Below are 57,671 nucleotides of genomic sequence, written 5' to 3' on the forward strand. Positions count from 1 at the left end.
ACCGCTTTCTGGTGTTGCTCGCCTACTTCTTCGTGGTCGCAGCGGGCATCTGGGCCCTGTTGCGCACACCGCTCGATGCGATACCCGATCTTTCGGAGAACCAGGTCATCGTTTTCACCGAATGGATGGGACGTTCGCCGCAGCTCGTGGAAGACCAGGTCACGTACCCGTTGGTCACCGCCCTGCAGGGTGTGCCCGAGGTCGAGGCGATACGCGCACAGTCCATGTTCGGCATGTCGTTCGTGTACGTCATTTTCAACGAGGGAGCCGACGTGTACTGGGCGCGCAGCCGTGTCCTTGAGAAACTCGCGGCAGTGCAGTCGGCGATGCCGCCAGGCGCACGGCTGCAGATAGGTCCAGACGGGACTGGCGTGGGACATGTGTACTGGTACACCGTCGAAGGCGCGCGCGATCTCGGCACCTTGCGCGCGATTCAGGACTGGTACATCAAACTGAATCTGCAAGGAGTGCAGGGTGTGGCCGAGGTCGCATCGGTCGGCGGCTTTGTCACGCAGTATCAAATAGACGTCGATCCTGCGGCGCTGCGCGCGTACAGTCTCGACATGGGACAGATCCGCGCCGCGGTGCAGAGAGCGAACAACGACGTGGGCGGCAAGCTGATCGAGCAGTCCGACGCCGAATCCTTCATCCGCGGACAGGGCTACATCCGTTCGGTGGAGGATATCGAAACTATCGCCGTGACTACCGGATCCGGAGGCACGCCTGTGCTGCTGCGTGATGTGGCGACGGTGCAGCTCGGCGGCGATATCCGCCGCGGCTCACTCGAGAAAAACGGTGAAGGCCAGGCAGTCGGCGGCATCGTGGTGATGCGTTACGGAGAAAACGCACGCGAGGTGATCGAGAGGGTCAAACAGCGGCTCGAGGAAATCCGCGCGGGGCTTCCCGAGGGTGTGACAATCCGGATGGCGTACGACCGCACCGAACTCATCGACGCCGCGGTCGGCACGTTGAAGAGTGCACTCGTCGAGGAGGCCGTGGTGGTCTCGCTTATCGTGCTGATCTTTCTTCTGCACGTGCGAAGCGTGCTGCGCGTGATCATCGAGATTCCCGTCGCGGCGCTCATCGCTTTCATCTTCATGCATCTGTTCAACATCACCTCGAACATCATGTCGCTCGGAGGCATCGCCATCGCGATCGGGGTTATTGTGGATGCTTCCATCGTACTCGTCGAGAATGCGCACCGCAATGTTGCGAGCGCGCAGGCGTTGAAGGGCGCGCTCAGCAGAGAGGATTATTTCGAAATTTCGATCCGGTCTGCAAAACAGGTCGGCCCCGCGATTTTCTTCTCCGTCGCGATCATGGTCGTGAGTTTCCTCCCGGTATTCCTTCTTGAAGGGCAGGAGGGAAAACTGTTCCGTCCGCTCGCATACACCAAGACCTTCGTGCTGGCGGGATCGGCGGTTATAGCGATCACTCTCGTGCCCGTCCTCATGACACTGCTCACACGCGGAAACTTCCGCGGCGAGGAAAAAAATCCGGTCACACGTGTGCTTAACGCGATCTACCGTCCCATCGTGGTGTGGGTCTTGCGGTGGCGGAAAACAACCATCGCCATCAACATACTCGCGCTGTTGGTGACGATACCGCTGATGTCGAACATCGGGTCGGAGTTCATGCCGCCGCTCGATGAACAGAGTCTGTTGTTTATGCCCGTCACGCTCCCCAACGCGTCGATCACCGAGGTAAACCGCATCATGCAGGTTCAGGATGCGATCATCCGTTCCGTTCCTGAAGTGGATCTCGTGCTGGGCAAGGCGGGCAAGGCCGAGACGTCCACCGATCCCGCTCCGGTAAGCATGATCGAATCCATCATCCTTCTGAAACCGCGCTCGCAATGGCGACCGGGATTGACGAAGGACGACATCATCGCCGAACTCGACGCGAAGCTGCAGATTCCGGGTGTGCGCAACGGGTGGACGCAGCCGATCATCAACCGAATCAACATGCTTGCGACCGGCGTGCGCACCGATCTCGGCGTGAAAATATTCGGCAGTTCGCTCGACACGCTCGAGCAGATCGCGATTGCCGCCGAGCGGATACTGCGCGACATACCCGGCGCGGCGGATCTGTACGCCGAGCGCACACAGGGCGGACAGTTCCTCGACATCACCATCGACAGGGCCGCCGTGGCACGGCACGGTGTCGCCATCGCCGATGTGCAGGACGTGATAGAAACCGCCATCGGCGGCGAGAACCTCGGCCAGGTGTTTGACGGACGCAGGCGTTTCCCGATTCGCGCGCGCTTTATGCGTGAATTGCGTGACAACATCCCGGCCATCGCCGAGCTTCCCGTACCCGTGCGCGGAGATGCGTCATCAGCAGCAACTGTTACGGGGCAGGCCGGCGGATCCGTAATCACAACCCAGGGCACAGGAGGTGGCGGTATGTCGAGCATGGGCGGAATGCCGGCGGCGGCACCGGCCACGGCCTCCATCGGCCTGTCCGGATCTCCTTCCGGCTTCGATCGCGCCTCGGTATCGCGACGCGCGTATGTGCCGCTCAAGGAACTGGCGACGCTGCGGCTTGTGCCGGGACCCTCGATGATCGCGAGCGAAAACGCCCAGTTGCGCTCGATCGTATTCCTCAATGTGCGCGGCCGGGATATGGGCGGTTTTGTCGAGGAGGCCAAACAAACCCTGCGAGAGCGGCTTTCGCTGCCCGCGGGATATACGCTGCAATGGAGCGGTCAGTGGGAAAACCAGATCCGCGCGCGGCAGCGTCTCACGATATTGATGCCCATAGTGCTGCTGCTGATCTTTGTGATGTTGTACCTGATCACCAAGGACTTTGCGGAGGCCTTTGTGGTGATGCTCTCCGTGCCTTTTGCACTCATCGGCGGCGTGTACCTCATCGCCATCCTCGGATATAATTTTTCCGTGGCGGTATGGGTCGGATTTATTGCGCTGTACGGTCTGGCGGTGGAGACGGGCGTGGTGATGGTCGTGTATCTGCACGAGGCGCTCGACACACGCATCCGTTCATGGCGCCGAGGAGAGCGCGGTGATATAACACGAGACGATATCATCGAGGCGAGCATCGAAGGATCCGTTTTGCGGCTGCGGCCCAAACTCATGACCGTGGCCACCAGTCTCATCGGACTCATCCCGATCATGTGGAGCGCGGGCGTCGGCGCCGATGTGATGAAACCTCTCGCGGCCCCTCTTATCGGGGGACTGGTGACGTCCACGATTCACGTGCTTGTCGTGACGCCCATCCTCTTCTCGTGGATGAAGGAGCGGGCGCTGCGTCGCGGCACTCTCGAGGAATCGAAAATGGCCGGTTGGATGAAGGAAGGATAACCGTCGGGGAACGGGAAACGTGATGAACGTCGCAGATGCGAGTGCGCACCATTCACATCTGCCCTCATCATGTTTCCCGTTCCGTCGCCCCTCGACAAGCTCGGGGTGACACAGTATTTCCATCACGCATTCCGGTTCGCCATTCCCCGTTCAGACTTCCCAGTTCCAAGTTCCGTCGCGCTTCGACAAGCTCAGCGTGACACTACTTCGCTGTCACGCGTTTCCCGTTCCCCGTTTCACATCCCCGGGTTGTTCTTCCAAAAAAACCCTCTGGCCTTCCGATCCTCGCGAAAGATCCGTAGGGCCGGAAGGTCGACCTCGAAGGCGCGGGCGGCTGCATCGGCGGTGGCGGTAAAAAACCGATTCGGGTCGAGGCCGGTTGGATCCGCGAATCCGCCGACACCGCTCGTAAAAAGTTTCGGAAGCGCTGAGGGATGCCCCCAGTCGCTGATGCCGACATAGAGGCCGAACTCATACGCACGCGCCACCGCGAGATGCCGCCACAGGTCGCGCGAATAATCGGGCGTGCTTTTCCGTGTCACCGAAAGCGCCGGCACAAGCACGAGGTCGGGTGTCTCCCCGGTCCGGTAGAACAAATCACCAAACCAGAAGTCGGCGCAGACGAGTACAAGTACGGACGCGTCCCCGATGCGGAATTCACCGAGCAACTCCCCCGGCTCCACATGTGCGCGCTCGTCGGAATAGGGGCGAAGCTTGTCGTAGCGGCCTACAATATCGCCCGCGGGCGACACGGCAATGCCCGTATTCAGCCGCCGTCCTTCGCGTGTCTCATGGTGCGAACCACCCACAACATGGCAGCCCCACTCAGCCGCGATAGCAGAGACAGCCGCCCTGTATCCATCCGCGTCACCCTCGAAGGCGAAGTGTTCCGGGAGCACAATGATGTCGTCGGCAGCACAAGTACCACGATATGGCGCGAGCGCCTCACGCAGAGCAGCGAGGTTGCCCACAGTGTCGAAAGCGCGCAGTTGGGGTTGTGTCAGTATCAGACGCATGGGGAGCTGCTTCTACTTGGAGATGGGTGGGTGGGATGCCGGCACGAATTGCGCGAGCGCTGCCGCGAGCTGCCGCGAGCGGACTTCACGGCCCACGGCGTTGAGATGATACACTGTGTCGAGAAACATGTATTCCGGATATGTCGATTCTCGCGGATGACGCAGTACGGCTCCAGGCAGTGCCGCGGTGAGAAGCGCATGAAGACTGTCGATCCAGCGTCGACTCTGCTCGTAGTATTTCTCCGGTACAGGAGGGTATTCGATCAGGACACGCACACCCATTCCCGCACACGCATCTCGAAACTCTTGCACGTGTGTGATGGCCTGCTGATCGATGTAGGCGCCTGTGATGGGATCCCAGTCGCGGAGGGGATGGGATCGCCGCACCCGCTCGCGGCTCCATGTATCGCCATGATACCCTGGGGCGTCGGATATCGTGTCGACGCGATTTATAGTCCATCCGGTTTGTTCTTGTGCGGGTATATCACCGGGTGCGACGAAGTTGCGGAGCCGCTTATCGAGCGGGTCTTTGAATTTCAACGGCACCGCCTCGAGAATGGCTTCAAGCTGTCCCCACGACCGAATGTACTGCATCGCCTCCGGATTCTCGATCAGATGATCAAGCAGCGGATGCCATCCGTCGAAAGTTCCGCTGAACTGCGCGTATTCGGGCGCAAGAAGCACGATATCACCCGTGCGAAACTTTTCACGCGCCTGCCGCATCATGAAGCGTAATCCGATTCCCGCATGAGTCCCGAGATTGATGACGGGAATGCCGCACAGTTCCTCCATGACTTTGCTGTTCTGTCCGAAGGCGACCGATGAACCACCGATGACAATGATTCGCGGGGCGGGGATGGTATCGAGCATGTCGACTTTGTGATACATCGCGTCGTAGGAGTGTCGCGCCTGGGGCATAAGAGCGTAATATGACAGCACGAACACGTTCACGCCCAGGATGAGCGCGACGAGCAGAACTCCTCGCGTAACGACACGGCGGAGCGCCGCGAGGTCAGAAGACGACATAGGCAAAGCGAGTGAGCCCGTATACGGGTACAAATGTTTCGATGGCCAGCACAAGCAGGATGTATATTGCCCAGCGTACAACAATCGGAGCTGCGGCGAGAGCCGGTAATAACGATTTTCGTTCCTGCAAGTATTGGACTGCGCCTATCATTGCCGCGAACATCATCGACCAGTAGATATCCACCGCGCGCAAACCATCACGGAACGACGTGTCCATGTGCGTGAGGGATATCATCTCCGATAGAAAACCTCTTGCAGTCTCGAAGGATTCGGAGCGGAATATCACCCACGCAAGACTCACCAGATGGAAGGTGATAAAAACAGCGACGAAACGTCTGAAAGGATGCGACGCTGAAAATCCCGCCCGCGTCCATACACGCTGACGCAGTTTTTTTGTGGAGCGCGATGCGGTGAGATAGGCACCGTGGAGCAAACCCCAGAGCAGAAACGGTCCGCCTGCGCCGTGCCATAATCCACACAGCACCATGGTGACACTCGCTGCTGCAGCGTACGATACAAAGTCGCGCGCGAACGGAGTCCGCAACAGCGGCGCGGCACGCCGGCCGGAAGCATACGCGATGGGTAGAAACACAAAATCGCGCAGCCAGAACGACAGCGATATGTGCCAGCGCGTCCAGAAATCGGCAATACTCGTCGCCATGTACGGCTGTCTGAAATTGACGGCTGGACGAAAGCCCAGCATTAAACTGAGACCGATGGCGATATTCGTGTACCCGGAGAAATCGCAATAGAGCTGGACGGCGTACAGGTACATTCCCAGCCAGAGGCGCACGGTGCCCGCCCCCGACGGATTGCTGAACACAGCGTCGGTGTAGAGCGCCAGCCGGTCGGCAATCACGACCTTCATGAAGACCCCGACGGTAATGAGTATAATACCATCGGCGAGCTGTCTGTAGAGTTCGGATCGTGGTGCGCTCAGCGCCGCGAAAAACGGAGCGGGCCTCTCGATAGGACCGGCGAGAAATTGCGGGAAGAAAAAAAGATACAACGCGGCATCACGCAGCGACGGAGGCTCCGGAAGCCGGCCGTGATATGCATCGAGGAGTAACGCAAGTGCGCGGAACGAGTAGAAGGACAGGCCCACGATGACAAACGCTGAATGGGCATCCTCCGCTGCCGATCCAGTGCTCCAACCCAATAGACTCGCGAGCGGTGTCGCAAGACCGAGGTAATCCTTCGCAAAAACGAGCGGAGTCAGAATGGCGGCCGATGCCACAATCGCGATCAGTCGTCTGTGTCGCCGCATCGTGTCACGCACGACTCGGGCCGCGAGCCATGCGGCTGTACCCATCGCACTAAGAACGAGAAAACCCGGTATTCCGTATGACGCGGCAAACAGCAATCCCACAGCCGTGGTCAGAGGCCGCACCCAGCGAGCGGGCAGGGCGTGACTCAGCAGCGCGGCTGCGATGAGCGGGAGTATGAACAGCAACCCGGACATCGATAGCTCTGCGGCAGGTCCGGCGCTATTTGGCGAGCAACATGGAGCGTGTCAGGACCATCGTTTCAGTCTGCAGCACGTATTGATACGTGCCTGATGGGAGCCCACCCGCGTGAAATCGCGCGTGATGCGTGCCGGCGCCCTGCACCGCGTCTACAAGGCGCGACACCAGCCGCCCGAGCGCGTCGTACACATCCAGACGCACGCGGCCATTTTCGATAATGGTGTACGAAATGTCCGTTTCTGGGTTGAAGGGATTTGGCGCGTTCTGTGCCAGCGTTGCGCGGACCGATCCGTCGAACAGACGAGTGCCGCCTTCGCGGCAGATGTTCGCAAGCGTAAACACGCCTGGAATGGACGTGATCGCCAGTTGCCCGCCTATGCCCTCGGCACTGTCGAGGATCAGCGTCGTGCTCTCGACACGGCCCAGCATGGCGCGGAAGCGCAGTGTCACAAGCACGTTCCGCGCGTCGGGCACAAGCGGGAGTGTGAGCGGAATGAACCGTTCACCACCCGCGATGTTTCCCGATACAACATCGAGCGGCTCGAGGATATCGGCGTTGTAGCGCAGTGTTGTGCGTATGCCTGTGGCGCCAAAGAGCCGTGGATTGATGCCGCTGCGCAGGTAGATCGGGACTTCCACAATCTCGCCGGGAGCGGCGCTGAGAGTATCGGTTTCGAGTGTCACAGCAGCCGTTCCGCGCGCGCCTGTCACAAGAGCCGGAGTTACCCCGCAGCCGGGCGAGAAACCGAAGCGGATGGTATCGGTGAATGCACCGTCGCTGCCCGGATCCGTGAAGCGGATCCGTATCATCGCCGAGGCGCCGGGCGCGAGATCAACGGGTATTCCTGCTGCAATGATGAAGGGTCCGCCCGGACGCACGGTTGCCTGATCGATGCGGATGGGACGATCGCCGGTGTTTGTCACCGCGAGATCACGCTCCGCTGGAAACGAGGTGAGTGGTAAAAGTCCGAAATCGGTCGCCGTCGTGGCCAGCCCCGAGGAATCGCGGCGGCCGCTGAGATCGATGCGCAGAGGCAAGGAGCAGGGCTCCGCCGTTGCGATGAACAGACCTGCTTCCGTGCCCGCCGCATCCGGTGCAAAACGCAGGCGCACGTCGGCTCCACTGCCGGCGCCGATCTTCAGCGGGAATGGAGGCGCGATAATCTGGAAGCGCGGATTGCTCGTGACCGGCTGTGTGATGGTGAGTTCGATAGTGCCGGTGTTGAGAATCCGCACGGTGGTGTCGGCGTTTTCACCCGCGCACAGAAGGGTCCGGAACACGGCCGCCGCGTCGGCGAGAACCGCGGCTGAATCGGCCCGCCCCGACAACGCGATGCTGATGTCGCGCGGGCAGCCCGGCGCCTCGCCGCGAATCGCGATACTGCCGTTTTCGAGAAGACCCGCGCGCGATGGCCTGTACCGCACGCGGAATTGCATCGTCCGCATCGCAGGATCGAACGGCATCGGAAAGGCCGACGGCAGGGGCGAAATCAATTCAAATGGACCGCTCAGCACAGGAGGCCGCAACAGCAGAACAACCGTACCGGAATTTTCGATCGTGAAAACGGTATCGGCCGTTGTGGAGTTACACAGTAAAAGATCCGATATTCTGATATCCTGCGATGTTGTCGCGAGACCCGCGCTGTCTTTTGACGCGGTAATGTAGACGGGCCAGGGATTACGCGTGCGCGCGGTATCATTTGTATGTATGAGCAAAGTATCGCTCACGGTGATGATGCTGCCCGGTGCGGGCGCAAAACGTATCACGACCGGAATCGAATCGCCGGGTGCGACAGTCGCGGGGAAAGCAGGCGACAGGATCGACAGCGAGGGATGTCCAGTCACAAACGCGGCGGAGCGGAGCTCGAGGAGTCCGTCGCCTTCGTTGCGCACATGTACCGTGTGTGTTGCGGACGACTCGCACACGAGCGCGGGGACGCGGTGCTCCTGCACACCCGCGGTGCGGGCATATGCCTTGAAGATCAGTGTGTTCGCCGCCGCCTGCGACAGTATCCACTGCGGTTCGGCCGCATACGGATCGCTCGACGCGGCGACCTGCTTCTGCAACACGGTCAGATAGTACACCGACTCGTCGCCGGGCAGGGTTATCCCGAGTGACCACGTATTGTTGGCGTAGACAGGGATGTCGGCGATGCGCGTCCACGGCATGCCGGGCGATCGCAGATAGACAAGAATTTCATCACCGCTGCCCGTGCCTGTCAGCACAAAGGATCGCGGCACATAGCGCGATGTATCCGTGGACGGGCCGCGGAAGTTCGATACGCGTGGACTCGAAAACGCAATCGTGCTGCGGGGACCGTCGAGGCGGACACGTCCGCTGCCCCCTGCAAGAGGTCCGGCGCCGCCCTCAGCTCCGACGGTTGCAAAGCTGTAGCCGAGACGTGTTTCGACCGAAATGCCGCCGCCGGATCCCGAGCCGCCGGGACCATTCGCGCGATTCTGTCCTCCGCCGCCATGAGCGTACACGTCCACATTCGACATCGCGGGAGTGTACAGCCGTATGGCGCCACCGCCGCCGCCCCCTTCGCCGGAACAGACCGAGAGGCCCTGAGGATTTCCTCCGGCGCCACCGGATCCACCCGCAAGGGGAACAAGCGCGGCGTTGCCATGCGTCAGGCCGCCGTTGTTGGTGCCGGCGACGGACGCCCCGTCGCTCGCGTATCCGCCGCCACCCCCGCCGCGTGTCTGTTGATAGCCGCTGCCGCCTCCGTAGCCCCCGTTCGGTCTGCAGCCGAGCCCGTCGTTGCACCCGACACCGGAGCTACCGAACGGATGGCCGGTACCGCCGCCCGCCGCTTCGTATGCGGGTGAGGTGCCGCCGGCCACACCATTGAGCGAGACCCCGGTTGCTGCCGCGATGCCACCCGTCGAGGGTCCCGGCTGCCGCCATTCGTCACTCGAGAACGGCACATTCGAACCATTTCGCCCGCCGCGGCCTCCGCCTGTGAAACCTCCGCCGCCGTCGGAGCCGCCGCCCGTCACATCGCAGTAATTTCCGCCGCCACCACCGCCGCCTGGACCCGCGTCTTTCCCCGATGCGTTTGTGTTGATTGCGGAGCCGAGTCGTCCGGTGACCCGTCCCATCGAGATAAGGACAAAGGGCAGATATCCCTGATTCCCCTGCACCGCCGGATCCACATCATTTGTTGACACACCCACCTGGGCGTCACCCAGCACGATGCTGTCAACAATCATCGCCCCTCTTCGAGAACGGATACCGAGTCCTCCAGCACCGATCAACTGTCCGGAGACAGGTCTCAAGGCCGGCTGCGGACGCACGAGCGCGAACGGTTCGCCGTTTGAAGTACGACCCGCGACGAGAACCACGAGTTTTACCAAAAATTCCGGCTGTAACGCGCGCCAGTCGTCGCTGTTCGGTTGTACGGAAGGATGGACAAAGATCTGCGTGGACGCCATGCGCCCGTTCCACGATACGACCACCGGTCCGATCGTCACTTTTGCCGAATCCGCGGGATTGGCACACACGATGCGTACCGCGTCACCGGGATTGTTGAGATACAATCCGTCTGCACCGAAATTGCCCGGTGCATCGGCGGGGCCGATGAACTCGACATAGGTGTTCATTCCCGGAGTCCCCAGGTCAGGCACGATGTACGACAACACCTGTGCGGAGAGGCCCGTGGAACTTACGACGAGCAGCATCGCGGCAAATATCGCGCGGCCGGTGAAGCGGCGAAAAACGGTCAACGGATGATTCATGGGAGAACGCTGCATCGATGGTGGATACATGGGTTCGTGAGCAACATACGGCGCATCGGCCGGCACATGGGCAGAGCTGAAAGATACGACAGCAGTGCCGATTCCGGAACGACGGACGGCGATTTGCAGATGGGGTCCGCACAGCTTTCAAATGCGCGGTTGTGCGTTTTTTTTTATACTTGTGTATGCACGCACCACCTATCCCGCCCTGGAAGGAGGACTGGAGCGAAAGCCGCTGGGATGCGGCGCTGAATGCTCGTCTCGAGTCGCTCGACTTTGATGTGATCGTCGATACGCCGCGACCGGCGGTCGAAAACCTGGCGATCGACGAGGCGCTGTTGTATCGCGTCGCATCGGGGATCCGTCGTCCGCTCCTGCGACTGTGGGACTGGAGCGAAGCCGCCGTTGTTCTTGGCTCGTATCAATCCGTCTCCGATGAATTCGACGCGGTGTACGCCGCGTCGGCGGGTTTTCGATTTGTGCGTCGCATCAGCGGCGGCGGAGCGATGGTTGTTGAACCCGGGCGCACGATCACCTGGTCGCTTATCGTCCCTGAAACAATCGTGCAGGATCTCTCATACGTCCAGTCGTTTGCCTACCTCGACAACTGGTGTATACGCGCGTTACGAGCGATCGGCGTGCCGGCTTCGTACAAACCCATCAACGATCTCGTCTCGCCGGCGGGCAAGATGGCGGGGGCCGCGCAATGTCGCAGACGAGGCACCGTCCTGCATCATGCCGCGATGGCATGGCGGTTGGACAACACAACCATGCGTCTTCTGTTGCGGCATGGAGTGCCCCGCATCAGCACAAAAAGTATCGCAAGCGCTGAGAAACACGTCAGTCCGCTCTCCGATTTTACCACCCTCACACGCGCCGACGTCATGGCACATCTCGCCGCGTCGTTCCGCGCGGTATTCAGGACAGAGACATCCTCTATCACCGCGGGAGATCTCGCCGACGCCTCCACACGCCGTGAGCAGCTCGCATCACATGAATGGCTGTACCGCGTACCGTGACGATGATACTGCTTCATGAAGAAGTAGCAAAGTAGCAATGTAGCAAAGTAGAAAGGCGGCGGTTGCTACTTTGCCACTTTGCCACTTTGCTTCATTTTCACTTTCCAACCTTGCTGCTTTCCCACTTTTCTATGTGGAGAAGTAGCGGCGCGGGACGCGTGTGTTGATGCCGGTGAGAATCTCGTAGGGAATGGTGCCGACGCGCCTGGCGATTTCCTCGACCGTAATGGTCTCGCCGCCCTGGTTCCCGATGAGCACAACTTCATCGTCGTTGAACGCGGAGTTGTCCCCGATGTCGACCATACACTGGTCCATCGAAATGCTGCCGACGATGGGGTATCTGTGTCCGCCGATCAGTACATCCCCGTTGTTCGACAGCGCTCGAGAAAAACCGTCGCCATACCCCACGGGCAGGGTGACGATGCGCGTGTGCCGCGGGGCCGTCCACGTGTGATCGTACCCGAGCGCGTAGCCGGGAGGCACCGCCTTGAAATACACGACTCGCGTGCGAAACGAGAGGACCGGGCGTAACGTCGCCGATTTTCGGACCTCGGGGTCCGGATATACGCCGTACAGCATTATGCCCGGTCGGACCATGTCGAGAATGCTGTCGGGGTGTTGAAGCAGCGCGCCCGAATTGGCAATGTGGCGGACCGGCATGGGAACGCCGTTCGTGGGAAAAAACTCCAAGGCCTCGAGAAAACGGTCGAGCTGCATGCGCGTGAATGCGGTATCGGCGGCGTGTGAGGAGGCGAAGTGCGAGAATACCCCTCCAAGGTCGCAATGCGACGCACACACAGCAGCTTCGAACAGCGCCCGTGCATTTTCGGGACGGACGCCGATTCGGCCCATGCCCGTGTCGAGTTTCAGATGCACGCGCGCACGCACGCCCATGGCGGCGGCCGTCTCCTCGATCTGTCCGAGCTTGAACACCGACGATGCGGTGAGCTGAAGGTCGTACTCGAGAAAATGGGATATCTGATTCCCGATGATGCCTCCCAGCACGAGGACAGGTGCTGTGATGCCCGCGCGACGCAGTGCTATCCCCTCCTCGAGAAACGCCACGCCAAGTTCGTCGGCACCGTACTCGAGCAATGCGCGCGCCGTACGCACAAGGCCGTGCCCGTACGCGTTCGCCTTCACCGTCGCCATGATGCGCGCCGTTCCGGCGAGACGCCGCGCCTCGGCAACATTATGCCGCAGCGCATCCAGATCGACAAGCGCGACGGTGGGACGCAGGACGATCGATTCGTCCTCGAACACCCGGTCAATCATCGAAATACACCGCCTGTGTATGGCTTCAACGGGCTGAACACACCAGCGACAGGACCAGCACGGCGGGATTCCCGCGGTCTACCAGAACAACAACGGACGCCGCGGGTGTGACAAACTCGTGCCTGTCTGCCTTGCCCGCAACCGCGTCGGCAAGACCTTCAAGCATCGCGTCATCGTCCGCGAAGAGATCCCCCACAGGCAGCAACTGTTGGACCGCGTCACGCGGGATCCCGAGAAGCTGCGCGGCAGCCGGCTCAAGCGCCGTCAACCGGCCGAGATCCAGCAGCATGGTGGTTTTTTTCTCGCGCCTGGCTCGGGCGGGCGGAGCGGGCAATTCAATGGCCGCTGTGGCTTCTTTCTTTTTCTTTTTTGCTGGTACAGCAGGTGTGTCCCCGCCTTTTGTGCGGCGCTTTTTCGGAGCGGGAGCGACATCCGCCTCCACCTCTGTCGGGACTGCGGTCGGAGCGGCGGCCTGTGGGGCCGCACGAGTGGCAACCGCGTCGGCAGCCGCGTGATCAATAACGGCGGGCAACTCCGCACTGGGAGACGTGCGGTAGAGAAGCCCGAGTAATTCACCGTTCTCGATCAGCGGGGTGATGCTCCAGTCCCAATAACTGACCTCTCCCGACCAGTTCCGAAAGGGTGCGGCGGTTTCGGCCACGGGGGCCTGCGTCGCGGCACAGTCGAGCACGCGCTCGTAAAATCCGGTCTGAGGATGCGCGTAGATCAGCTCGCTGGCAAACGTGTCCTTTACTCCTGTAGTACGGAAGGGTTGGTCGAGCATCTGCTGGAACGCGCGGTTTGCCATGCGGATCCGGAACGGCTGGCCCGGATCCATCAGGCACACTGCCGCGCTGGCGCTGTCGAGCACGGCATCGAGCAGTGGGCGCTGAACCGCTATGTGTTTGGCCAGCTCGAGCCGGCGGAGACGGTCGCGGATACCGGACTCCGCGAACGAAACAAACGTGGCGAGCGAGCGGAGCTGCGCGGCTTCGCCCTCGCGGAAACGTCCGCGCTCCTCGCTGAACACACCGAGGAGTCCGTCGACACGGCCGTCGTATATAAGCGGCAAAGACATCATGGAGAGGAGGTTCTCCTGCTCCGCCTGTTTTTTCCACGGGTGAAACGTGTCGCCATCTTGCGTGTCGAAGACGATCTGTTCGGCACCTTCGCGGATGCATCTGCCTATCGGAGTGTTGCCATGTTCGGAGTTGTCATACCGCGCCTTGATCTTGAGCAGGAATTCGGCTCCGGACCCCGCCCACGCGCTGGGATGGATGCGTTGGTCGTTTGGTTTCAGGCGGCCGAACCATACAAGCGGGTACCCCGCGTCGACAAGCGCGTCACATACAAGCCGTTCCGTCTGCTCGAGCGACGTCGCGTGTACGATACCGCGTGCCACACGCGCCACCGCTCCCACAAGACCCGTGGGTTCGTGCATCATGTCATGACCGCCGCTGACGTCCATCGGCCGGAGTATGGCGATCGCGCCGACTATCTGTTGGAGCGTGTCGTACAACGGCCATGCGCTGATGTCTATCAGCCGCATCGATCCATCGGATTGTAACAAGGCGCAGCGACTCGACGGCACCGGTGCCTCTTCGACAAGGGCGCGCATGACAGGGTGATGCGAGACGCGCAGCACATTGCCCCGCAGATCCGTCAGGCGCAACCGCTGATCCGTGCAGGGCTGTCCCAGCACTTCGTTTCTGTACACCCCGAGGGTGTTTTCGGCGGAGCTGTTGATCTCGGTGATCAACCCGCGCGCATCCACGATCATGACGCCGTCGCTCACCGCACCCAAAATGGTCTGTTCGCGCATCGCCGCCATCGTGGCCTCCCGCTCCTCTCGCTCTTCCTGTGTTTCGCCATCGGCCTCGGTCGTTTCGACCGCCGCGCCAATCGCTAGAAAATATGTTTTGCCTTTCAGTGTCACACACGCGCTGGTGTATTCCTTGCGGATTCGGCGTCCGTCACTCGTCATATGATCGGTTTCCGCTTTCACCGCGTGCCGGACGCGTTTCATCGCGCTGAACGTCGACAGCCACGCGGCCCGCGTCATGGATGGATCGACATCCATCACCACCAACCCGGGCACATCGTCGACAGCGTGCCCGAGGTGCTCGCGCAGCGTGTCGTTCATATAGGCGATACGCCCCGTCTCGGTGATGAGAATGATCTCGTCGCCCTCGCAACCGGGAAGCAACTGCCGGAGTTCTTCGTCATTGAAAGTATGCACCGGGGGGATGCTTTGCCCGCTGCTGCCTGAAGTGGAGCCGTGCGGAGCTGGCCGCTTTCCGGCCGGACCGTTTCGGAACGAGTACATTGTCATCCGTGTGTGCGTTGTGTCCCTCGTTCGATGCAAGGACTCCATCCGCCCAGGGCATGGCCGACGGCGTGTCTACGCATGGATAGGGACTATGTTGTGCATCGTGCAGGACGGTCAACGCCTTGTGTACATCGTTTCCCTGCACGCTGGTATATCCAGCCCGCATAATACGGGATTTTCGACATTGTGCAAAATCGAATATCCGACCCCGAAATCCTCTATTTCATCACCGTCAACAGCGCGCTTGCACCAGCCCAACCCGATTCGCGGATGTGCGACAGTTGGCAGACGTACATGCCGGGCGCGAGGGATGCTCCTCGAAACGCCACGGCGTGCTCCCCCGCCTGCATCCAACCTCGAGCGAGAAGCTGCACCCGGCGTCCCATCATGTCGTACACCGCGAGATCCATCTCGCCGGCGGCGTCGAGACGGACGCGCAAAGTCGATTCGAAATTCGAGGCCATGGTCACGGGATTGGGATAGGGATCCAGCAGCAATCCTTCGCCCGGCGCGGGCACCGGCTCACGCGCAGTGATCGTGGAGTCGAGCAGGTGGGTATGGATGGACAGGAGTCCGTCATGCAGGCGCGTCCAAATCGGACGTATGCGTCCGTTATATGCGCTGATGCCGTTGTAGTCGCCCATGAACACGTTGGCGGTGGGGAAAAATGCCGCTTCGCTGATACACTCGTTACGGAATGTCGCCCCGCCGTCGAACGAGCGCGCCAGATACACGTCGGTGGAATCGCCCGCGTAGGCGCGTCTGTCGTAGAACACTATCACCAATTCTCCGGTGACCGGATCGACGGTGGCCCAGGTGAAGAATTGCTCCCTGCCATTGCCGACCGCATCATCATTGACGCGGATGGGGGGAGACCATGTTTCACCACGATCCGTCGACTTGACGATGAACACATCGTGATCGCCGTTGCGCGAATCCACCCAGTTCACATAGATGGTGCCGCGGTGCACCGATGATGAAATGTCGCAGACTGTCACGGGAAGTCCGTTGCAGCGATTGACGCCCGGAATATCGATCACCCATCCGCCGGGTGTCGCCGTGATAACTTTGTCGACGCCCCAGGTGCCGCCGCCGTCGAAGGAGCGGTCGAAGTACAAACCCTCGGATCCGGACCAGGCCACATACACCTCGCCGTCCGGCCCGACGGCGGGAACGGCGCCCTCGACTGTCGCATCGTCGTCGCGGGCGTCGCCGCCGCGATCGCTGATGCGGACAAAGGGTTCGAAACTGTCGCCACGGTCGGTGGAGCGCGCGAAGACGATCACGGAACTGTCGCGCGGATTCGTGCTGCCGTATTTCGTGAAGTCGGTCCACGTTGCATACACATTTCCCCGGTGCGCACTGTTCGACAAGTCCGCGACAAGCCATTCCTTATCCTGCAGCGAGGAACGGAAAAAGCTCCCAGGTTTTGCCGAGTCCGAACTTGGACCGCGCAGCTTCACGCCCGACGACCAGGTGCGTCCGCCGTCGTCGCTTGTACGCACGGTGATCGCATCCCAGCCGTTAGTGAGATGCGCGTAGTAGCCCCTCCCGTCAGGGCCGAATGCGACGCAGGGATCGCCATAGGTTATGGTTGGGAGCTGCGACTGTCCCCAGGTCTTCCCACCGTCAAATGACCAGTAGTAGTACCGAATATTGGCGCCCGCGATAATGTTGTCGGGATTCGCCGGATTGATGGCGATGCTGACTTCCTCGGGGCTGCCACCGGCCTGGCTGATACGCACGTTGCGTCCCTGGCCCAGGGCGGCAGACACGATGAGACACAGTGCGCCGAACACGGCGATGATACGGGATGACATGGCGCCTCCGGTCAGGCGTGGGAGAGGTTCTGAAGTATCGTGATACTGAAGTACACACCAAAGCCGATAATGACAAGCGCGGTGATGGCTCCTGCGCGCCGCACGAAGGCGGGGGAAATCTGGTGCCGGTTCCTGCGAACAAAGAGGGCCAGGCCGAGAAACCACGCAAAACTTCCGAGCCCGGTGGCGAACGAGAAAATCACCTTGTCCCAGAAGGTATTCGGAAGCAGGCCGTTGGCCGAGAGAAAACTGAGCACGGCCGTCCACGACACGAACAATGTCGGATTCGACAATGCCATGGCCGTGCCGAGCAACACGCCCCAGGTGCGGCGGCCGTTGCGTGGCGATCCGTTTTCGACGGGCTTCGCCGCCTCTTCTCCGGCTTTACCGTCGAAGATGAGCATTTTTATGCCATACAGAATCAGGAAGATCGACAGCCCGAACTGCACCCACTGGTTCTGGAGAAAAGGCGCCACCAGTGAAATGAGGCCGAGGGAGATTACCAGACAGTACAGGATATCGATGATGACGGAGCCGATCGCAACATGTATGCCTCGGCGCGTCTGACCGCCCATCGTGCGCTGCGCGACGAAAATGGAAGTCGGACCGAGAGGGATGGTCATCAGAATTCCGACGACTGTCCCGACCAAGAGGCTGATAAGAAGTTGCATGGGTTGGCAGTGTGAGGGGTTGTGACCCGCAAGAAATCAATGTACAGAAAACACCAAAACGCGTCAACGCGAGGGCGGACCATCCTGCCGTCGATGGTCCGCCCCCGCGTTGTCCGTTTTTGCAGGATCTGTGTCCCGTCTATTTTGCCGTGAGGGTCTCCACCAAGCCCTTTAATTCTGCCGACATGGGGTCCACCTTCTGGCCATAGCGCGCAAGCACCTTCCCGTCGCGGTCGACAAGGAATTTGTTGAAATTCCACGTGATGTCACCGTTATGCCCCGCCTCACGCGTCAGATATGCGTAGAGGGGATGAATGTCGTCGCCCTTGACGCTGATCTTTGAAAACATGTCGAAGCTGAGGTCGTACTTCGTGGAGCAAAACGTCTTGATCTCTTCATCGGTCCCTGGTTCCTGCTCACCGAAATTGTTCGCGGGAAAACCGAGTATCTCGAAGCCGCGATCCTTGTATGCGCGGTAGAGCGACTCCAGTGTGGCATACTGTTTCGTATACCCGCAGAATGAAGCGGTATTGACGATGAGAAGCACCTTGCCTTTGTAGGCGGCGAGTGGTGTCATGGTCCCGTCGATTTTTTTCATGGTAAACGAATACACGCCTTTCATGCCCTTGTCCTGTGTCTGAGCGGAACCGTCCGGCGAAACCGCACACAGCAGAACCAGTGTCGTGGCAAGCAGGAATCGGGAAAATGGGGTCTGCATCGGAGCCTGTCCTTGGTTGAGTACTATGGAATCACCATCCCGAACACGGACGTCGGCTGTCTTGGTTCCGTGAAAACCCGCCTGCAGGGGAAAGCACTCGTGTGCATCGGGTGCGGCTGTCTCAGCCGCGGTCGCTCGTACACAATTTTTCCACGCGCCGGTGCAATTCTTCCACGATACGCGCGTGTTCGGGTTTCATCAACACGCTTCGAAGCACGGTTGTCCACTCGCGGTCGGCGATGAGATGCGGGTAGCGAGTGCGGAGCAGATCCGTTCTGACGCGTAAAAGACTCAGGTACACCGGTCGATGTACGGCGTCCATGCCGTCCCTGAACACCCGTTCCGATGCCGCTGACACTGCCGATGCGGTGTGTTCGTCGGTCGCAGGGAAAAACGTGACTATGTCGAGATCGGGTTCCGTCACGAGATACAGCACCGCGGATGTACGGATGAGATCGGCCCAGGCCAGCGCGGCTCCACGGCAGTGCCGTAGCACGGGACCAAGGCCCTCGGCGCTCCGCAGGGGCAGGCAGCGGAGTGTGAGCCACAGCGCTGCAGCCGCCGCTCCGGGGCGCGAACATTCGAGACTGATTTCCCCGAGATGCAGCTCGGTCGAGGTGAAGTAGGTGTATGGAGAATCGTGTTTGTAGAATCGACCGACGGATGGGTCACGAAAGAGGACCGCGCCGCAGCCATACGGTTGCAGGCCGTGCTTGTGCGGATCGACGACGATGCTGTCGCATTCGTGCAGGGCGGTGTACACGGAGGCATCCACACCTGGCGCGGATCCGTCCGCCAGCAGGCGGAAGAAGCCGCCATACGCCGCGTCGGCATGTACGCGGAAGCCGCGTGCGCGTCCCAGTGACAGAATGTCGGCAAGTGGATCGAGGGCTCCCAGGCCCGTGGTGCCGATGGTTGCCACGACCGTTCCGATATTTTCGGATAAACTGATCCTTTGTAACGCGTCGGCATCCATCCTTCCACGCGCATCGGCCGGTATCGTCACGGTGCGCACACCGAGCACTTCGCACATGCGGGCGTGTGTGTAATGCGCGTTTTCCGAAAATGCGATCGCGCGGTCCGGATGGAGTGAGCGCGCCACCCATAGGGCTTCGAGATTGGCGATTGTGCCGCTACTTGTCAGGTGCCCGAGATGTTCACAGTAGCCAAAAAGGGATGCAAGATCACGGACCACCTCTTTTTCCATGGCGCCCGTTGCGGGCCCCCCGTCCAGCGCGTGGTTGTTGGGGTTGACCAACTGCGCGGCAAAATAGCCCAGCAGTGCGACCGGGTGGGGCGGCTTGAGCATCTGGCCCGCGTACATGGGATGGAAAAACGGGTAGTTGTCGTGCATGCGCGCGAAGAAGTCTTCGAGCGCATCCGCGACACGCGCGTCGTCGACACGAAGCGATTCGTCGTTCTCCGCATGCTCCCACCTCGAGCGCCACTCGACATGTGCGTCGAGTATCCTGGCCAAATGCGCCCTGAAAGAGTCGTCCATTGATCCTCCTGCTTGCAGACGTGTATCCGGCTCCGGCGCTAGCAGCCGTTGAAATTGAATCCCGGGCCACTCATTCCGGGATCCCGACACCACCGAGCATCAATCGCCCCAGCCGGTCGATGAGAATCGAGGGTGTCAGGCCGCCCTCTTCGGGAATCCCCTTCAGGTCGTCGGGAAATTCCTTTCCCCATACCGGGATGAAGCTTCGAGTACCGCGCTGCTGCGCATCACGAAGAATCTCCTTGACCTGCGATTCGACGAAGCCGCGCTTTTCTTCGATGACAATGATGCGGCCCGCGGATGCGGCGAATTCTTCCACAATGAGAGGATCGAGAGGCCAGGTGCACCCGAGTTTCAGGACCGGGTGTACATCGACACAGTCGAGTTCGTACAGCGCATGCTGCAAGTAGTTGTAGGTGTTGCCGCTTGTGATGAATCCCGTAGCCGCGTCCCGACCCTGTTCGATGCGGTTGAGTCCGGACGCGCGGAGCGCATCCATAAACCGGGGCATGCGGCGTTCAATGATATCCTTTTCGAGCCAGGCCGAATTGGGCGGAACGGATACGCGTTCGCGGAGCGCGATGCTGCGCGTGTCGATGCGCACCTTTTCATGCATGTTCACGGCAGGATAGCTGTTGGGCCGCAGTTGTACCGTGCCACCCCCATCCGCCTGATTCGTGGTGATGATGAGGCCGACGAGAAGCTGCGATTCGCGCGCGAGTGTGCAGGCCTCGCCGATCCAATCCTTGATTTCCTGATTCGATGCAGGTTCAAGAACCGGGATCTTGGCGGAGAAGAAGGTGTAGCGCGAATCGGCTCCCACTTGTGTGCTCGACAGCGCGGGGTCGTCGCCCGCTACGCAGATCGCGCCGGATCCGCTCTCAGGGATCGTGTAATTTGTGATCGCGAGTCCGTCGAGCGCCACATACGCGCCGACGCTCTTGAACACAGTCATCCCGATCACACCCGGTACGCCCATGGCTCCATGCAGGATGGCGGCCGATTGGTTCTCGTTGTTCGCGATCACACCCTTGATCCCCTTTTCCCGGAACAGCTCCTGATTCGTCTCGATCACATCGAAGACGTTCGCAACCGGTGAGCCGGGGTAGCCGGTGATAAGCGCCACACCTGCCTCGAGTGCGCCCTTCACGAGCAGTTCATTCCCGTCGAAAACGGCAATGCCGTCTGATTGTACCAAGCGTGGATCGATCATTTGGTGAAAATACGAAGATCCGGAGAGATACGTTTATCCATCTTTCGTCTTACACCTCCCGTGAGTAACTTCCCGCGATTCGAACCTTTCACTTTCCAAACAGGACACACGATGGATCTTTCCGCCATTCAGCAGGCACTCAAAGCCGCCGGACTCGACGGCTGGCTTTTCTACGACTTTCACAACCGCGACGCCATCGCCGCCCGTATCCTGAAAATGGATACCAATCGTTTCGCATCGCGGCGCTGGTACTATTTCATTCCCGCCGAAGGCGAGCCGCAGAAACTGGTGCATCGCATTGAACCGTGGCGCTGCGACCATCTCCCGGGCGCAAAACACGTGTATCTGCCGTGGCAGCAGCAGCAGGCGCTGTTGCGCGATATTCTCGGCGGAGCGTCGCGCGTGGCGATGCAGTACTCGCCCAACAATTCCATTCCGTACGTGTCGATCGTTGACGCGGGCACCGTCGAACTGATTCGCTCCTTCGGCGTCGAAGTTGTGTCGAGCGGCGACCTCGTCGGCCTCTTCGAGGCGCATCTGTCGATGGAAGACTTCGCAAGCCACGAGAAGGCCGGCGAAATCATGCACATGGTGAAGGACGAGACGTTCCGCGAAATCGGCCGCCGCATCAAGGCAGGCGAGAATCCGCGCGAAGTGGACATTCAGCACTTCATGCACGGCTTGATGCGGGCCAATGGCATGCATTGGGACGACGGTCCCATCGTCGCGGTGAATGAACATGCTGCCGATCCGCACTTCGAACCCACTGAGGCCAACAGCCACGCGATGAAAGAAGGCGACCTCGTGCTGCTCGACCTCTGGGCCAAGCTCGACGTTCCCGGAAGCATCTACTACGACATCACGTGGATGGGCTACATCGGCACCGAGGTGCCCGCCCGCATCACGGAGGTGTTTAATGTGGCGCGTGACGCGCGCGATACGGCGCTTGATCTGGTGCGCGAACGCTTCGCGGCGAATGAGCCCCTGCACGGGTGGGAAGTGGACGATGCCTGCCGCAAGGTGATCGTTGACGCCGGTTATGGCGACTGGTTCACCCACCGCACCGGACACAACATCGGCGAGGAAGTGCACGGCAACGGCGTCCATATCGACAATCTCGAGACCAAGGACGAGCGCAGCATCATCAAGGGCACGTGCTTCTCGGTGGAACCGGGCATATACATGGAACACGAGAAAATCGGGTTCCGGACCGAGATCGATGTTTTTGTCACCGACGAAGGCAACGTTGAAGTGACCGGCCCCATCCAGGCCGAGGTGATTCCGATACTCGCCCTGTAACATCGATCCGGGCGCGGCGTCGCGGCCGTACGCCGCACCGTTGATGCCCGCTGGCAGGTACCGGAGTGTTCGCGCTTCACATGCCGCCTCGCGTCCCCTGCCCGTATAACATCCATTTCCCGGCTCGCGCTGTGCGACACACCTTCCCTGTTCACTGTTCCATCCGACCCCCGGAGCCCCGATGAACATCTACATCATTTTTCTCCTCGCGTATCTGCTGATTCTCACTGCCTACAATTTCTGGCACTCTCGCAAAACGATGTCGCGCGACGAGTACATGGTGGCGGGACGCAACCTCTCCCTGACGCAGATGGTGTTTACGCTCATCTGCACATGGATCGGATCGGGGACGTTTATTGCCGGTGCGGAGTATGCCTCGTATGCGGGATGGAGCGCAATGTGGCAGCCCGCGGGCGCGTTTGTGGGAATTGCGATCATCTACTTTGTTGCCGGCCGCATCCGCACTTTCGGGCAATACACCATCGGCGACATTCTCGAGGTGCGCTATGGGAAATGGGCGCGGCTCTTCGGAGCGATCGCGCTCATCATCGCGTTTACTACCATTGTCGCGTATCAATTCCGCGCGGGCGGATACATCCTGAACGTCCTCACGGACGGTGGTGTGAGTCTGGCGATGGGCCAGACGATCACCGCGCTGTTTGTGATCACCTTCGTGGCAATCGGCGGAATGATCGCCATTGCACACACGGATCTACCAAACGGTATAATCATCGTCCTCGCCTGCCTCATCGCAGTGCCCTTTGTGATCGCGGCCGCTGGCGGATGGGGACACATACAGGAAGTACTGCCTCCCGGAAATTTTGAAGTGTTTTCGCCGGACTTCGGAAAGTATCCCGCACTGAAGGGATTCGCCTATTTCCTCTCGACGCTGCTGCTGTTGATGGGCATTCAGTCGATGTACCAGAAATTTTACGCGGCCAAATCCCCGCGCGAGGCGACGCGTGCCGTCGCCATCTGGATCGTCGGTACCATCGTGGTCGAGACCGTGGTTATCTGCATCGCTGTCTACGCCTCCTCGTACAATGTGGAACACGGGATGCAGTGGGACGGACGGTCGCTGGTTCTGAACGCCGCCCGCCACATGGTGCCTGTCTGGGCGGGTATTCTGCTTCTCGGCGCCGCCTGTGCCGTGGTGCTGTCGACCGGCATGAACTACCTTCTCTCGTCCAGTTCCAACGTGATGCGCGACATTTACCAGCGCTTTATCAGCCCGAATGCCGACGAGTCGAAGATGGTCGCACTGCAAAAGGTATTCGTGGTGCTGATGGGCATCGTGGCGTTCCTCATGATCTTCATTCCGACGGCTCTCGAACTGCCTATTTCGATCCTGCAGTACAGCTACTTTGCATACACGATTTATGGTGTCGCCATCACGCCGGCGCTGTTTGCGGCGTTGACATGGAAGCGCGCGACGAAACAGGGCGGCCTCGCCTCGATCGTCGGCGGCACGCTGGCGGTGGTGCTTTTCGAGATCGTGCTCCCGCGCATCGCGCCGGGAATCATGCTTGCCGCATCCACCGCAAAGGGTGGCGAAATTTTTGGCAGCGATCCGTGGGGCATACCCAGCATTTACCCGGCCCTCTTCATTTCCATCGCAGCTCTTGTGATTGTGAGTCTCATGACCCCGAAACCCAGGAAAGAGGATCTGGAGAAGTTGTTCCCCGGCTCCTAAGACCATTGTTTCTACCTGCGTCGGAATTCGCATCGCGGCACGGCGCGCGCGCCGCGGTTGATACAGTTGTTTTCCCGGACATCGGATGCCTGACTTGAGCAAGGCATACACATTGGATTTTCCTTCGTTCACGCTGGTGACCGCCTCGGCGGGCTCGGGCAAGACCTATCAGCTCGCCTGGCGCGTGGCGCAGTACCTGCTCTCGGGCATCCCCTTTGAGCAGGTGCTGGCGATCACTTTCACACGGAACGCAGCGAGGGAGATGAAGGAACGAGTGTTGCGCGCCCTGAAGGATGTTGCGATCGGCGATGACGAGGCAATGGCCGAGGTGGCGTTGCGGTTGGGTCCGGAAGCACAAGGAGCCCAGACACGCGCGGCGGAACTCCTCGACGCAATATTGGAACGGTACGGCGATCTCGACATCAGCACCATCGACAGTTTTATGACGCGGCTCTTCCGCGCCTCCGCCCTCGAGTACGGCTATGATCCGGCCTTCGAGATTGTCCTCCAGCACGACAATCTTCTCGACGACGCCTTCGAGCGTCTCGAACGGAAACTGTACGCTGGTTCAGATGAAGCCGCGCAGTTGAAACGAATTGCGGACATGATCGATCGCGACAGGTATGTGTGGGATCCGCTGCAACAAATTCGTGGTGAAGTGGGCGCACTGCACAGCGCGCTGTCTTCTCATGTAAAGCCGCCGGTGGTGGAGGACGGGAGTGCGGAAATTCGTGCGAGTGAAGCAGAGGTGCGCGCGTCGTTCGAACGGTTGCATGAGGCGGCCCTCGCGACGGGGCTTACCCTCGACCGAAATTTTCTCTCGCTCTCTGCCAAGCTGCGCGAAGGCGGCATCGCCCCGCTTCTGGAACGCGCGCGTAGGGAACCGAACAACGTCGTCAACAAGGGCGGCGTCGACAAGGCCTCCTACGAAGCCCGTGCCGGCACGCTTGCGCCGCTGTGCGACGCGCTGAACGCGGCACTGGAACATGCGGCCGTCGCAGGCATACTCCATGGCAGGTACCCCGTGGTGTACGCGGCGCACCGACTTCAAGAAGAACTCGACGAAGTGAAGCGGCGAAGTGGGCGTCTGCTCCTCGATGACATCGGGCGAATGCTCATCCGCCGCCTCGAAGAGGGTGCGATTCCCGAAATCTACTTCCGCCTCGGTGAACGCCTTCTGCATTTTCTCATCGACGAGTTTCAGGACACATCTCCGATTCAATGGGGCGTGCTCGAGCCGCTGCTCGCGGAGGCACTGTCGGTGCAGGGCAGTCTCTTCATAGTCGGAGACACGAAGCAGTCCATCTACGGGTTCCGAGGCGCGGATTGGCGCATCATGCGTGGACTCACCGCGCGCACCTTCCCGTCCGCGTCGTTTCACGAAGTCACACTTCCCGTCAATTATCGCAGCGGCGGTGAAATTCTTCGCTACAACGAGCAGACGTTCACATCCACGGTGCCTGCGCACGGTGAGGAAAAGGAGTGCCGCGCCAGTGGGCTCGACCGCAGCGCGCAAGAGGCAAAGCCGGGAAGAGAGAACGACGGCTATGTGGAAACCCGCTTCATTCCACGTGCGCAGGAAAACGCGGACCGCGAGGCAGTGATCGACATCGTGCGCGACTGTCTCGAACGTGGATACACGTGCCGCGACATCGCCATACTCACTCCCGCCAACGACAGCGTGATCACGGCCAGCGGCTGGCTCAAGGACGCAGGGTATCCCGTCCTGTCGCACAGCAGTCTCGATGCGCGCAATCGCACCGTCGTGCGCGAGATGTTAGCACTGCTCCGCTTCCTCGACGCGCCTGTCGACGATCTCGCCTTCGCAACAGTGCTGCTCGGACGTGTTTTTGTAGCCCGTTCCCAAGAATACGGCGTCGACAACTCCATCATCGAACGGTGCATCCTCGAGGCGCGACGCACATCGCGCCCGGTATACAAGATCTTCCAGAGCGAGCTTCCGGCACTGTGGGCCGATCTCTTTGAACCGCTCTTTTCCGTGGTTGGATACGCGCCGCTGTACGATCTGCTCTGCGATGCCTGCCGCACACTGGCCGTCTTTCGTCTGCATCCGGACGAGGAAGCCGCCATTTCGGCCATGCTGGAAGCGGCTGTGCAACTCGAGCAGCGAGGCGGAAACAGCGTCCGCGATTTCCTTGTCTCGGCCAATGACGAGCGCGAATCGTCGCTCTGGTCAATGCAGCCGCCCGCGGCGGCCGATGCCGTAACGCTCATGACCATACACAAGGCGAAGGGCCTTGATTTCCCCGTGGTCATCGTGCTGCTCTACGGAAAATCACACAGTACTTTCGGACCGTTTTTACAGGAGACGGAAGAAGGCGTCCGTGTGCTGGCGTTGACTAAGGCGCGGCTCGGATTTGCGCCACACTTCGCATCCCTCTACAACGAAACGGTCTTCCGCGGCACTGTCGATGCGCTGAACCGTCTCTACGTTGCCCTCACACGCGCCGAGCAGGAAATGTACGTGTTGGGTGTATACGGCACCGCAAAATCCCCCGATCAGGTCGATCCGCCTGTGGCGTGGCTGCCCCAAAGAGAAGGTGATCCCTCGCGCCCGAAACCGCCAGTGCGCCGCGCAAGGAAGGATTCACACCCCCCCGCTCAGACGGAACACCATCACCTGCCCGTGCCGCGCGTATTCGACGGAGTGACACTACGCAATTACGGCGCCGAGCACCGCGGGACGGTACTGCACGCGGTGTTGGAACAGATCGAGCTTCTCCCGGACGACCTGCCGCGCATGATCGACACCGCGCTTGCAAAGATCGGCTTTGTGGACACTCCCGCCCTGACACGGGATTCACTCAGGACCACCCTCACGGATTTTTTCGCCGTTGCCTCCGTCCGGGCACTGTTTGTGTCCGACCCGCGCATCCGCGTTTTTTGCGAACAGGAATGTGTGCTCGCGACAGGAGCGCTGCAGCGCATCGACCGCTTGCATGTGACCGACAAAAGCGTGCTGGTCATCGATTATAAAACCGGGGGTGATGAGCACGAGCAGCAATACGTCCTCCAGGTCCGCGGCTACATGGCCGCGATGGCGGAAATCTTTCCCGGCCGCGGAATCGAGGGCGCGATTGTGTATATCGACCGATGCCGCGTCGTGAGAGTGACTCTATGAACGTTCGCTTTCTTTCAGCAGGCGCCGATGTGGTGACGACTGTGCTCGATCTGATCGAGACATCGGGTGCGGATATTTCGGATACAATGGTCGTTTTTCCAGGCATGCGGCCGCGCTATTTCCTCTTCAAAGCACTGGCAGAGCGGCATGGAAGCGCCTTCTTCCCGCCGAACGTCACTACCTCTGCGGGACTGATCGATGTTCTGTACAAACACCAGTGCGCGCAGGAGCGCCGCGATCTGGATCCGCTCGATGCCGCGGCTATCCTGCACGAACTTCATGCGGCGCAGCCGCAGCGACTGGGCGGGCGGGCGTTCGAGTCTTTCGCGCAGTATTACCCTCTCGGTATGCGCACTTTCGGAGAGCTCGAGGAGCTGATGGCCGCGGGCGCGGATGGTGACACGCTCCGACGCGCAGCCGCATCGGCGCCGTTGCAGGAGCTTTCGGTGCTCGCCGCGCTTTTCCGTCCCTTTTACGCTGCGGTCGCCACCCGCGGCTGTTCAACGCCGGCAATGCGTTTGCGCGAGGTGGATGCATTGGCGAACTCGCTGCGCCCCCCTGCGGGACGGTTGATCTATGTTTTACCGCCATGGCTGTCACAACGCGAAAGGAGAATTCTGCTGCGTCTCCTTCAATTCGATTCGACCGTGCTTCTTGTTCAAGACGGGCCGGGTGTCAATCCGCTCTGGGAATCACTCGGTGTGGCCGCTCCTCCCACGACCCGCGCGCCCGAGCCGCGCGTCACCATTGCCGAAGCTCCGGATATGCATGCCCAGGTATTCGGACTCGCGGCCAGTCTGCGTAGCACCCTCGACGAGGGAGCGGCTGCGGATGAATCGACCGTGATAGTGCTGCCTAATGCACAGGCCCTTTTCCCCGTCATGCAGCACGTCCTGCCCCTGGCAGGTGAAACAGCATGGAATATTTCGCTCGGATACCCGCTCGCCCGGACGCCGGTGCACGCCTTTCTGACGCTGCTCTTTGATGTGTTGTTATCGATGCGTGATGGACGCTGCGGCGCGACAGAGTATGTGCGCTTTATGTTGCACCCGTACGTGAAGAACATCCGCAGTGAGGCGGAGGGTGATACCGCGCGGATGCTGTGCCACACAATCGAGGAAACCCTGATCGATCGGGGAGTTGATACGGTTTCGCCCCTCCTGATTGAGAACGACGATGAGATACTTTCCGCCGCGGTACGAATGCAGCGGGCGGGAATTCCTGGCTCGGACGCGCGCGCACTCCGTGCCCTGCTCGTCGAAATACACACCGCAACAATTCGCGCATTTGAACACGCGGCAACCTTGTCCGATTTTGCCGCCGCCGTTGTGCGCGTTCTCGAATACATCGGCAACAGAAGCACCGCCCGCGTACATCGGGACTTCAGGCCCTTTGCGGAACAGGTCATGGACGCGATGTGGCGGGTGTCGCACAGCGATGCGGCATCCCTGGCGCATGGGGGAATGGAGGATTGTGTCACGCTGTATCAGCACGTGATTGCCGGCATGGTGCACCATTTCCCGGGAACGCCTGTGCGCGGCCTGCAGGTACTTGGCCTTTCCGAGACCCGGGCCCTGCGCTTCCGAAGAGTGTTCATCCTCGATGCGCAGGACGACGTTCTGCCGGGTGGCCCGGGCGTACCCTCCCTGATTCCACCGCACGTGCGCGACTCCCTTGGCATGCGGACCGAGAGGACGCGCGAGGACGAGATTGCTCACATCATGCACCATTTGCTCGCGGGCGCCGAACGAGTGTACTTTTTCTATTCGACCGCGTCCGGTGCCTCGAGAAGCCGCTATGTGGAACGACTGCTATGGGAGCAACAGCGCAAGGACAAGGTGACACGGAGCGACCCGTACATTGCGGCCATCGCGCCGGCGGTGACATTAACTAACGGGCTTCCGTCAGCAATTGGAAAATCTCCTGAGACACTCGCCGTTCTTTCCTCATCGTCGTTCCATGCGACCGGTCTCGATCGGTATCTGCGGTGTCAGCGCCGTTTCTACTTTACAGACATTCTGGGCCTGCGTGAGCGTGCCGAAATTTCCGACGATGTGGAAGCACAGGATATCGGAATCCTCGTCCACGAGATCCTCGATGCCTATCATGCACCGCATGTGGGGCTCCGACTCGGCCCGGAACACTGCGACGAAAATGGCATCGAGGCGATCGCGCGAGAACAATTCCGCACGATGATCGGTGATGTTACTGGCGGTCGCGTTCTGTTGCACGATCGTATCCTCCGGCGTATGCGCGAGTACGTGTCGGGCTATCTGCGTCCTCTGGTGAAACAACACGACATGCGGATCACACAAATCGAGACGCGCCTCGAGGGGCGTATTGCGGGTTTCCGTATCACGGGCAAACCCGATCGAATCGATGACCGGGATGGACGTGTCATGATACTCGACTATAAAACAGGCGGCAACGCGAAACGCCGGACTGTCGATATCGAGTCGGTCGATCCGGACGATCGTGCCTCGTGGGCGACAGCCATCGGCTCACTCCAGCTCCCCTTGTACCATATCATGTATGCAGCCGCCCACAGCATCGATGTGACAATTGTACACCCGATGTATCTGAGCTTGAACGGACGTACAATTGACGCGAACTCGGAGGAACCCTATTGCACCGACCCCGGACTTCTCGGTGAAGCACATGAACGATTGGTGCGTGTGCTGGAAAGACTGATCCGAGAAATTATCAACCCCGGATTACCCTTGCTGCCGCCGCATGAAACGGGTGTTGAACCCAAATCCGTGTGTCCGTATTGCCCCTATGTCTCACTGTGTGGAACGGAGTGGATTACACGCTGAGGAGCGTCTCTCGACGCAAGCAGATTCTTCTTGCATAACACAAAGTTGTCTGCTATTTTGGTTCTTCATCGATAACCTCACATTTGGTACAGGCAATGATCCACGAGATCATGCATTCGGGACGTTCCAGAGATCATCGCTGGACGACCTTATTGGTGCTGGCGGCACTCAACATCATTCTGATGTTGTTTCTGGGGTAATTTGTTTCAGTTTGCGGACCGCCCGCAACTTTCGATCGTTTCGCGAAACACAACGTTCCGTTCTTGTAGTCCCGCCATCAGCGCGCCGTACGCGGCCGCGTCTGCACCGATATATTCAGGTGGCACGATTCCTTTACGCGTAATCACGCCATCGGCGACCAGGCGTGCCGCGACCGAACACGTGTATCCCGTTGTACGCGCCATCGATGTGGTGCCTGTCGCCGGATCGTAACGGTCGAGCAGGTCGTATGTGTACCTCAGGATCTCCCCTTCACGCTGTCCTTCGATGACGACCCGCATCACGGTGAAATCGTGTTCGCCTTCCGGCAGGGTCCATTTCGGAAACAGCAGCGCGGCGGTAACATCGAGCGGACGAAGCGAGACGCCGCGGACGGTGATTGGGTCGGTACGGAAGAATCCCGTCTCGCGAAGCACTCGCATGAGATCCGCATGACCCGGATATCTGAGTGTTTTTTCCTTCATGTCCGGCGCGTTCATCGTGACTGCCAGTGTGCGGAGGCCGTCGGAATTAAACGCCTCCAATGTGCCTATGCCGTCGAATTCCAGCAGCTCGATGTCACTGAGCGCTTCGCGCGTAACCAGCCTGCCGTTCTCCACATAACGCGCGGGACGGGTGTATTCCTCAATGACATCGACCGGCGAGAAGACCGCGGTGTATTCGTACGGCTTTCTTCGTGTCACCGGGAGTCCTCCGACATAACACAGGAATCGGTCCGTCCGGTTGAGCAAGGTATGGACATGCCCGAAGAGGATATTACCGCAGCCGGGAGCAACACCGCAATCAACAATCGCGGTCACACCCTGCGACTGGGCGGCTGAATCGAGCGTCAGTGCATCCTCAGGAAAAAAGCTGATGTCGACCACGTTTTTACCCGCGGCTATCGCCGCTTCGACGGTGCGATATCCCATGAAACCCGGCACGGCGCCAATCACGAGATCGTGAGCAGCGACAAGATCACGTACGCGATCGGGGGAGCTGAGATCCTCCTGTAGCCGCGCCACCCCGTCGATACCGGCGACGCGGGTCAGGGCCGCTTCGGATACATCAACGGCAGTCACATTGAAAGAGGGTTCAAGTGCAAGATCACGAACGATGGCCGAGCCGACAAGGCCGCAACCGAGGACGATGATATCCATGAGTGGTACTCTGCTTTGAGAGGAGGTGGTTGAATCGCGATAGTAAGGGTGAAAACGTAAGAATGGTGGTTAAACGGGTGCGTGGCAGGATGATCCTTCTCGCAGGAAAGGGCCGGTCACCTCGTCTCGAGCACAACGACCAGATCGCGGCTGCGGGGATCCCACTGTTCGAGCGCGAGTGTGGAAAACAGGCCCGCGCTTGTGAAACCGGCCGTGATGGCGGCTTCCTGAATGATCGAGGTGGTGAATGGAGTCAGCAACGTAGAATGCAGCATGTGCCGCGGCGGCTGCGTGGTGGTATCTACGCTCAGGATATTGAACGTGAGCCGCGGTTCGGTGAAATCGTAGAATCGCACGATGGTTGTCCCCGGATCAGAGCGCACCGCGATGATTCGATCACGGATTGCGAGTATCCGTTCGTAATTGAGCAATTGGACTATCGCACGCCCACCGGAGTTGAGCGCCTCACGCCACTGTGCGAAGGTCTGCACAAGTTCGTCTGATGATGCAAGGTGGGGAAGGGAATTGCCGAGACAAAACACGGCGTCAACGGGCTCCGAGTTGAGCAGGGCGGGCGCGAGAAAATCCCCCAGCACAAATTGGGCGTCGGTATACACGGCGGCGTTGCTCCGCGCACGCCGCAGCATTTCCGCCGAAATATCATACCCCGTTGTTTTAATGCCGAGTGATGAAAGGGCGCATACATGGATTCCGGTTCCGCACCCCATATCCGCCGCGCTTCGGATCCTGAAGCGCGACACAAGCGGTTGTAGAATCGCCGCTTCTCTCGGCACCCGTTCCGTGAACGCGGTCATCGTGTCGTAGGAGGAAGCCGCCGCATCATAAAATGCGGATGGTGGGAGCGGATGCGTGTTGTCCTGTGTCATGGCTGCCACAACATACCAAGAATCGCTCACGGATCGAAGTGTGTGCCGCTGCTCCATATTGTCTGGCCCGCCATTGGTAGGTATATTTCATGCACACCGACAACGGCACCCATGCGCCTTCGCTTCCGACTTCCCGGCATCACTTTTCTCCCGATTCTGGCTGCGTTCCTGTCCCACTGCGGCAGCGCAGTATATTATGTGCGTCCGCCCGATTGGTCCGAACCTTCGCGCCGCGATTCCGCTATCACTCTGTTTGCGGAAGCGCTGCGGGGGAAGACCGTCTTCCTCGATCCGGGTCATGGCGGCGACGACCGCGCAAACCGCGGACCGGCGGGCGATGTTATCGAAGCCGACGTGAATCTGCGTGTCGCACTCCGTCTGCGCGATTACCTCAAGGCGGCGGGCGCGAACGTGCTCATGTCTCGAGAAGCAGATCAATCGGTGCCGCTTACCGCCCGCATACAGCAGGCGAACGCCAACAATGCCGATGTTTTTCTGTCCATTCATCACAATGCGGCGGAAAATCCTGCCACGAATTATACAGCCACGTTTTACCACGCGCACCCGGGTGCGCCCGGCTATAAACCCTCCAGCCACGATCTCGCACGCTATATCCAGCGTGATCTGGCCTTTGTCATGGGGAATCCCGGATCACTCGCGACCTTCGACGGAACAATCTCGGACTTCCTGATCCATCCCAACGAAGGATACGCCGTCCTGCGAAACGCCAAAATGACTTCGGTGTTGATCGAATGCGCGTTTTTTACGAGTGTGTACGAAGAGCAAAGGTTGAAGCGTGAGGAATTCAACGACATACAGGCGTGGGGAATTTTCCGCGGACTGGGAAAATACCTCCGCGCGGGGGTTCCGCAGCTCGCGTATGCATCCCCTGTCTTTTTTGCGGAAAAGCGTCCGCGCATCACTGTGGAAGTAAAAGACAAGGGTGAAATAAAGGACGAATCGATCCGAGTATGGGTTGACGGGAAGGAGGAGGGCTTCATCTACAACGCGAAGTCCAAGCAGATCACAGTCACTCCTTCGGATGATCTTGGCGCGGGCTATCACCGGCTCTCCGCACAGGTGCGGAATTCCAACGAAAATTCCTCTGCGCCGTTTGAACTCTATTTCGCCGTGGCCGCGGCGCCCGCGCTGCTCCGCTCGAGTGTTGAGCCCGCGATTCTGCCTCCGGACGATCAGACGTTCTCCCACATCGTCGTCACCGCCGTCGACAGCGCCGGGAAATCGCTGGGCGACGATATTCCCATCCGCTTCACAACATCGATGGGACGTGATACGGTGCTTTTCACAAAACAGGGCGTAGTGCGGACCGTCATTGCGCCTGGCGCTGCACAGCGTGTCTCCTTCGAAGCGTCGAATGGACCCGTCCGCACGGGCGGAGCAGTAGCCACATCGCCCGATGCATTGTACACGCGCGGGGTGGTCATGAGTTCCGACGGGAAACCCGTCGGTGGCGCTCGTATCATATTGCCAGGCGACAAGGAAGCCCTGACGAATGAACAGGGCGAATACATCATTGCGGGCGTGCAGACCGATGGCCTCGAAGCCCGTATTACCGCTCCGGGCTACTTCATGCGCACTGAGGCCATGACGCGATCACGCGTTCAGGATCCTGTGCTGCTTGCCCCCGTCGCGCGTGGTGTGCTGCATGGAAAGACCATCTTGCTCGATCTGGCCACTCCCGCCGCGGCACCTCCGGAAAACCGAGTGGATGTCAGAACCCGTACCCAGCTCACGGCGTTGCTTGAAGCGTCTGGTGCACGGGTCATTATTCCCTCGCGTGAGGCGGCGACCCGGAAGGCGGCAGCGGACTTGCTCGCATCCCAGAAGGGCGCAGTGTACGTCCAGGTCGGACTCAATAGCGGCTCGACAAAGTACGCACTCAAGATCAACGGCCAGCAGGGCGCAAAATCATTGTCGGATATCATCCTTAAAACGTTTCCCGTGTATGTGAACGCCGCTCCGATGCCGTGGGTCCAGCGCACAAATCCGAATCCGGATCTCGAGAAACTGCGGCATGTGGTTGTCCTGCTTCCACCCCCGGGGTCGAAGAGTTACGAAGAAGGCCTGTCGCCCTACTTCGCCATGAATGCTGCGTGGGCGCTCTACGCGTCCATCCTCGGCGCGGAAGGATTCAAAAGCAAGGGATCAAAGCTCATCGAAGTGACTGTTACCGAAAAGGGCACTAAAACGCCGGCCGCCTTTGCGCTCGTATCACTCAACGGCACTGTGCAGTGTATGACCGACGCGAAGGGCGTGGCTCGATTCAGAAACGTTACTGTGGGCGAAGACGACGTGCGTGCCGTGGATGCGGAGCGCCATGAAATTGCGGGTGTGAAAACCGAACTTGTGCCGTGAGTTGCCCGATCTCGCAGACTGCGTCCCCGTTTGTGCCCGCCCTTGGAGAGGCGACGACGCATACCACTGGGCCTTGTATCACAACTGAGACACGCCCGACACGTGCTCGTCTCAACTCTGCACACGCCACGCGGAGGCGTGGATGCTGAATCACATCTGGCTCGCCATCCTTGTCATCGGGATATTGACGGCTGCAGGTCGCGACATTCACGATTCGGTTCGCAACTCCTATGGGAACGGCACGGCATTGCACCTTGCAGAGACGGGAATGGAGGCGGTGAACGGTCCAGGAAAATACCAGGCCGACCTCACCCTTTCTGCGGAGCAGCTACGGCGCAACATCCCTGCGCTTGCGCAACAGCAGAGCGATTGCAGCTTCACGGCGGACATCACCATGTTCGATGCGTATCGTGGCACAGCCCTGCTTACCATACCCAACGGCGCGCCCGACGTACTCACTGTCATGGCCACGGCCCAGGGCGGTGAGCGCCTCATAGGATCGTTGCTTCGTCGCGATACACCGCAGGGGCCCGTGTGGTCAATCGTTTTACAACCCGTGCGGCTCGTCTATCTGCGAAAAATCACTATCGCCGCCTTCGACGCCGCAACGCTCGCCGTGCAGATTGCGATCGGCCTCATTGGTATCATGGCACTATGGCTTGGTGTAATGAATGTTGCGCAGGAGGCCGGTCTGGTGTCGCTGCTTTCCCGTGCGGTGAAACCTCTGACACGACGCCTCTTCCCTGACGTTCCTTCCGATCATCCGGCCATCGCCGCGATCATGATGAATATTTCCGCGAACATGCTCGGGCTCGGAAATGCGGCAACGCCGTTCGGACTGAAAGCCATGGAGGAACTCGAGAAGGTGAACACACACAAAGGTACCGCAAGCAATGCGATGTGCACCTTCCTTGCAATGAACACCTCCTGCGTCACACTGATCCCTGCCACAGCCATTGCAGTACGTGCCTCCCTGGGATCGTCCAATCCCGCTGCGATTATCGGGACCACGCTGCTCGCATCACTGGTCGCCGCAAGCACGGGCGTCGCTGTTGCCAAGCTTCTGCAGCGGCTCCCGTGGTTCCGCCTGCCTGTCGAGACAACCCGTTGATGGAAATCGTCCAGACCATACTATCCGCGGTGTCGGCACTGGCGATTCCGGCTCTCCTTCTTTTCTTTCTGGTCTATGGTGCCATGCGCCGCGTGAAGGTGTACGAAGTCGCGGTGGAGGGAGCCAAGGAGGGGTTTGCAACCGCAACCCGCATCATTCCCTATCTGGTACTCATGCTCGTCGCCATTGCGGTATTTCGCGCCAGCGGCGCGATGGATGTGGTCATAGCCGCAGTCCGGCCGGCAACGAATCTCCTTGGCTTCCCTGCCGAGGCGCTACCGATGGGTCTGTTGCGCCCCCTGTCAGGGAGCGGCTCGCTCGGCGTGATGACTGAAATCATGAAAACACACGGCCCGGATTCTTTTATCGGCATCCTCGTTTCGACAATGTACGGAAGCACCGAAACGACATTCTACGTTGTTGCAGTCTATTTCGGTTCTGTTGGGATACGGAATACGAGACACGCGCTGCCAACAGGGCTCATCGCCGACTTCGTGGCATTTCTCGCCGCATTGGCGGCAGTACGTATTTTGACCTAGAAGACACGTTCGCAGAGTTTCTCCACCCGCCCCCGAGAGGCGGTGCGGCTTCACGGGCTTCCGGTGTTGGCTGCCCGACACCGCCCCCGCGTGATTGAGTGTCATATCGGCCAATTCACACCTAAATACTCGCATTTGTAGAAGGGAGACCTGCAAATACGAAACATTCGCATGGATGCAGCACCCCGCTTCCTTGGAATATATGGTATTGTATAATTTGCAATTTCTGTTGTTGTCATTGCTGCAACCGATTAATGCCGCTGGACCAAATACGTGCAAAACGCTGTTAATAAAGCACATCCGAGCTCGTTTGTCTGTTGGCCCGTGAATTGTTATAGCTTCTTCGGCAGTTATTATTGCAGATACTACACAAGATAATGCCTTGCTGCATACGGCGTTAGTTCCCAGTCTCGAGGAGGCGCTTTACTTCGTCCGGACACCACGATTGTACTGCACACGTTCGAAAATAGAATGAGGTTTTATCCGATGTCACGCACAGAACCGATGTACCCCCCGCCACAGGCGGCAGAGAAAAAACGACGCGATAATCCGCGCACAACAAAAGGCGCCTCACAGGCGCATAACACACATCGTCCATACACAATTGAACTGGTCCCCTCATGTCAGCGATATTACTTGAAAGAGTGCTTGTCCGCTCTTTTATAGCAGTCTGCTTCCTCATCGGAGGAATGACGGCATTCGGTCAGATCCCGGGTAGAGACGGAGCAAAAACCATCTCTGGCTCGGAGACGATAAACACATACACTCGATTGACCAACAGCCCGGGTATTGGAGCGACGCAGCTCCGCGTTTCGAGTTACGCGGGATTCGCGGCCGGAGACTTGATCCTGATTTACCAGGCACAGGGGGCGACTCTCGACTGGGCAACAAATTCGGCCTCATACGGATCCGTCACGAATTACAATAATGCCGGGCGTTATGAGTTCCACGAAATAGCATCCTTGCAGTCGCCGAACCGAATAAATCTGACAAGCGGCCTCCAGTACGCGTACACAAGCGGGGGTGCCGCTCAGGTGGTGCGGATCCCCCAGTACACCACTCTGAACGTACCAGCGGGAACCTCTATCATCCCACAGGCGTGGAACGGACAGACCGGCGGTATCATTGCGGCAACGGTCCAGTACACTGCAACAATCGACGGATCTGTGAACGCGAATGGTGCGGGCTTCCGCGGTGGTGCGTTGTCCATCAACAATGGCGCTGCCTCGACGGACTTCACCGATTGGCGCACGACGGATGTCGCGGCTGGTGCTGAGAAAGGAGAAAGTATCGGAGGCAGCACGGCTACCTATGATTCGTATTCGGGCCGGTATGGTCGCGGCGCCCCTGCGAACGGAGGCGGAGGGGGAAATTCTCACAACGGCGGTGGGGGGGGTGGCGCCAACGGTGGTTCAGCCGCATTGTGGACGGGACAAGGTGTCATGTGTTCGTCTTGTACTGGAACAGTCGCTTGGTCTCTGGACCCTACCTATATCGCGCTGTCAGGCCTCTCGACGTCATCGGGGGGTGGTCGGGGTGGCTACACCTATGGCGCGGCAAATATGGATGCACTCAGCATTGGTCCCGGCAACGCCTCCTGGGCAGGAAATAATCGCCGCGAACGCGGGGGTCTAGGCGGACGTCCGCTGAGCATCGACCCCTGCGCTCGCGTGTTTTTCGGTGGCGGCGGAGGCGCAGGCAATGCCAACAATAGTTCAGGTGGAGCCGGCGGTAACGGTGGCGGAATCATCTTTCTTTATGCCTCTACGATAACCGGTCTGGGAAGTATTACCGCGAATGGTAACAATGGCGCAAACACCTCCAATACCCATAACGACGCTCCGGGCGGAGGTGGCGGTGGCGGAACAATCCTTCTCAATTCCAGTGGAAGTATCAGTGGCGTGGGAATTACCGCGCATGGTGGCAACGGAGGCAATCAGGGTATCACGTCTGCTGAAAGTGAAGGCCCGGGCGGTGGTGGTGGTGGTGGCTTTATTGCAACCACAACCACGGCATTAACTCCGACAGCGACGGGAGGAACGCAAGGCAGCAGCACGTCGTCGAGTGTCACAGAGTTCCCGGTCAACGGCGCCACCAGCGGAGGCGACGGACAAGTTTCCACCAACACAACCTGCTTTACCTCTCTCCCCGTGGAACTCGTCAGCTTTTCGGCCCATCGTTTCGATGGAAGAGTCCTCCTCACCTGGCGAACGGCAACCGAATCGAACAATGCGGGCTTCGAAATCGAACGTCAGAGCAATGGTGAGCCGTGGCATCAAATCGGTTTTATCCCGGGCTACGGCACGATCAACACACCACAGCGTTATGCCTTTGAAGATGCGGATCCGGGCGCTCTCGAATTGCGCTACCGGTTGCGCCAGGTAGATCGCGACGGCAACAAGCGGTATTCGTCCACCGTGGTGTTACTCCGGACGGATGCAACCGCTCCGGTCGTTTTGTCGCACTACCCTGATCCTTTCACAACAGGCACGGTCCTGACATATTCACTCCCAACAGAGTCGGTCGTATCGCTGAGTGTGTTTGACGCCCTTGGCCGCGTTGTTGCACGGCTGGCAACGTCAGAGATCCAGGACGCCGGCCAACACACCATTCCATTCGAATCCGGGGATCTCGCCCCCGGTGTCTATCACGGGGTTCTCGAAACACCAACGGGGATCCGTACAACGCGCATGTTGCGAGTGCGTTGACAGGCTGCGCGGAATCGTGCCGGCGCTTCGTATCTCGAGGCGCCGGCATTTTTTTTCGTGCCTTTGCTTTCCGCCGCCGAATGCATCATTTTCGCTCGGGTAACACCTTTTGAGAGGCGCTATGGACAAAGAACTTGATGAGATGTTTGCCGATTACGAACTCGGCGCTGAAGTCGACGAGGAACACTACCTCAAACAGTCGAAAGAAGTGCACGAAAAGTTCGAACGGAAAATGCGCGATGTGGGCAGCCGCGTCAGATTTGCCGGCGATCTGATCGCACTGTGGCGCTACTTCACGGATACTGATGTGCCGTGGCAAAGAAAGGTTGTCGTGGTCTTTGCGCTGCTCTATTTCATCTCCCCGATCGACACGATTCCCGATTTGGCGCCGTTTGTCGGATATCTCGACGATTTCGGCGTGATCCTCGCGGTGACAAAGTTCATGTCGGACCAGCTCGCGCCGTATTATCCGGCATGATGGCCGGTCGGCGCTGCGCCCCCTGTTCGGTTACGAACATTGGCGCTGCCGCGCAGTCGGCCGGTTTCTTTCCCGATCCGGGAACATTTTTCCCCTCCCGTGAGTACAAGGATCGGGAACGATCGAGGGAGGTATCATGAGCACAGCAGAAAGACCAACATTTGACGCGGCACGCCAGGCGCTGCGCACACATTTTGGGTACGCGGATTTTCGGGGCGGACAGGAGGAGATCGTCAGGTCGATACTTGATGGACGCGACACGCTTGCCGTGCTTCCAACCGGCGGCGGGAAGTCCATCTGCTACCAGATCCCCGCTTTGCTGCTCGACGGCATTACCATTGTAGTCTCCCCCCTGATCTCCCTGATGCAGGATCAGGTGGAGGCGTTGCGTCGCGCGCGCATCCGGGCCACGTTCGTCAATTCCATGCTCGATTTCCGCGACGCAATGGAACGTATCGAGCAGGCGCGGCGCGGTCTCTATAAGCTGATGTACGTGGCGCCGGAACGTTTTGAAAGCCCGGCATTCCTCGACCGGATGCGCGGGGCACGCGTCGCGCTGTTTGCGGTAGACGAGGCGCATTGTATCAGTGAATGGGGCCATGATTTCAGACCAAGCTATCTGAAATTACGAGAGGCCATCGAATTTCTCGGGACACCGCAGATCGCCGCGCTCACTGCGACCGCAACGCCGGATGTGCGTGAGGATGTGGTGCGCCAGCTTGCCCTCCGGCAGCCCTCGGTGATCGTCCGTGGATTCAACCGCCCCAACCTTTCGCTGCGCGTAAAACAGGGGACGAACAAACGTGAGGCGATCCTCGCCGCCTGCGCGGGTGACTCGTGCGGCATCGTGTATGCGGGGACACGAAATGCCGTCGAAGAAATCGCGGACATGTTGAGGCGGCACGGCATCGTTTCCGAGGCCTATCACGCCGGCCTGCCCGACACACGCCGCAAGGATGTCCAGGAACGATTCATGCGAGGCGAGGCGAGGGTCATCGTGGCTACCACCGCCTTCGGGATGGGCATCGACAAGCCCGATGTGCGCTTTGTCATCCATCACGATATGCCGGGTTCCATCGAGCAGTATTATCAGGAGGCGGGACGCGCGGGAAGGGACGGGAAGCCGAGTGTGTGCACAATCCTCCACCAGCCGGGCGACCGCTCCCTCCCGGAGTTTTTTATACGACAAACTTTCCCCGACCGCGCGCTGGTGCAAAGCGTGTACGCATTCCTTCACGCCACCGCGGGCAACCAGCTCGGACACAGTTTCCGCGGCCTTGTCAATCTGAATCCGCAGCAGATCGCGGCAGGAATAGGCAAGACGAGCGAGGCGGCTGTGCGCGGCGCTCTCGACCTTCTGGACCGCAGCGGCTATGTGCGCCGTATCGACGCCAGTTACGCGCATTCCACGGTACGTTTCATTGTCGAGCCAGATCAACTCCGCGAATGGCTCGTGCGCGAAGCGTCCGACACACTCTCACCTGTCGCAGTCGCTCTGCTTCGCACGGTGGGAAGTGAAGCGTTCTTCCACCCTGTCGATGTTTTTCTTAATGAGATTGCGGAAAAGACGTTCCGTTCCGAGGACCATATTCTGCAGGGTCTGCGTGAGATGCAGGCACAGGGTCTCGTCGAGTTCCAATCTGGCAGGAAGGGGAGCGGCTACGCCCTGTTTGGTGAGCGTGTGCAGGCACGCGACCTCACTATCGATTATCGCGCCCTTGAAAAACGAATGGCGCATGCGTTCGAAAAACTTCGCGCGATGGAGCGGTATATCCTCGGTGTCGCCTGCAGACGAAATATGATTCTGGAGTACTTTCAAGAAACGGACATCAACAGCGTCTGCGGTATCTGCGATTCCTGCGAATCTGGAGCCGAGGTGGCGCCGCCGCCGGATGATGAGGATCGATTCGAGGCCTTGGCGCCGATGGTGCTCGAATGCGTCGCCGAACTCGAGGGCAAATTCGGCCGAAGTGTTCTCATCGATGTCCTGCGCGGGTCCAAGTCCAAACGTATCGCAGAGTACGGCCTGCAGCGGGCAACGGCGTACGGCCGCGCATCCACTGTGGAGCGTGGCGAGATATCCGCCGTGCTTGATGCGATGATCGGGCTCGGGTGGATCGGCATGTTTGAAAGTGTACGCCCTGCACTGCGATTGACGGAATTGGGGCGTGCAAAATTGACGCGCGAGATAACACCGCTCGAGATCTCCCCGGGTGGAAGCGACGCCGAACTGCGCGATCCCGTTTTATACGAATCACTGCGCGCCGCACGCCGCCGTATCGCCGGTGAACTGCGCATCCCCTCGCACATGCTTGTGGCGGATGCGGTGCTCCGCGCCGTTGCAAACGCGGCGCCGGCTGATATGGATTCCCTCCTCGCGGTGGAAGGGATAGGACCCGTCACCGCAAAACGGATCGGGACCCAGCTACTCGCCACAATCCGTGAGCATCAACGCGAGAGGGAACTCGCGTTGGCGGTCTCACGTGAACAGCGTGCACTGCCCGATCTGCCGTCGTCGATCGTGCAAACCTTCGAGCTCTGCGTACAAAAGCTGCCGCTGCAAGACATCGCCGCGCGGCGGGGACTCACGGACGGAACCGTCTCCCAGCACATCGCCGAAATGATCGGCAAGGGCATACGAATCGATATCGACGCGCTGATGCCGAAAGATCATCAGCACCAGATTCGCGCGGCGCTCGGAAAGCTGCCTCGGGCCGATCTGAAAAAGATCAAATCTCTTGTGGACCCCGAAATCAGTTTTGCGGAAATCCGTATTGTCCTTGCGATCGTCGAGCGGGAGAAGCGCGTCGTCTCATGATCGCGTGTTGCGTCACGGACGTGTCGCGCGTTCCATAAAGTTTGTCATCCGCCGCACAAAATCCGCGGGTGCGGTCAGTGCGCGCTCCATGATAAGCGCGCCCTCGTACACCTGCTCGATCGCATCGCGGAGGAGAGGATCCGCTGGAGAGCTTGCGGCAATTCTGGCAAGGTTCCGCATCAATGGATGCGACAGGTTCAACTCCAGTATTTTTTTTGCGCTTTCGAAGTTGCTGTCGATTGCACGCATCATGCGCTCCATTTGCGGGTCGAGGCCCGACGCTGCGACTACGAGTGTGGCCGCGGAATCCACAAGACGCCGGGATTCAGCAACATCCTTCACGCGGTCGCCCAGCACCTCGCGAAATGCTGCCAGCAACGCCGGCGCCCCGTCGGCGGCGTCGGCGGCGTCGGCATCGGAGACCGTTGCTTGTGCAAAGTCGACGTCGGCCTTTTCGATACTGGCGAACGTTTTGCCTTCATATTCTCCGAGAGTTGGAACAACGAAGACATCGATCGGATCTGTCAGAAAGAGAACTTCGAGACCGTGTTTGCGGAAATACTCGAGGTTGGGATTGTGTTCGATCATCGCGCGATGCTCTCCTGCGATGAAGTAAATCTCCTTCTGCTCCGCCGGCATACGACTCGTGTACGTTGCGAGCGAAACCAGTTCGCCCGCGGGTGCCGCCGTGGATTCATACCGCAGTAGATCGAGAAGCCGCTCCTTGTTTGCGACGTCGGTCGACACGCCCAGTTTGAACAGCGGTGCAAAGGCCTTCCAAAACCGGTTGTACAACTCCTCGTCTTTGGCGGCCCATTCTTCGAGCAGTGCGAGCACGCGCCCCGTCACAATCTCTCTGATGCGCATGATGAACGGGCTCGACTGTGTCAATTCTCGCGATACGTTCAGAGGTAAATCCTCGGTATCGATCACGCCGCGCACAAACCGCAGATAGTCCGGCAGCAGGTCCTTGCAGTCATCCTGGATGAATACGCGGTTCGAATAGAGCTGTGGCCCCTTTTCCTCACGAGGGTCGAGGTACCGGCCAAGAGGTGTGGAAGGGATAAACAGCAGCGCTTTGAATGTGACGCGGCCCTCCACACCGAAGTGCAGATGACCGAGCGGCGGAGTGGCATCGCCCGCGATAAACGTGAAGAACTCGCCGCGCTCGGTGTCGTTCACCTCGTCCTTTGCTCGTTGCCAGAGAGCGGTGACAGTGTTTACCTGCTCGCCGTTTATGGATATGGGGAAGTTCACAAAGTTCGAATACTTCCGGATCACGTCCTTCACCCGCCAGACATGCGCGAATTCCGCGGCATCGTCCTTCAGCGTGAATATTATGCGTGTGCCGCGATGAGGGCGGTCAATTTCCTCGATCGTGAAACGGCCTTCGCCGCGCGATGTCCAGCGCAGGCCCTTGGAATCAGGCCCCGCGTGGCGCGTCTCGATGTGTATTTCATCCGTCACCATAAACGCGGAATAAAAGCCGACACCGAATTTCCCTATCAGTTCACTGCCGTCAATTGCACCCTCCCCTGATCGCGCGGAACGAATAAAGTCAAGCGTACCGGACGATGCGATCGTGCCGATGCGCTCGACAAGATCCTCGCGCGTCATGCCGATGCCCGTGTCTTCGATGGAGAATGACTTGGTTTTTTCGTCAATCTCGATGGTGATGCCCAGCGCGGCATCGGAATCCAGAACCGGCGTGTTTGTTACCTGCATGAATCGGACCTTGTTCAAGGCGTCCGACGCATTCGAGATCAGCTCTCGGAGAAATACCTCAGGGTGCGTGTATAAGGAATGGATGATCAAGTGCAGCAACTGCTGCATTTCGGCCTTGTACTCGTATTCCTGAATGTGTGTCTCGTTCGTCATCGTGGTGGATCCTCTTGCGGGTGAGTGTATCACGCGTCACTCGGTGCAGGCATTGATTCCGGCCGGAGGTTCGCGCAACCACAAATGTACGCCTGTTTCAGTCGCGTGGTCAAGACTTTCGCGGGATGCCGCGGCGGGCCTGCTGTGAGACGGAAAAATGTTACCTTCACACCATGCACATGCCGCGAGTTCCAATGCACACGCGGGAAATCTCCACACTTTACTCACGCCATGGTCACGATCCGTTTGAACAACATTCTGTTTGTTTCGACTTGCCTCTGTATCGGCGCACTGTCATTTGCCGGATGCGGCCTGTTCCGCGCAGGCGTGGTACCTCCGCCGCACATGGAAAGTCGCGAGCCGGTGCGTGTGCCCCCCGTGTCGCAGCCCCCGCTCCACATCGAGGAACTTCCGCCGGACTCACTGCTTCAAGACGGGGACGGCACCATACACCCGGCGATGACCTCAACATGGGTCGACAGCGTGCTTGCAGGTCTGTCCCTGCGTCGAAAAGTGGCGCAGATGATTGTTCCGTTCACATATAGCAACACTGATGGAAAAAAGCTGCGCGAGTTGCGCGAGCAGGTGCGCGAACTTGGAGTTGGCGGTGTGATTATTTCGCTGGGTGATAAAAGCAATGCCGAGGCACTTGTTGACACGCTCCAATCCTGGTCGTCAGTGCCCTTGATGATCTCCGCCGATTTTGAGAATGGATTGACGATGCGGTTAACCGGTGCCACGGAGTTTCCGTCGCTCATGGCTTTAGGTGCTGCGGATGATCCGGATCTTGCCTATGCCATGGGACGCGCCGTCGCCGAAGAGGCGCGCGAGGTGGGAGTGCATCAGAACTACTCGCCTGTTGCCGACGTGAACAATAATCCCGACAATCCTGTCATCAACGTCCGCTCCTTCGGAGAAGACGCGCCGCGGGTCGCTTCGCTTGCGGAGGCCTACATGCGCGGGCTGCAGGACGGCCGTATGATCGCAACTGCAAAACACTTCCCCGGCCACGGCGACACCGATGTCGACTCACACAACGATCTGCCCGTGATAGCGCACTCCGCGGCGCGCCTCGATTCCGTCGAACTGTTCCCCTTCCGCCGCCTTATCGATGCAGGCGTGCTCTCTGTCATGCTGGGTCATCTTGCCGTGCCGGCAGTGGAACCGGACTCCACGCGCCCGGCAACCGCATCCGCCGCACTGATCGACACTCTGCTGCGCGCACGACTCGGGTTCCACGGTCTTGTGGTTACCGATGCACTGAATATGAAGGCCTTGACGCGCCGCTTCCGCAGCAACGGCGCCGTGGCGATGGAGGCAGCGCGTGCCGGAGCCGATGTTCTGCTTATGCCGGTCGATGCGGAAGACGCAGTCAATGCGGTTAGCAAGGCGGTGGAGGATGGGCTCATCAGCGCCGAATCCATCGACCGGAGAGTGCGGCGCATCCTCGTGTACAAAGAATGGCTCGGTCTGGCGCACCAGCGCGTGCCCGACCGCGCGCGCAGCGGCATTGCCACCGATAGCGCGCGCGCAGCACTTGCTCACTCCATCGCCCGCAGAACTGTGACCCTCGTGAAAAACGATTCCGGAGCGCTTCCGCTTCCACGCGTTCTGCCTGGGCGGACAGGCTGCATCTCGTTTCTGCACGGCAAGGAGAACGGCGACGAGCAGCGCTTCTCGTCCCTCCTCGCGGCAAGCGCGCCAGGGATACACCGCTTTACGGCTGAGAATACGATTCCACCGAAAGCGGCACGTGCTCTGCTCGATTCTCTGCGCCGTCTCGACATGCTCATCGTGGCGTCGTTCGTCAATGTTCGCACCGGTGCCGGCAGCATCGCCTTGTCGGAGGATCAGCAGGATCTGATGGAGCAGGTCCGCTCGATGAGAATTCCCGTGGTCCTGCTGAGTTTCGGCAGCCCGTACACTGGGAAAACATTGCCGTGGATCCCTTCATACATCTGTTCGTACGGCGACGATCTCCCTTCTCTCGAAACTACCATCGACGTCCTTTTTGGAGCGGTAAATCCCTCCGGCCGCCTGCCCGTCTCGTTACCGGGTTATGCCCCTCGCGGACACGGCCTCTCCTATCCGCTCGCGAACACGCTCGATGCGGCAGTCACTTCTCACGTGTTCCGTCGGGTGGATTCGCTTGTGAATCTGAAAATTCGAGAGAGGGCTTTCCCCGGTGCGCAGCTTCTTGTGATTCATAAAGGCACGATTGTGCATGAACGTTGTTTCGGTATGGTGTCATACGACACGAATGATGCGGTGACACAGGCAACCATGTACGACCTCGCGTCGTTGTCGAAAGTGGTCTCGACCACAACCGCCGCCATGAAGCTGTGGGAAACCGGACGGCTGGATCTCGACGCTCCCGTGGCGCGCTACATCCCATCATTTGCACGCAACGGAAAGGCACACGTCACGATTCGCCACCTGCTCACGCATTCCGCAGGACTTCCCCCATTCAAACCGTACTTCACCTTCTGCACCGATGCAGCACAGGCATTGGATACAATTTTCGCCTCGCCGCTCGACTACGTTCCGGGCACACGCACTGTGTATTCGGATCTCGGAATGATCACACTCGCAAAGGTGATTGAACGGATCACCGGAATCCCTCTCGATATTTATGCGCGCGAGCTGATTTTTGCGCCGCTCGGCATGTCCGCGACGATGTACACTCCTCCCGATTCGCTCGTTGACCGTTGTGCACCGACGGAGTACGACGCCGCCTGGCGGAAACGTCTGCTGCGTGGCACCGTGCACGACGAGACGGCCGCCCTGCTCGGCGGTGTGGCTGGACACGCGGGGCTCTTTTCTACCGCCCGGGACCTCGGACGCTTTGCACTCATGCTTATCGGAGGAGGTGAACTCGACGGTTCGCGCATTGTACGACGCACAACCATCGACATGTTTACGCGAAGGCAGGGAGCAAGTTCACGGGCTCTCGGATGGGATACCAAATCGAGTCTGGGTTCGAGCGCGGGCCGGTATTTCTCGACGCGCGCCTTCGGACATACCGGATTCACGGGCACGTCGCTCTGGATCGACCGCGATGCGGGAATCGCCGTTGTGTTTCTCACAAATCGAGTGCACCCCACACGCGAGAACCGTGTGCTGCTCGGCTTCCGCCCCATCCTGCACGATGCCGTGCGAGAAGCTCTGTCGCGAATCGGAGAGTAGACGAAATCCTACCGGATAAAACGCAGTCTCCGCGCAATGCCCCCCGCGTGAACAGACGCGATGTACACGCCGCGGGGAAGGTCCTGCAACCACAACGTCACGCTCTGCACACCGCCATCCGCGGAAATTTTGGACCTGCTGCACACGGAACCCCGGACGTTCACAATCTCGATGTCGACGATACGACCGGCGGGGGCGCGGAATTCCATCATCGCCTGCGGCGCATTCACCCCGGGATTCGGATACACGCCGAAAAGCTCAAGTTCGCCTGCGGGATCAACGGATTCGGAACCTGTCGGAACCTCTCCGAGTTCAAAAAACACTGTATCACCAAAGGGTACTTTTGTCGACCATCCGCGATTATCACTCGCTTCCACGAACCACTGCAGCCAGCGCGTCTGCGCGGGCAGCGTAAGCGGCACGGTCTGTAACACTCCGGGTGTCGGTGTGAAGGGCAGTGTTGCGAACGGATCACCGGGACGCGTGCGCCAGCGCACGGCTGCGGCTCCCGCACTCCAGGCGGCATCCCACGGATCGCCGGTAATACGGATATAAAGATCCAAAACTCCGCCACCACGCAGCGTTGTCGGCGGACAATGTTCGATGTAGGGCGCGTGATTCCACGCGTACTCGCCGAAGGGCTTCAAGTACCCGTAGTTCGCGCGCCACGTGGTGTACATCATGCCGCGTGTGTTCGGGACTCCCCGCATCCACTCCTTCCAGATGCGGATGTCGTTTTCGTCACCGTCGTAGAATGGTGCGGAAATCTGTCTGAATCCACGCGAGGCGAAGAAGTCCAGACTTTTCTGCACAATGCCCTCGCGCCCATTCCAGTTGACGATGCCGATGTCTTTCGGGAGAAGATCGGCACTGCCGCGCAGATCGCCGTTGACAAGGTAGTAGTTCCGTCGCACGGCGTTGTGGAATTCGTCGAACATGTCGGACCATATCCACAGATCGGCGTTTGGACGCGCGCGGCGTATGATGTCGCGGCAACGCGACACGTTTTCCGCCAGCAATTGTCCCGGTGTGAGTCCGCGCGACTGATCACCGAGATCCCAGTTCAGCGTGCGTATTTCGTCGTGTTGCATGAAATACGTTTCCGCCCGCATGACAGTATCGAGCGCGCGGAATTCCCTGTCGAGAATGTCGTACACGACGGGTTCAGACGGCGTCATCATGACCTGCCCGCCGTATATCACTGTCGCATGATAGTACGACACGTAGAATGTGTCCGACGACATGTTCCGCGGTCGGATCCGCGGAGGGGTGTGATAGGTGTCGTACGATCCGGGCCATGGATTCCGGCCCATTCCCGCATCGCGAAGTGTATCGAAATCCGACCCTTCTGCATAGACACGGGCACCGGACTCGTCCTCGACCTTTAATGGTGCACCCGGTCTGCGTATGAGATTCACGAGCCCCGTTTCGTCGAAAGAGAGGTCATCCCACCAGATCTTTCCACCCTTGGCGTCCCATACCCCCCAGTACACAGTAACGGTATCGGATTCGAGACTGTTGAAGGTGAACTCGAGCTTCCGCCAGTCGCCCGTCGACGACGGCAGGCTGATGTCGGTGAATAGGAGCGTCGAGTTTTTATTTCCGATGGCCGTCATCGTGATACAGTTCGCGGGCAACAATCCCTCCGTGCGCACCCAGCCGGAGAGCCGGAACTGTGCGAAGGGAGGAACCTGGCGACGCAACGCGATGCGCCCATGGCCATATTGCGGATCATACGTCGCGAATTTTTCGAATCGGACGCTGGCCTTGCCGCCATGTTTCACCGCGAGGTCCACATAACTGATCTTCCCCGGCTGGTCGATGAAGGTGAAGCCGGGAATGATATCCGAACCACTGAGTTGCTCGAAGTCGCCGTTGGGCATGGGAGGAATACGGCCAAGGAGCGAGGCGGTGGTGTCGCCCGGGAACTGCACATAGGGCTGACGGACTACAGGCACGCCCGCGGCGAGATTCGGATCGTGATAGAGCATCGATTCGGAATACCCGAACGGCATCACGCCGGGAATGATCGACAGCCGCCTGTCGGCGGACCATCGAAGAAGCGAGCGCAGGGAATCGAAATAAAAATTCGGGAGAGTGGTTGGCCGTGAAAATTTCGAGTCGCTCAGATGCACGCCATTGAGACGGTTCCGGTACGCATCAGTCCATACCTGCTTGGCCTTGGTGATATTCGCTCCCACCTGTACGTTGGTTGAGTAGTACAGCCAGCGGATCGGAAACTCGGGCGCGTCGACAATGCGGCACGCGTGCAGCCAGCGTGAAGGTGATGCAGCGAGTAATTGCAGGAATGTATCGGCACCGTACCAGAGGCCTGCGGAGTCCGATCCGACAATGAGCGCGCGCATCGGCGTGACATCGAGCACATACCCTTCGGGTCCGGGATACGTGGGCGTGACAACTATTTTCTGATCTGGCACCGCGTCGAGAAGCCGTCGCAGAAAAGGAACTCCCGTTCCGATAAAGATCCCGGACGCGGTCGAATCAGCGTCCGACCACAGCGCTACGGGCAGCGTGTTTAATCCGAGTCCGCGTAGACGTGCATTGATATCGGCCGCAATTCCCCACGCAGGATTAGAGGGATCAAGGAAGATCGGATGCACCGGAGATGGAGAGTACACCGCCGAGAACATCAGCCGCACATAGGCCTGTCGCGGCTGCGGCCTGAGGGAATCGAGTCGGGTCTGCGCAGATACACCTGCGATGGTCAGCAGCAAGGAGAATACTATCGCTACTATGCGCACGCTTTTCATCTCTCCTATCTCCGTTATGAAGAGGGAAATGTACCTGTTCCGGAAACTTGGGGAAAGTCGAACCTGCGGGTGCACAAAAATGGTTCCATACGCACGTATCCGATACGCAGGGCCGCGTCTGCCAATCCGGTGTGCCGTATATTTGTGGAGCGCACTGTTGGGCGCTCGAGGCCCTTCTCCCGCTCACGCTCACTCAAGACCCCATGAAACCACTCGCCGCCGTCGCGCTGTTCTTCTGTGCCATTACGACCATGTCGGCACAGGACGAACTCCTCCGTAGCGCACTTTCATCCTTCGGACTCGATTCCGCCACTGTCGGATACAGGCCACAGCCAACGTGGGGCCCCGTCCCACGAAGCGATCCGTTCCGCCTGCCGTATTTCGACGGCCTTCTCGCACGCCCGCTTAAGATTCCGAACTTCACACGCGAGATGCTGTTTCGTTACACTGTGTGGATGACGGGCGACAGCAGCAACTTCGCAACACCCACGCAGCGCAAGGTACGGCCGCTCGCGGGCCTCATCTACAACTCCGCGAGGAATCTCGGACACGACGTCGGGCGCTATGGTTTCGACTACACACCTGTTGTACCTGCGGACCGGCCTCTCGCGCAGACCCTCGAGCGTGTTCTGCGTGCCGACGCGCGGGATCCGGGTAACGTGATCGTATACCCGTTGCCGACGCAGGACTGGTCGAACGATGTACGCAACGCCGAGTTGCAGGCGCAGAAGCTACCTCCCGGACTCGAACGGGTTGTTGCGTCCCTGCTCATAGCCATAGATGAAGCTGCCGTATGGCGCAACCGCTCTCTCGCGGCCATACCGAGGGCCCAATGGCCGTATATCTACCGCACCACCACGCTCGAAGAATCGCAGTGCGATGCGCACACCTTCGATCAGACCGTGTACGATGCGGCGGCCGCCTTCGACGTGATGAGTGCGTCGTGGGGTGCATCGTTGCTCGCACAGGCAGTCGAAAAGGCAGTGCCCGAACTCCGCTCCTTTCTAGGTCACACCGTGTCGCTCGACCTGCCCACCCCGCTGGGCAGGGTGATAATCGCCGGTGGCGGCAACGACGTCCACTATGCAAGCGACTGCGCCCTCCTCATCGATCTCGGAGGTGACGATTCGTACTTCGGTCCTGCCGGCGCGGCATCGCACGAGCGTCCGGTTTCCGTGCTCATCGATCTGAGTGGGAATGACAGATATGAGAACCGGCATTCCGGTATCGCGGCGCAGGGAGCAGGGGTGCTTGGCTTCGGCCTGCTTCTCGATCTCGGCGGAAACGATTCGTACTCGAGCCGCACATTTTCGCAGGGTTGCGGACGATTCGGTGTGGGCCTGCTGTACGACGAGTCGGGCAAGGACACATACTCGAGTGATGGATTCAGCCAGGGCGCGGGAATGTATGGCATCGGCATCCTCTTTGATCGCGCGGGTGACGATTCGTATTCAACCGTCTACTACGCGCAGGGTTATGGTTTTTCGGCCGGACTCGGACTCCTCGCCGACGGCAGTGGCGACGACAGCTATATCGCTGACGACACGCAGCTCACCCATGTGGGCGACGAGACGCCGAAACACAACGAGTCCGACGCGCAGGGCTACGGCGCCGGACGCCGCGGCGACCACACCGACGGGCACAACATGTCGGGCGGCCTCGGCATCCTGCACGACCTGTCGGGCGACGACTCCTACTCGGCGGGCGTGTTCGCGCAGGGCAGCGGCTACTGGTACGGCATGGGCGTGCTGAACGATCACGCGGGTGACGACACCTACCGCGGCGTGTTTTTCAACCTCGGGGCCGCGGCCCACTTCGCTATCGGCGCGCTGTTCGACGACGCGGGCGACGACCGCACCGACCTCGTCATGACGCTCGGACTCGGCACGGCGCACGATGCATCAGCCGCAATCTACATCGATGCCGACGGCAATGATTCGTACACTATGTCAAATGGCGACGATCGGGCATGCAGTCTCGGAAGCGCTCTGAACAATTCGTTCGCACTTTTCCTCAACATTCGCGGAAACGACAGCTATGCGCCCGTCGGAAACGCGCTTGGGTACGCCACCGCCCGACAGCGCGGCGAATGGGTAATCTATGCTCCGAGCACAGGACTGTTTTTTGACATCGGTGGACGAGATACATACACGTTCCGCTTCGGCGGTGAGAACAGCAGTTGGAGCACCTCCGACAAAAAGACCCCCGGCGTATTTACTCTTGGCCGCGACGTCGAACAGGGATCGATCCGCTTCGAATAACCTGCAAAAACATCCAGCACATTCATAACTACGAGCACATCCATGAAACGTTGTATCATCGCGCTGCTCCCGGCTATCCTCCTCTTCGCCGGATGCGGAACCCCGGAGAAAAAGGACATGAACAAGGATTTCACAGACTTCCTCACCGACTTCGAGAAACGGATCGCGCCTTTGAACAAGGATGCGAACCTTGCGTATTTCAACGCGACGATTTCCGGCCGTGATGAGGACTACAAAAAATCGGCCGATCTCGAACTCGAACGTTCCCGCCTTTTTGCGGACACCGCCGCGTTCGCCAAACTGAAGGCCATCAAGGAATCAGGATCCATAACTGATCCAATTCTCTCCAGGCAGCTCCTCGTACTGTACAATGCCTTCCTCGCAAAGCAAATCGATGACAAAACGCTCGAGGAGATGGTGCGTATGCAGAATGAAACGGAGCAGAAGTTCTCCACCTTCCGCGCGGAAGTACACGGCAAGCAGTTGACGGACAATCAACTCGAAGACGTGCTGAAAACCTCGAAGAACTCAAAGGAACTCGAGGCCGCGTGGGTCGCAAGCAAACACGTTGGTGACGTGGTGGTGAAGGACGTGCTCGCACTCGTAAAACTCCGGAACGACGTGGCGCGCAAGCTCGGCTTCAAGAATTACCACGCGATGCAGCTCGAACTCAGCGAGCAGAATCCGGACGACATCGAAAAATTGTTTGATGAACTCGATGCGCTTACTCGTGATGCTTTCACGAAACTGAAAGGCGACATCGACGGTTTCCTCGCCGCGCGTTACGGCATCCCGAAGGAGCAGCTCATGCCCTGGCATTATCAGAACCGCTACTTCCAGGAAGCGCCGCGTATCTACGATGTAGATCTTGATGCGCTGTACAAAGGAAAGGACATCGTCGGAATCGCGACAGGATACTTTGCGGGAATCGGTCTTCCGATCGACGACATGGTGGCCAAGAGCGATCTTTTTGAAAAACCGGGCAAATACCAGCATGCGTATTGCACCGATATCGACCGTGAGGGCGATGTGCGCGTTGTGTGCAATATCACGCCGAGTTACAACTGGATGAACACAACCCTGCATGAATACGGCCATGCGGTGTATTCAAAATTCCTCGATCGCACCGCCCCGTGGATCCTGCGCGAGGAAGCACACACCTTCACCACCGAAGCCATAGCGATGTTGTTCGGCCGCTTTGCCTCGAATCCTGCCTGGATGAAGGAGGTCGCGAACATGCAGCCCGACGTCGTCGATAAAGCGGCGGACGCAAGCCGCAAATCTCTCCGCCTCGAGCAGCTTGTGTTCAGCCGCTGGGCTCAGGTCATGTACCGCTTTGAAAAGGCGATGTACGAAAATCCGGACCAGGATCTCAACGCGTTGTGGTGGCAGCTCGTCGAAAAATATCAGGGGTTGAAAAAACCCGCGGGTCGCAATGCGCCAGACTGGGCGTCGAAAATCCATGTGGCGTTGTACCCTGCGTACTATCATAACTACCTGATGGGTGAATTGCTCGCCTCGCAATTGTGGTACTATATCAACGACCGAGTTCTGAAAGGCGCGGATCCATCAATACAGAGTTTTGCCGGAAAGACTGATGTCGGTGTATACCTGCGCGAGAAGGTCTTCATGCCGGCACGCACTCTGTTCTGGAACGATATGATCGAGGCAGCCACCGGCGAGAAACTCACGGCGAAATATTATGCGAGGCAGTTTGTGGACTGACCTGCGTGCCAGGTCTCACGACAGAAAGGCGGAATCGATGGATTCCGCCTTTTTGTTTTCAGATGCGAGAATACATCCCGGACGTCCGGTAACTACTGTTCGACATCGGGCTTGTGCAGGAATAGGCGAACATGTCCGAATGTGATACTTTTCCTCTTTCACATGCGCATGCCCCAACGTGCGCCGCGATGCATTCAGTCCCAATACGTATGTCGAAGCTCCCATACCTTCTCACTCTTTTGTGCCTCTGCAGCGGTCCTCTGATCGCACAGACAAACCCGCCGTGGGAGCGCCCATTGATGACCGCATGGTCGAAGGATGGAATCACTTTCGGCCCGCCTGTCATTTTTCAGGATTCCGCCGGCGTCCCGAGTGCCATCCGCTGGAAAGGCGACACGCTGGTCTGTGTTTTCCAATGGTTCCGACAGCCGATGAACACGACGACGTGGGATAGAGTCGCGGTGAAATTCTCGTTTGATGCCGGCAGCACCTGGACCGCTCCAGCACCGATCATCGTGAGCGGATTACCGGTCGGGTATCAGCGACCGTTTGATCCGACCATTGCAGTTCTTCCAAATGGGAGGCTGCGCCTCTACTACTCATCCAGCGACGGCATGCCGCCCGGCGGTTTGACATCCATCGTGAATACATATTCCGCGATCAGTTCGGATGGCGTCCACTTTGTATTCGAACCCGGTGCCCGTTTCGACGACGCGAACAGGGCCGTCATCGATCCGGCCGTCACATTTTTCAAGGGCATCTGGCAGTATGCTGCGCCTGCGGGTGCACCCCAGGATGGCGCCTTCCACGCGTCAAGCGGCGACGGACTCGAGTTCACGAGACACGCCTTGTACCCATCCGACAACCAGCACAATTGGACTGGAAATTTCCTCGCGACGGAGGCCGAAGAGTTGCGTTTCTACGGTTCCGGAAATAGGATCTGGTTCAATACTTCCAGCGATGGATTCACATGGCTGGGCTACACAAACACCACATTGACAGGTGGTGATCCCACCGTGGTGAAAACCCCTGCCGGAATGTTTCTCGCGATCTTTGTCGGACACCCGTACACACGGAGTGGATTTTTGTGCGGCGACACGTTGATTGACCCGCGTGACGGCCGACGCTATGGCACAGTCCGCATCGGCAGTGATTGTTGGATGAAGCAGAATCTGAATTTCGGCACCATGGTGCCGAGCGTCCCGTCGGCGACGCCACATTCTGATATGAGCGATAATGGCAGGCCGGAAAAATATGCCATGCACAACAATGCCGCGAATTTGGAATCGTTCGGCGGATTGTATGAATGGAATGAATTGATGAATTACTCGCCGGCGGAAGGCGGGCAGGGATTGTGTCCACCCGGATGGCATGTCTCCACCGATGCGGAGTGGCAGCGGCTCATCGCTGTTGCAGGCGGTTCATGGACTGATCCGTTCGCCGGACATGGCGGAAACGCGTTGAAACGAATCGGCGAAGGCTTCGGCCGGGGCGCTGGAACAGACCTCGTGAGATTCTCCGCACTACACGCGGGTGATCGTGACGCACTCGGAATATTTAACGGCGAGGGACTCCGCAGCATTTTCTGGACGTCCACTCGGGCCAATAACACTGATGCGTACCATTACACACTGTGGGCGGAAAACGATACGATACAGCGCCTCGTGCTCGGCAGCTCGACGGGCTTTTCGTGCCGGTGTGTTCTGAACGGCCCCACAAGTGGAATGAAGGCCATCCCGCCTACTGGAATCCGTGTGTCCGCGTACCCGAATCCGTTTTCTCGAACTATTGCAATCGCACCTGATGACGATGTGGCTCAATACATAATGATTGACGCCGCTGGCAGAGTGATCTGGTCCGGGCGGCATGTACAGACACAGGATTTCTCGACTCTGTCAGCGGGCAAATATTTCCTGCACGTTCGCTCAATGGATGGCACGCATACCATCCTTCTGATCAAAGAATAATGCTGAGTTTGCATCATCTTTTTGCGTCTGAGAGATAACTGCCCGTGGTTCATTCGTGCACGGTGAATCCCGAAAAGAGGAAAACGGCGGCCGACATTTCCAGTCCTGCCGCCGTTTCGATAAATCGAAACCTTCGGTGTCAGCGCACGAGTAAAAATGTTCGAGTAGCCAGTCCACCACCGGCCTGAAGGCTGCATGTGTACATCCCGGGGGCGAGGTCGTGCGCATTCCATTGTACATGATGGATGCCGGCCTGCACGGGTCGCGAGGGCATCAGCACATGTACACGGCCTGTCGCGTCGATCAACGTCAACGCGGCTGTGGATGCCCGCTCGATGCTGAAGGTGACAGTGCCCGATTCCTTCAACGGATGGGGTGTGACACCGTCAATGGAAAGTGCGATGGTCCTGTCTATGCCCGGGAGGGATGTCGGCTGAGGATCGAACGTGCGAACGCCGTCTTCACATGCGGCGTACAGTTGCCCATCGACGGTGAGCAGATCGGCAGCATAGCTGAAACCGATCGTTTCGCCCTGCTGCCAGGTCTGTCCGTGATCATCGGAGTGGAATGTGAGTGTGCCCTCGTGCAGCGTGTTCACAAGCGCATACACACGTGAGCCCAGTGTTGTGAGCCTGACGTCGAACGCCGCGGGAAACGGCGTCGGACACTCGGTCCAGGTCTGCGCCTCGTCATCACTCAGGAATACGCGTCTCGTGCCGGCAACCAGCAGGCGGCTTCCATCGCGGTGAAGGTCTACCAGTTCGAGTCCGGGAATCGGGGCGCCGGGTAGCGGCGCATCGAGCCACTTCGCTGCGCCCTGCGGCCGACGGAAAACGCCGCCGTTACCGCCCGCCGTTGCGATCATGGTCCCGTTCGACACCTCAAGAGTGTAAACGGTGTAGGAATTGTTCGATGACAGACCGTCGTTGAATGGTGTCCAGGAGGCGTCTCCAGCCCGGCGCACAAAGACACCGGCGCCACCGGTTCCCGCATAAAGCGAATCACCTCGTACGGCGAAACAGAGTATATCGCTCGCGCCCAATCCTGAAAATCCCTCGTTCGCTGCCGACCATGTCGCGCCTTCGTCGCTGCTGCGCCAGACCCCACTTTTGTACGTGCCGACGTAGAGATTGCCGTCGAATTGTGTGATTACGCTCAACGCGAGGATGTCGGGATGAACGATACCGAAGTCGGTCCAGGTATTACCCCGGTTATCGTTGCGGTACACACGCCGCTCGCCAACCGCGTGGAGCGTGCCATCTATGCGGGTGAGTGAGACAAATTGTTCGATGGGGAGGCCGGGAATGCGCGTCCACGATTGCGCCCGCGCGTCCTGCGACAGCGCAGTGAGGAAAGATGCGGAGAAGAGGAAAACTGCGGTGGATAGCAGCCTGATGGCTTTTATATGCTGTGACATCGTTCTTTCGATCTTGTAGGTGGAGAGCGTCGTATGTCATTAAACGGATAAATCGGCTCCGGGTTTCACCGGATCGTACTCTCATACACTCCCATGCCCGGTGTACACGTCGCTTCGCCGTGAAAT

30 protein-coding genes and 1 pseudogene (1 of these 31 only partly in view) are annotated in these 57,671 nt (G+C 59.3%); 15 read left to right on the forward strand and 16 right to left on the reverse strand.

Features of this window, described 5'->3' with window-relative positions; all coding sequences use genetic code 11:
* Window positions 1-3,320 carry the 3' portion of an efflux RND transporter permease subunit gene (locus tag HY962_00305; protein ID MBI5645345.1) on the forward strand. It extends 34 nt beyond the left edge of the window, so 3,320 of the gene's 3,354 nt are visible here — the last part of the coding sequence; its start codon lies off the left edge, out of view; the stop codon is at window positions 3,318-3,320.
* 236 nt (window positions 3,321-3,556) lie between these two features.
* On the opposite strand, the gene HY962_00310 is transcribed toward HY962_00305, so the two are convergent.
* From HY962_00310 to HY962_00325, 4 genes are read right to left on the reverse strand one after another with little or no spacing between them, the layout of a single operon-like run.
* On the reverse strand, window positions 3,557-4,336 hold the full coding sequence (locus HY962_00310; protein MBI5645346.1) for a carbon-nitrogen hydrolase family protein: 780 nt from the start codon (window positions 4,334-4,336) through the stop codon (window positions 3,557-3,559).
* Between the two features lie 12 nt (window positions 4,337-4,348).
* Entirely contained in the window at window positions 4,349-5,362 is a 1,014-nt protein-coding gene (locus HY962_00315; protein ID MBI5645347.1) for a hypothetical protein, read from the reverse strand.
* A complete protein-coding gene (locus HY962_00320; GenBank protein MBI5645348.1) occupies window positions 5,349-6,824 on the reverse strand; it encodes an MBOAT family protein in 1,476 nt (491 codons plus the stop codon). The genes HY962_00315 and HY962_00320 overlap by 14 nt, the downstream gene beginning before the upstream one ends.
* 25 nt (window positions 6,825-6,849) lie before the next feature.
* On the reverse strand, window positions 6,850-9,675 hold the full coding sequence (locus HY962_00325) for a choice-of-anchor D domain-containing protein (GenBank protein MBI5645349.1): 2,826 nt from the start codon (window positions 9,673-9,675) through the stop codon (window positions 6,850-6,852).
* Window positions 9,676-10,754: 1,079 nt separating this feature from the next.
* Between HY962_00325 and HY962_00330 the strand changes: the two genes are divergently transcribed.
* A complete protein-coding gene (locus HY962_00330; GenBank protein ID MBI5645350.1) occupies window positions 10,755-11,588 on the forward strand; it encodes a lipoate--protein ligase family protein in 834 nt (277 codons plus the stop codon).
* A 129-nt stretch (window positions 11,589-11,717) separates the two neighbouring features.
* On the opposite strand, the gene alr is transcribed toward HY962_00330, so the two are convergent.
* From alr to HY962_00365, 7 genes are all read right to left on the reverse strand, one after another.
* Window positions 11,718-12,863, reverse strand: coding sequence for an alanine racemase (gene alr / locus HY962_00335; GenBank protein MBI5645351.1), 1,146 nt, complete (start codon window positions 12,861-12,863; stop codon window positions 11,718-11,720).
* Window positions 12,864-12,888: 25 nt separating this feature from the next.
* Window positions 12,889-15,189, reverse strand: coding sequence for a PAS domain-containing protein (locus tag HY962_00340; GenBank protein ID MBI5645352.1), 2,301 nt, complete (start codon window positions 15,187-15,189; stop codon window positions 12,889-12,891).
* 221 nt (window positions 15,190-15,410) lie between these two features.
* On the reverse strand, window positions 15,411-17,012 hold the full coding sequence (locus HY962_00345) for a glycosyl hydrolase (GenBank protein ID MBI5645353.1): 1,602 nt from the start codon (window positions 17,010-17,012) through the stop codon (window positions 15,411-15,413).
* An 11-nt stretch (window positions 17,013-17,023) separates the two neighbouring features.
* Window positions 17,024-17,635 carry a LysE family transporter gene (locus HY962_00350; GenBank protein ID MBI5645354.1) on the reverse strand — a complete coding sequence of 204 codons (612 nt, stop codon included), beginning with the start codon at window positions 17,633-17,635 and terminating at the stop codon, window positions 17,024-17,026.
* A gap of 187 nt (window positions 17,636-17,822) precedes the next feature.
* A complete protein-coding gene (locus HY962_00355) occupies window positions 17,823-18,305 on the reverse strand; it encodes a glutathione peroxidase (GenBank protein MBI5645355.1) in 483 nt (160 codons plus the stop codon).
* A gap of 217 nt (window positions 18,306-18,522) precedes the next feature.
* A complete protein-coding gene (locus HY962_00360) occupies window positions 18,523-19,902 on the reverse strand; it encodes an aspartate aminotransferase family protein (GenBank protein ID MBI5645356.1) in 1,380 nt (459 codons plus the stop codon).
* 70 nt (window positions 19,903-19,972) lie between these two features.
* The gene (locus HY962_00365; protein MBI5645357.1) at window positions 19,973-21,100 is read right to left on the reverse strand and encodes a hypothetical protein; all 1,128 of its coding nucleotides are present in this window, start codon (window positions 21,098-21,100) and stop codon (window positions 19,973-19,975) included.
* A 126-nt stretch (window positions 21,101-21,226) separates the two neighbouring features.
* On the opposite strand from HY962_00365, the gene HY962_00370 reads away from it, so the two are divergent.
* From HY962_00370 to HY962_00385, 4 genes are all read left to right on the forward strand, one after another.
* Complete coding sequence (locus HY962_00370; protein ID MBI5645358.1) at window positions 21,227-22,414, forward strand: aminopeptidase P family protein; 1,188 nt, start codon at window positions 21,227-21,229, stop codon at window positions 22,412-22,414.
* 181 nt (window positions 22,415-22,595) lie between these two features.
* A complete protein-coding gene (locus tag HY962_00375) occupies window positions 22,596-24,107 on the forward strand; it encodes a sodium:solute symporter family protein (protein ID MBI5645359.1) in 1,512 nt (503 codons plus the stop codon).
* An 85-nt stretch (window positions 24,108-24,192) separates the two neighbouring features.
* Window positions 24,193-27,249, forward strand: a complete 3,057-nt coding sequence (locus HY962_00380; protein MBI5645360.1) for a UvrD-helicase domain-containing protein — start codon at window positions 24,193-24,195, stop codon at window positions 27,247-27,249.
* Window positions 27,246-30,065: a PD-(D/E)XK nuclease family protein gene (locus HY962_00385; GenBank protein ID MBI5645361.1), complete on the forward strand. Its 2,820-nt coding sequence runs from the start codon at window positions 27,246-27,248 to the stop codon at window positions 30,063-30,065. Before HY962_00380 ends, HY962_00385 begins: the two co-directional genes overlap by 4 nt.
* A 206-nt stretch (window positions 30,066-30,271) precedes the next feature.
* Here HY962_00385 and HY962_00390 read toward each other — a convergent pair whose 3' ends face one another.
* The gene (locus HY962_00390; GenBank protein ID MBI5645362.1) at window positions 30,272-31,423 is read right to left on the reverse strand and encodes a saccharopine dehydrogenase NADP-binding domain-containing protein; all 1,152 of its coding nucleotides are present in this window, start codon (window positions 31,421-31,423) and stop codon (window positions 30,272-30,274) included.
* Between the two features lie 116 nt (window positions 31,424-31,539).
* A complete protein-coding gene (locus HY962_00395; GenBank protein MBI5645363.1) occupies window positions 31,540-32,340 on the reverse strand; it encodes a class I SAM-dependent methyltransferase in 801 nt (266 codons plus the stop codon).
* An 81-nt stretch (window positions 32,341-32,421) separates the two neighbouring features.
* Between HY962_00395 and HY962_00400 the strand changes: the two genes are divergently transcribed.
* The 5 genes and pseudogenes from HY962_00400 to HY962_00420 all read left to right on the forward strand — a co-directional run bounded on the left by HY962_00400 (window position 32,422) and on the right by HY962_00420 (window position 42,340).
* Window positions 32,422-34,686 (forward strand): N-acetylmuramoyl-L-alanine amidase, encoded by a 2,265-nt coding sequence (locus tag HY962_00400; GenBank protein ID MBI5645364.1) that lies wholly within the window; start codon window positions 32,422-32,424, stop codon window positions 34,684-34,686.
* A 142-nt stretch (window positions 34,687-34,828) separates the two neighbouring features.
* A pseudogene (locus tag HY962_00405) lies at window positions 34,829-36,336 on the forward strand (spore maturation protein).
* Between the two features lie 689 nt (window positions 36,337-37,025).
* Window positions 37,026-39,044 (forward strand): T9SS type A sorting domain-containing protein, encoded by a 2,019-nt coding sequence (locus HY962_00410; GenBank protein MBI5645365.1) that lies wholly within the window; start codon window positions 37,026-37,028, stop codon window positions 39,042-39,044.
* 121 nt (window positions 39,045-39,165) lie between these two features.
* A complete protein-coding gene (locus tag HY962_00415) occupies window positions 39,166-39,522 on the forward strand; it encodes a DUF1232 domain-containing protein (protein MBI5645366.1) in 357 nt (118 codons plus the stop codon).
* Window positions 39,523-39,658: 136 nt separating this feature from the next.
* Window positions 39,659-42,340, forward strand: a complete 2,682-nt coding sequence (locus tag HY962_00420) for a RecQ family ATP-dependent DNA helicase (GenBank protein MBI5645367.1) — start codon at window positions 39,659-39,661, stop codon at window positions 42,338-42,340.
* 12 nt (window positions 42,341-42,352) lie between these two features.
* On the opposite strand, the gene htpG is transcribed toward HY962_00420, so the two are convergent.
* Window positions 42,353-44,218 (reverse strand): molecular chaperone HtpG, encoded by a 1,866-nt coding sequence (gene htpG, locus HY962_00425; protein MBI5645368.1) that lies wholly within the window; start codon window positions 44,216-44,218, stop codon window positions 42,353-42,355.
* A gap of 345 nt (window positions 44,219-44,563) precedes the next feature.
* Here htpG and HY962_00430 point away from each other — a divergent pair, with 345 nt between their 5' ends.
* Window positions 44,564-47,404: a serine hydrolase gene (locus HY962_00430; GenBank protein MBI5645369.1), complete on the forward strand. Its 2,841-nt coding sequence runs from the start codon at window positions 44,564-44,566 to the stop codon at window positions 47,402-47,404.
* 8 nt (window positions 47,405-47,412) lie between these two features.
* Here the strand turns inward: HY962_00430 and HY962_00435 are convergent, their stop codons facing one another.
* A complete protein-coding gene (locus HY962_00435; protein MBI5645370.1) occupies window positions 47,413-50,175 on the reverse strand; it encodes a T9SS type A sorting domain-containing protein in 2,763 nt (920 codons plus the stop codon).
* A gap of 203 nt (window positions 50,176-50,378) precedes the next feature.
* Here HY962_00435 and HY962_00440 point away from each other — a divergent pair, with 203 nt between their 5' ends.
* The 3 genes from HY962_00440 (at window position 50,379) to HY962_00450 (ending at window position 56,128) form a co-directional block, all read left to right on the forward strand.
* Window positions 50,379-52,436 carry a hypothetical protein gene (locus HY962_00440; GenBank protein MBI5645371.1) on the forward strand — a complete coding sequence of 686 codons (2,058 nt, stop codon included), beginning with the start codon at window positions 50,379-50,381 and terminating at the stop codon, window positions 52,434-52,436.
* A gap of 42 nt (window positions 52,437-52,478) precedes the next feature.
* Window positions 52,479-54,161 carry a M2 family metallopeptidase gene (locus HY962_00445; GenBank protein MBI5645372.1) on the forward strand — a complete coding sequence of 561 codons (1,683 nt, stop codon included), beginning with the start codon at window positions 52,479-52,481 and terminating at the stop codon, window positions 54,159-54,161.
* 299 nt (window positions 54,162-54,460) lie between these two features.
* Window positions 54,461-56,128 (forward strand): T9SS type A sorting domain-containing protein, encoded by a 1,668-nt coding sequence (locus HY962_00450; GenBank protein ID MBI5645373.1) that lies wholly within the window; start codon window positions 54,461-54,463, stop codon window positions 56,126-56,128.
* A 139-nt stretch (window positions 56,129-56,267) separates the two neighbouring features.
* On the opposite strand, the gene HY962_00455 is transcribed toward HY962_00450, so the two are convergent.
* Window positions 56,268-57,545 carry a hypothetical protein gene (locus HY962_00455; protein MBI5645374.1) on the reverse strand — a complete coding sequence of 426 codons (1,278 nt, stop codon included), beginning with the start codon at window positions 57,543-57,545 and terminating at the stop codon, window positions 56,268-56,270.
* Window positions 57,546-57,671 lie beyond the last annotated feature (126 nt).

The organism is Ignavibacteriota bacterium, assembly GCA_016218045.1.
Classification (GTDB): Bacteria; Bacteroidota; Ignavibacteria; order SZUA-365; family SZUA-365; genus JACRFB01.

What these genes read in the sequence shown, in the direction of transcription:
- HY962_00310 (MBI5645346.1), bottom strand. Translation starts at nt 4,336, where the DNA reads ATGCGTCTGATACTGACACAACCCCAACTGCGCGCTTTCGACACTGTG.
- HY962_00315 (MBI5645347.1), bottom strand. Translation starts at nt 5,362, where the DNA reads ATGTCGTCTTCTGACCTCGCGGCGCTCCGCCGTGTCGTTACGCGAGGA.
- HY962_00320 (MBI5645348.1), bottom strand. Translation starts at nt 6,824, where the DNA reads ATGTCCGGGTTGCTGTTCATACTCCCGCTCATCGCAGCCGCGCTGCTG.
- HY962_00330 (MBI5645350.1), top strand. Translation starts at nt 10,755, where the DNA reads ATGCACGCACCACCTATCCCGCCCTGGAAGGAGGACTGGAGCGAAAGC.
- alr (MBI5645351.1), bottom strand. Translation starts at nt 12,863, where the DNA reads ATGATTGACCGGGTGTTCGAGGACGAATCGATCGTCCTGCGTCCCACC.
- HY962_00340 (MBI5645352.1), bottom strand. Translation starts at nt 15,189, where the DNA reads ATGTACTCGTTCCGAAACGGTCCGGCCGGAAAGCGGCCAGCTCCGCAC.
- HY962_00345 (MBI5645353.1), bottom strand. Translation starts at nt 17,012, where the DNA reads ATGTCATCCCGTATCATCGCCGTGTTCGGCGCACTGTGTCTCATCGTG.
- HY962_00350 (MBI5645354.1), bottom strand. Translation starts at nt 17,635, where the DNA reads ATGACCATCCCTCTCGGTCCGACTTCCATTTTCGTCGCGCAGCGCACG.
- HY962_00355 (MBI5645355.1), bottom strand. Translation starts at nt 18,305, where the DNA reads ATGAAAGGCGTGTATTCGTTTACCATGAAAAAAATCGACGGGACCATG.
- HY962_00360 (MBI5645356.1), bottom strand. Translation starts at nt 19,902, where the DNA reads ATGGACGACTCTTTCAGGGCGCATTTGGCCAGGATACTCGACGCACAT.
- HY962_00370 (MBI5645358.1), top strand. Translation starts at nt 21,227, where the DNA reads ATGGATCTTTCCGCCATTCAGCAGGCACTCAAAGCCGCCGGACTCGAC.
- HY962_00375 (MBI5645359.1), top strand. Translation starts at nt 22,596, where the DNA reads ATGAACATCTACATCATTTTTCTCCTCGCGTATCTGCTGATTCTCACT.
- HY962_00380 (MBI5645360.1), top strand. Translation starts at nt 24,193, where the DNA reads ATGCCTGACTTGAGCAAGGCATACACATTGGATTTTCCTTCGTTCACG.
- HY962_00385 (MBI5645361.1), top strand. Translation starts at nt 27,246, where the DNA reads ATGAACGTTCGCTTTCTTTCAGCAGGCGCCGATGTGGTGACGACTGTG.
- HY962_00390 (MBI5645362.1), bottom strand. Translation starts at nt 31,423, where the DNA reads ATGGATATCATCGTCCTCGGTTGCGGCCTTGTCGGCTCGGCCATCGTT.
- HY962_00400 (MBI5645364.1), top strand. Translation starts at nt 32,422, where the DNA reads ATGCGCCTTCGCTTCCGACTTCCCGGCATCACTTTTCTCCCGATTCTG.
- HY962_00410 (MBI5645365.1), top strand. Translation starts at nt 37,026, where the DNA reads ATGACGGCATTCGGTCAGATCCCGGGTAGAGACGGAGCAAAAACCATC.
- HY962_00415 (MBI5645366.1), top strand. Translation starts at nt 39,166, where the DNA reads ATGGACAAAGAACTTGATGAGATGTTTGCCGATTACGAACTCGGCGCT.
- HY962_00420 (MBI5645367.1), top strand. Translation starts at nt 39,659, where the DNA reads ATGAGCACAGCAGAAAGACCAACATTTGACGCGGCACGCCAGGCGCTG.
- htpG (MBI5645368.1), bottom strand. Translation starts at nt 44,218, where the DNA reads ATGACGAACGAGACACACATTCAGGAATACGAGTACAAGGCCGAAATG.
- HY962_00430 (MBI5645369.1), top strand. Translation starts at nt 44,564, where the DNA reads ATGGAAAGTCGCGAGCCGGTGCGTGTGCCCCCCGTGTCGCAGCCCCCG.
- HY962_00435 (MBI5645370.1), bottom strand. Translation starts at nt 50,175, where the DNA reads ATGAAAAGCGTGCGCATAGTAGCGATAGTATTCTCCTTGCTGCTGACC.
- HY962_00440 (MBI5645371.1), top strand. Translation starts at nt 50,379, where the DNA reads ATGAAACCACTCGCCGCCGTCGCGCTGTTCTTCTGTGCCATTACGACC.
- HY962_00445 (MBI5645372.1), top strand. Translation starts at nt 52,479, where the DNA reads ATGAAACGTTGTATCATCGCGCTGCTCCCGGCTATCCTCCTCTTCGCC.
- HY962_00450 (MBI5645373.1), top strand. Translation starts at nt 54,461, where the DNA reads ATGACCGCATGGTCGAAGGATGGAATCACTTTCGGCCCGCCTGTCATT.
- HY962_00455 (MBI5645374.1), bottom strand. Translation starts at nt 57,545, where the DNA reads ATGTCACAGCATATAAAAGCCATCAGGCTGCTATCCACCGCAGTTTTC.